Source organism: Streptomyces spirodelae (genome assembly GCF_017676385.1).
Taxonomy (GTDB): domain Bacteria; phylum Actinomycetota; class Actinomycetes; order Streptomycetales; family Streptomycetaceae; genus Streptomyces; species Streptomyces spirodelae.
Genome location: NZ_JAFFZN010000022.1, coordinates 1 through 55,983, shown reverse-complemented (window position 1 = coordinate 55,983; position 55,983 = coordinate 1). Strand labels below are relative to the sequence as shown.

Below are 55,983 nucleotides of genomic sequence, written 5' to 3'. Positions count from 1 at the left end.
CGACCATCGTCAGCATCGCGGCCGCGAGGTCCGCGCGGGTGACGCGGAGGCGCCCCGGTACGGCGGAGCCCTCGCGCTGCTGCCACTGACCGGTGGCGGGCCGGTCGGTCAGCTGCGGCGGTCGCACCACTGTCCACCGCAGTGCGCTGGACCTGATCTCCTCCTCCATCACGGCCAGGTCCGCGTAGATGTTCTGGAACGCGCGGCGCACCAAGGGCAGCACCACAGCGCGGTGGAACCGACCCTCGTCGTGCGGCTGGGTGCCCACAGGTGCCGCGCTGACGGCGATGCAGCGCTCCACGCCCTCCGCCTGGAGGGCGCTCAGGATCGCGCGGGTCCCGGTCGAGGCGATGCCCGCACCCTTGTTGGTGGGGGAGCCGAGCGCCGAGAGCGCGGCGTCCGCGCCCGCGACCAGGGGACGCAGCGCCTCGGGGTCCCGTACGTCGGCGGCGGCGACCTCCAGCAGGTCGTGCCGTACGGGGAGCCGCTCGGGGTTCCGTACCACCGCTGTCACCTTGTGGCCCGCGTCCAGCGCCCGTCGTACCAGTTGCCGGCCGGTGCCGCCGGTGGCGCCGAAGATCGTGTAGCGCATGCCGTTGTGCCTCTCCTGTGCCACTCCGCGGCGTTCCGCCGAGGGTGGGTGAGTATTCACTTACCGCTAGAGTGGGTGAATGTCCACTCGCGAGTCAACCCAGCGGGCCCGGCCCACCCGGGAGCGCATCCTGGACGCCGCCGACCACCTGCTGCGCACCATCGGCCTGGCCCGCACCACGACCAAGGAGATCGCCCGCGAGGCCGGCTGCTCGGAGGCCGCGCTCTACAAGCACTTCTCCGGCAAGGAGGAGATCTTCGTCCGCGTGCTGCACGACCGGCTGCCCCGCCTCAACCCGCTGCTGAGCGAGCTGGCGCAGGACCCCGGAGAGCGCGGGCTGGAGCGCAATCTGACCGAGATCGCCGAGCACGCGGCCCTCTTCTACGAGCAGAGCGTCCCCATCGCCGCCTCGCTGTTCGCCGAACCGGTCCTCAAGCGCCGCCACTTCGAGGGCGTACGCGAACTCGGTGCGGGACCCCGCACTCCGCTGGTGGCCCTCGCCGCCTATCTGCGCGCCGAGCGCGCACGCGGCGCGGTACGGTCCGACGCCGACGTGGACGCCGCCGCCGCGCTCTTGCTGGGCGCCTGCTCACAGCGCGCCTTCCTCTACGACTTCGCCGCGGGTGAGCGCCCCGACCAACCGCTCGCCGACTTCGTGCGCGGCCTGGTGAGCACCCTGCTGCACGGCCTGGCCCCGCGATGAGAGCCGCGCGCTAGCCGGGCTCGGCGGCCAGCCAGGCGTCGATGTCGGCCAGCACCGCGTCCCGCACGTCCGGAGGCATCGAGGCGCCGCGTACCGACTGCCGGGCCAGCTCGGCCAGCTCCGCGTCGGAGAACCCGTGCTCGCGGCGCACCAGTTCGTACTGCGCAGCCAGCCGCGAGCCGAACAGCAGCGGGTCGTCGGCGCCCAGCGCCATCGGCACGCCCGCGTCCCACAGCGCCCGTACGGGTACGTCCTCGACCTTGTCGTAGACGCCCAGCGCCACATTGGAGGCGGGGCACACCTCGCAGGTCACCTGCCGTTCAGCCAGCCGCGCCAGCAGCCAGGGGTCCTCGGCGGCGCGCACCCCGTGCCCGACGCGGGTGGCGCGCAGATCGTCCAGGCAGTCCCGTACGCTGCCGGGCCCCGACAGCTCGCCCCCGTGCGGTGCCGCGAGCAGCCCGCCCTCCCTGGCGATGGCGAAGGCGCGGTCGAAGTCGCGTGCGAAGCCGCGCCGTTCGTCGTTGGAAAGCCCGAAGCCGACGATGCCGCGGTCCCGGTAGCGCACCGCGAGCCGGGCCAGTGTGCGGGCGTCCAGCGGGTGCTTCATCCGGTTCGCCGCCACCAGTACGCGGATGCGGAGCCCGGTCTGCCGGGAGGCCGACTCGACCGCGTCCAGGATGATCTCCAGCGCGGGGATGAGACCGCCGAGCCGGGGCGCGTAGGAGGTGGGGTCGACCTGGATCTCCAGCCAGCGGGAGCCGTCCCGTACGTCCTCCTGGGCCGCCTCGCGCACCAGGCGCTGGATGTCCTCCGGTTCCCGCAGACAGGACCGCGCGATGTCGTAGAGCCGCTGGAACCGGAACCAGCCGCGCTCGTCGGTCGCGCGCAGCTTGGGAGGCTCGCCACCGCTGAGCGCGTCCGGCAGGTGCACGCCGTACTTGTCGGCCAGCTCCAGCAGCGTGGAGGGTCGCATCGACCCCGTGAAGTGCAGGTGCAGGTGGGCTTTCGGCAGCGTACGCAGATCCCGCTCTCCGGAAGAGTGCAACATCCCAAGATCCTGCCGCATCCGACCGCCGGGAAGGTAGCCGGTTCCCGTCAAGGGGACGGTCCGAATACGCGAGCGGGCCCGGGGCATCCGCCCGGGCCCGCCCGCAGGAGACCGCTGTCTCAGTTGTCCCAGCTGCCCCAGCTGTCTCAGTCCTGGGCCTCGGCCAGCAGCTTCTGGATTCTGGAGACGCCCTCCACCAGGTCCTCGTCGCCCAGCGCGTAGGACAGCCGCAGGTAGCCGGGGGTGCCGAAGGCTTCACCCGGTACGACCGCGACCTCGACCTCTTCCAGGATCAGCGCGGCCAGCTCGACGGTGGTGGCGGGCCGCTTGCCGCGGATCTCCTTGCCGAGCAGCGCCTTGACCGACGGGTAGGCGTAGAACGCGCCCTCGGGCTCCGGGCACAGCACACCGTCGATCTCGTTCAGCATCCGCACGATGGTGCGACGGCGCCGGTCGAACGCCTCGCGCATCGCGGATACGGCGTCCAGGTCGCCGGAGACGGCGGCCAGTGCGGCGGCCTGCGAGACGTTGCTGACGTTGGAGGTGGCGTGCGACTGCAGGTTGGTCGCGGCCTTGATCACGTCCTTCGGGCCGATCAGCCAGCCCACGCGCCAGCCCGTCATGGCGTACGTCTTGGCCACGCCGTTGACGACCACGCACTTGTCGCGCAGCTCGGGCACGATCGCCGGGAGCGAGGTGAACTGCGCGTCGCCGTAGACCAGGTGCTCGTAGATCTCGTCGGTGAGCACCCACAGCCCGTGCTCGACCGCCCAGCGGCCGATCTCCTCGACCTGCTCGCGCGGGTAGACGGCGCCGGTCGGGTTGGAGGGCGAGACGAACAGCAGCACCTTCGTCTTCTCGGTGCGGGCTGCCTCCAGCTGGTCGACCGAGACCCGGTAGCCGGTCGTCTCGTCCGCGGTCACCTCGACCGGGACGCCGCCCGCGAGCCGGATGGACTCGGGGTAGGTGGTCCAGTACGGAGCGGGCACGATGACCTCGTCGCCCGGGTCGAGCAGCGCGGCGAACGCCTCGTAGATGGCCTGCTTGCCGCCGTTGGTGACCAGCACCTGGGACGCGTCGATCTCGTAACCGGAGTCGCGGAGCGTCTTGTCGGCCAGCGCGGACTTCAGTTCGGGAAGTCCGCCGGCGGGGGAGTAGCGGTGGTTCTTCGGGTCGCGCGCCGCGTTCACGGCCGCCTCGACGATGTAGTCGGGCGTCGGGAAGTCGGGTTCGCCGGCGCCGAAGCCGATCACCGGTCGGCCGGCGGCCTTCAGCGCCTTTGCCTTGGCGTCCACGGCCAGCGTCGCGGACTCGGAGATCGCGCTGATACGGGCCGAAAGACGTCGCTCGGACGGGGACTGTGCAGGGGGAGTCGCTGCGCTCATACAGGCATGTTCCCAGACCGGGCGGCGGCGGGGCACCGGGGTTCGGCGGCGGCTGGATCACATCGGCGGCACATCGGCGGCACGTGGGCAACACGGCGAAGGAGGGCGACAGCGGCACATCCTGTTCGACGCCCGGCCGCAGAGCACGTACAATCTCACGTCGTTGGCCTTCAACCGTCACTCACCGTCTGCGCGTGGAGCGCACTCCATGCGACCGCGTGGATGCGGTAGGTTGAGGGAGACACAAAGGGTCGTAGCTCAATTGGTAGAGCACTGGTCTCCAAAACCAGCGGTTGGGGGTTCGAGTCCCTCCGGCCCTGCTACACACACGTCGCCGAGGTGTGTGCTTGCGTACTGTGTACATGGAATGCACTGAATTGCACCGCCGTGCGGCCGGGCCGGACGCCGCAGGGCAACGACCCGGATCAGGTGAGGACGAGTGACGGAGATCACGGATACCACCGAGGTCCCCGAGCCCGGAGGGTCGTCCGAAGGCAAGAAGCCCCGCAAGGGCGGAAAGCGGGCGAAGAAGGGGCCGGTGGCCCGGCTCGCGCTTTTCTACCGCCAGATCGTCGCGGAGCTCCGGAAGGTCGTCTGGCCGACGCGGCAGCAGCTCTCCACGTACACGAGCGTGGTGATCGTCTTTGTCATCATCATCATCGCTTTGGTGTTCGTGATTGACTATGGGCTGACCGAAGTCATGAAACACGTCTTCGGCTGACCCTCCGCGAAGAGCCCCCTCCGCGGGGCTTTCCGCGTGTTCGACCCCTTGAAGCCAGGAAGAAGCAGCCACCGTGTCTGAGCCGAACATGAACGATGCCGTCGAGCCCGCGGAGGGCGACGACACGGCGCGCGACATCGTCGAGGCAGCGGACAGCAGCGTCGACCGTGCGGAAGCCGCCGAGAGCGCTGCCGGTGAGCCCGCCGAGGAGGCCGCCGTCCGCGAGGAGGGCGAGGCCGAGGCCACGGCCCCCTCCGACGCCTCGGACGAGGAGACCGACGAGGCCGCAGCCGAAGAGGCTGCCGAGGCGGAGGCCGCAGGGGCCGAGGAAGCGGCTCAGGCCGAGGAGGAGCAGGTCGACCCCGTCGCCCAGCTCCGCGACGAGCTGCGCCACCTGCCCGGCGAGTGGTACGTGATCCACACGTACGCCGGCTACGAGAACCGCGTGAAGACCAACCTGGAGCAGCGCGCCGTCTCGCTCAACGTCGAGGACTTCATCTTCCAGGCCGAGGTGCCGCAGGAAGAGGTCGTCCAGATCAAGAACGGCGACCGCCGCACCGTGCGCCAGAACAAGCTGCCCGGCTATGTGCTGGTCCGGATGGATCTGACCAACGAGTCGTGGGGCGTCGTCCGCAACACCCCCGGTGTCACCGGCTTCGTCGGCAACGCCTACGACCCGTACCCGCTGACCCTCGACGAGATCGTCAAGATGCTCGCGCCGGAGGCCGAGGAGAAGGCCGCCAAGGCCGCCGCGGCCGACGAGGAGGGCAAGCCCGCGGGTGGTCCCGGCCGCAAGGTCGAGGTCCAGGTGCTCGACTTCGAGGTCGGCGACTCGGTCACCGTCACCGACGGCCCGTTCGCCACCCTCCAGGCGACCATCAACGAGATCAACGCCGACTCGAAGAAGGTCAAGGGCCTTGTCGAGATCTTCGGCCGCGAGACCCCGGTCGAGCTGAGCTTCGACCAGATCCAGAAGAACTGACTCACCGGCCCCGGCGGGAGCCCAGGGGCGGGAAAACAGCTTCCGGTCAGGTCAGGAAGGCGCTCGCGCCCTTCCTGACCTGCTCGGTTTCAAGCCGCGGAACGGTACGGGCTATCGTTGTGCGGTATGCCTCCGCCCGGGTGAAGGGTGGGGGAGTCGCAACTCACCAGGACCCGGAGAGAACATGCCTCCCAAGAAGAAGAAGGTCGCGGGGCTGATCAAGCTCCAGATCCAGGCCGGCGCCGCCAACCCGGCTCCGCCGGTCGGTCCGGCGCTGGGTCAGCACGGCGTCAACATCATGGAGTTCTGCAAGGCGTACAACGCCGCGACCGAGTCGCAGCGTGGCTGGGTGATCCCGGTGGAGATCACGGTCTACGAGGACCGCTCCTTCACCTTCATCACCAAGACGCCGCCGGCCTCGAAGATGATCCTCAAGGCCGCGGGTGTGGAGAAGGGCTCCGGCACCCCGCACAGCACCAAGGTCGCCAAGATCACCCGCGACCAGGTGCGCGAGATCGCCACGACCAAGATGCCCGACCTCAACGCGAACGACCTGGACCAGGCGGAGAAGATCATCGCCGGTACCGCCCGTTCCATGGGTGTGACCGTCGAGGGCTGAGCCCCCGGCACCGGCATCTGACCCCATCCCCGTGGCAGGGCCAAGCGCTGGCCCGCACCACGACTCCATACCATCAGGAGCAGCAGTGAAGCGCAGCAAGACTCTCCGCGAAGCGGACTCGAAGATCGACAGGACGCGGCAGTACGCGCCCCTGGAGGCCGTCCGCCTCGCCAAGGAGACCTCCACGAAGAACTTCGACGCGACCGTCGAGGTCGCCATGCGCCTGGGCGTCGACCCGCGCAAGGCCGACCAGATGGTCCGCGGCACCGTCAACCTCCCGCACGGCACCGGTAAGACCGCCCGGGTCCTGGTCTTCGCGACCGGCGACCGTGCTGCGGCGGCGGAGGCCGCTGGGGCCGACATCGTCGGCTCCGACGAACTCATCGAGGAGGTCGCCGGCGGCCGTCTCGACTTCGACGCCGTCGTCGCCACCCCGGACCTGATGGGCAAGGTCGGCCGCCTCGGCCGGGTGCTCGGTCCGCGTGGTCTGATGCCGAACCCGAAGACCGGCACCGTCACCCCCGATGTCGCCAAGGCCGTCGGCGACATCAAGGGCGGCAAGATCGAGTTCCGTGTCGACAAGCACGCCAACCTGCACTTCATCATCGGCAAGGCGTCCTTCGACGAGCAGCAGCTCGTCGAGAACTACGCCGCGGCCCTTGAGGAGATCACCAGGCTGAAGCCCGCGGCGGCGAAGGGCCGGTACATCAAGAAGGCTTCCTTCACCACCACCATGGGCCCCGGCATCCCGGTCGACCCGAACCGCACCCGCAACCTCCTGGTCGAGGAGGACCCGGCCGCGGCCTGATCCGCGACCGGCCCGCAGGCGCCCGAAGGCCGGTGCCCGCCCCGCACGGGGTGGGCACCGGCCTTCGCCGTTTCCGTACGGGGGTTTCGCCGCTACCGCTCGGGAACCCCTCCCAGTGGTTGCGTCGTCTACGACGTTGCATAAGGTGCCGGTGAACACGGGGGCCCAGGGTGGGCCCGCCCACAACGAGGGGGAGTCCCATGCGGAACACCAGGTTGGCCGCGGCTGCGGCGGGAATCGCGCTGATGGCGGGCCTGACGGCGTGCGGCAGCGAGAAGTCGGGGGGCGGTGGCGACAACAGCGCCAAGGGCGGCGACTCGCCCGTCCAGAGCGCCCTCGCGGCCCTGAAGAAGGCGTCGACGGCCACGGACAAGCAGAACTCTGCCAAGGTCGAGGGCGTCAACAAGCAGACGGCCCAGGGCCGCACCATGAACACCAGCATGAAGGGCGCCTTCGACTGGTCCGGTGGCGGTATGAAGGGCCAGGCCGACCTCACCATGGGCACGGGCGGCCAGGCGAAGGCGATCTACCTGCCCGACGCGATGTACGTCGCGCCCGCCACCGGTGCCCCCGGCGGCAAGAAGTGGATGAAGTACGACTACGACACACTGGCCGAGAAGGGCGGCGCCTCGGGCGCCATGCTCAAGGACCAGATGCAGAACAACAACCCGGCGCGCTCGGTCCAGCTGGTACTGGCCTCGGGCAAGGTCAAGGCGCTCGGCACCGAGACGGTCCGCGGCAAGAAGACCACGCACTACTCGGGCACGATATCCGTCTCCGAGCTGACCCGGATGCAGTCGAAGGACCTCTCCGAGAGCGACCTGCAGGCGCTGGAGCGGCAGTTCAAGCAGCAGGGTCTGAAGAAGGAGAAGATCGATCTGTGGATCGATCAGGACGACCTGCTGGTCAAGAAGCGCGAGGTGGCCAAGAGCACCGACGGTGCGACGAGCGTGGACGCCACCAACTTCTACACCGACTACGGCACCACGGTGACGGTTGAGGCTCCGCCCGCCGGGGAGACGACGGACGCCGCTGCCGCGATGGGTGGCAACAGCCTCAGCTGAGCCGCGAGCCGCGCCCCGCGAGCGCGCCGCAGGCGTGTTGCACCGGCGCACCCGCGCACCCGCGCAGTCGCACTGGCGCGTTGCGCCCGCACAGGCTCCAGGGCCCGGGACCGGATTTGCCGGTCCCGGGCCCCTTCGCGTAATCTCCTTACGAAGCCAAAGACCGCTGGTCGTCGTCGTGCGCACACAGAGCGCCGACGGCCGAAGGATCCGCTCGCTGCGGACGACCCGCGCAGGTGAATGAGGAAGAACTCCCGAGGTGCGGCATGCACTCCGGTCGAGTCCACGCCCCATGCGCCTGCGCTGGGGCGTTTGTTGTGTTCGCCCCTTCCGAGCGGTCCTCATCACCCGGAAGGAGGCCGAGGCCCATGGCGAGGGACCAGATCGCTCCCGACAAGATCGCAGCCGTCAACGAGATCACGGACAAGTTCCGTGGCTCGAACGCCGCTGTGGTCACCGCGTACACCGGACTCTCCGTGGCCCAGCTCAAGGAGCTGCGCCGTGCGCTCGGTGACAACGCTCAGTACCGAGTGGTGAAGAACACGCTGACCAAGATCGCGGCCAAGGAGGCCGGGATCAACGAGCTCGACGAGTTCCTGACGGGCTCCTCGGCTGTCGCCTTCGTGACCGGTGACCCGGTCGAGGCGGCGAAGGGTCTCCGTGACTTCGCCAAGGAGAACCCCGCCCTCGTGATCAAGGGCGGCATCGTCGACGGCGCGCTGTACGGCGCCGACGACCTCAAGAAGCTCGCGGACCTCGAGTCCCGTGAGGTGCTGCTCGCCAAGCTGGCCGGTGGCATGAAGGCGTCCATGGCCAAGGCCGCGGCGACCTTCCAGGCCCCGCTCTCGAAGTTCGTCCGCACCGCGGACGCGCTTCGCAGCAAGGTCGAAGAGCAGGGCGGTGCCGACACCACGGCTCCCGCCGAGACCGAGTCCGAGTAAGTGCCGTCCCCGGTGGCCCGCAGGCGCGGGTGACCGGCCGGACCGGTAACCGACGGTACTCGGTCACAGCGGGCCGTAAGCCCGCCGACATATTGATCCGGCACCAGCCGACTGAAGTGGAAGGACCACAACCATGGCGAAGCTCAGCCAGGACGAACTGCTTGCCCAGTTCGAGGAGATGACCCTCATCGAGCTGTCGGACTTCGTGAAGAAGTTCGAGGAGAAGTTCGACGTCGAGGCCGCTGCCCCGGCCGCCGCCGTCGTCGCAGCCCCGGGTGGCGGCGCTGCCGCCGCCGAGGCCGAGCCCGAGCAGGACGAGTTCGACGTCATCCTGACCGGCGCCGGCGACAAGAAGATCCAGGTCATCAAGGTCGTGCGTGAGCTGACCTCGCTGGGTCTGAAGGAGGCCAAGGAGCTCGTGGACGGCACCCCGAAGCCGGTCCTCGAGAAGGTCGCCAAGGACGCCGCCGACAAGGCCAAGGAGTCCCTCGAGGGCGCCGGCGCCTCGGTCGAGGTCAAGTGACCCTGACTCGATGAGTCATCGGCTCCCGGTACGGCGGCTTCCTCGTAGGGCCGCCGGGCCGCGGAGTCATCGCGGTGAACCGCGGGCTACCCCGCGCGGGTAGCCGTACCGCGAAGGGCGATCACCCAGACGGGTGGTCGCCCTTCGCCGTTGCTGGACGGTCGCGCCCTGAGTGGGCGACGGCGGGTATGGTGATCTTCGTTGCTCCTGGGGGCCTTGACGAACGGCACACAGCGCGCAATTCTCGGGACGCGTCGTCACATCGATCCGGACTCCGAGGCATGGATCGGCGACGAAGCGGGAATGGTTGCGGCAGACACGACGGGCCGCAGCACACACGTCCTCCCCGGCGTATCGAGGCCGCTGGGGACGGGGGCGGAAACGAGAAGAACAATCGCAGGAGGTGGAGACCGGGGCGTGAGCCGGTTTCCCGTAATCCTTTCTGGACATCAGTGGGCCTTGTGGCTACACTGACCCTTTGCGCTGCCTATTAGCTGCCCCCTGCCCGTCACCAGGGGCACCGGTATGCGTGTAGAGAGTCCGAGCCCTCGGAAGGACCCCCTCTTGGCCGCCTCGCGCACTGCCTCGACTGCCAATTCGAACAACGGCGCCAGCACTGCCCCGCTGCGTATCTCTTTTGCGAAGATCAAGGAGCCCCTTGAGGTTCCGAACCTTCTCGCGCTCCAGACCGAGAGCTTTGACTGGCTGCTCGGCAACGACGCCTGGAAGGCTCGCGTCGAGGCCGCGCTGGACAGTGGACAGGACGTCCCCACCAAGTCCGGTCTGGAGGAGATCTTCGAGGAGATCTCCCCGATCGAGGACTTCTCCGGGTCGATGTCGCTGACCTTCCGCGATCACCGCTTCGAGCCCCCCAAGAACTCGATCGACGAGTGCAAGGAGCGCGACTTCACGTACGCGGCTCCGCTCTTCGTCACGGCCGAGTTCACCAACAACGAGACCGGTGAGATCAAGTCCCAGACGGTCTTCATGGGCGACTTCCCGCTCATGACCGACAAGGGCACCTTCGTGATCAACGGCACCGAGCGTGTCGTCGTCACGCAGCTCGTCCGCTCGCCGGGTGTCTACTTCGACAGCTCCATCGACAAGACGTCCGACAAGGACATCTACTCCGCCAAGATCATCCCCTCCCGGGGTGCCTGGCTGGAGATGGAGATCGACAAGCGCGACATGGTCGGTGTCCGTATCGACCGCAAGCGCAAGCAGTCCGTGACCGTGCTGCTCAAGGCCCTCGGCTGGACGAACGACCAGATCCTCGAGGAGTTCGGCCAGTACGAGTCGATGCGCGCCACCCTGGAGAAGGACCACACCCAGGGCCAGGACGACGCGCTGCTGGACATCTACCGCAAGCTGCGTCCGGGCGAGCCGCCGACGCGTGAGGCCGCGCAGACGCTGCTGGAGAACCTCTACTTCAACCCGAAGCGCTACGACCTCGCCAAGGTCGGCCGGTACAAGATCAACAAGAAGCTCGGCGGCAACGAGCCGCTGGACTCCGGCGTGCTGACCAACGCCGACATCATCGCCACGATCAAGTACCTGGTGAAGCTGCACGCGGGTGAGACCGAGTCGACCTCCGCCGAGGGCGACACGATCGTCATCGAGACCGACGACATCGACCACTTCGGCAACCGCCGTCTGCGCAACGTCGGCGAGCTGATCCAGAACCAGGTGCGCACCGGTCTTGCGCGTATGGAGCGTGTCGTCCGCGAGCGGATGACCACGCAGGACGTCGAGGCGATCACGCCGCAGACGCTGATCAACATCCGGCCGGTCGTCGCCTCCATCAAGGAGTTCTTCGGCACCAGCCAGCTGTCCCAGTTCATGGACCAGACGAACCCGATCTCGGGTCTCACCCACAAGCGCCGCCTCAACGCGCTGGGCCCGGGTGGTCTGAGCCGTGAGCGGGCCGGCTTCGAGGTCCGTGACGTGCACCCCTCGCACTACGGCCGGATGTGCCCGATCGAGACGCCGGAAGGACCGAACATCGGTCTGATCGGTTCGCTGGCCTCCTACGGCCGGGTGAACCCCTTCGGCTTCGTCGAGACGCCCTACCGCAAGGTCGTCGACGGCACCGTCACCGACGAGGTGCACTACCTCACGGCCGACGAGGAAGACCGCTTCGTGATCGCCCAGGCGAACGCGCCCCTCACCGAGGAGATGCGGTTCGCCGAGGACCGGGTGCTGGTCCGCCGCCGTGGCGGCGAGGTCGACCTGATCCCGGGCGACGACGTGGACTACATGGACGTCTCGCCGCGCCAGATGGTGTCGGTGGCCACGGCCATGATTCCGTTCCTGGAGCACGACGACGCCAACCGCGCGCTGATGGGGTCGAACATGATGCGGCAGGCAGTGCCGCTCATCAAGGCCGAGGCGCCGCTGGTCGGCACCGGTATGGAGTACCGCTGCGCGGTCGACGCCGGTGACGTCATCAAGGCCGAGAAGGACGGTGTCGTCCAGGAGGTCTCCGCCGACTACATCACGGTGGCCAACGACGACGGCACGTACACCACCTACCGCGTCGCCAAGTTCACCCGCTCCAACCAGGGCACCTCCTTCAACCAGAAGGTGCTCGTGGACGAGGGAGCGCGCGTCATCGAGGGCCAGGTGCTGGCCGACGGCCCGTCCACCGACGAAGGTGAGATGGCGCTCGGCAAGAACCTGCTCGTGGCCTTCATGCCGTGGGAGGGCTACAACTACGAGGACGCGATCATCCTGTCCCAGCGCTTGGTGCAGGACGACGTCCTCTCCTCGATCCACATCGAGGAGCACGAGGTCGACGCCCGTGACACCAAGCTCGGCCCCGAGGAGATCACCCGGGACATCCCGAACGTCTCCGAGGAGGTCCTGGCCGACCTCGACGAGCGCGGCATCATCCGCATCGGCGCCGAGGTCGAGGCGGGCGACATCCTGGTCGGCAAGGTCACCCCGAAGGGTGAGACCGAGCTGACCCCCGAGGAGCGGCTGCTGCGCGCGATCTTCGGTGAGAAGGCGCGTGAGGTCCGTGACACCTCGCTGAAGGTGCCGCACGGCGAGACCGGCAAGGTCATCGGCGTCCGCGTCTTCGACCGCGAGGAGGGCGACGAGCTGCCTCCGGGCGTCAACCAGCTGGTGCGCGTCTACGTCGCGCAGAAGCGCAAGATCACCGACGGTGACAAGCTCGCCGGTCGGCACGGCAACAAGGGCGTCATCTCGAAGATCCTGCCGGTCGAGGACATGCCGTTCCTGGAGGACGGCACCCCGGTCGACGTGATCCTCAACCCGCTGGGTGTCCCCTCCCGGATGAACCCCGGCCAGGTCCTGGAGATCCACCTGGGCTGGCTGGCCTCCCAGGGCTGGAAGGTCGAGGGCTCCGAGGAGTGGATGCAGCGCCTCCAGGCGATCGGCGCGGACGACGTGGCGCCGAAGACCAACGTGGCCACGCCGGTCTTCGACGGTGCCCGTGAGGACGAGATCGCCGGTCTGTTCGAGGCCACGCTGCCCAACCGGGACGGCGACCGCATGGTCCAGCCCTCCGGCAAGGCGAAGCTGTTCGACGGCCGTTCCGGCGAGCCGTTCCCGGACCCGATCTCGGTCGGGTACATGTACATCCTCAAGCTGCACCACCTGGTCGACGACAAGCTGCACGCCCGTTCGACCGGCCCGTACAGCATGATCACCCAGCAGCCGCTGGGTGGTAAGGCCCAGTTCGGTGGCCAGCGCTTCGGCGAGATGGAGGTGTGGGCCCTGGAGGCGTACGGCGCCGCGTACGCACTGCAGGAGCTGCTCACCATCAAGTCCGACGACGTCACCGGCCGCGTGAAGGTCTACGAGGCCATCGTCAAGGGCGAGAACATCCCCGAGCCGGGCATCCCCGAGTCCTTCAAGGTGCTGATCAAGGAGATGCAGTCGCTCTGTCTCAACGTCGAGGTGCTGTCCTCGGACGGTATGTCGATCGAGATGCGCGACACCGACGAGGACGTCTTCCGCGCTGCGGAGGAGCTCGGAATCGACCTGTCCCGGCGCGAGCCGAGCAGCGTCGAAGAGGTCTGACGGAGTCGGCCGGGGCGAGCGTCCCGCGTCCGCCCCGGCCAGCCCCGCGACCCGTTCAGACCATTGACATACGACCCTGAGAGGGATTGACGAGAGTGCTCGACGTCAACTTCTTCGACGAACTGCGAATCGGCCTTGCCACCGCTGACGACATCCGTCAGTGGTCGCACGGCGAGGTCAAGAAGCCGGAGACCATCAACTACCGCACCCTCAAGCCCGAGAAGGACGGACTCTTCTGCGAGAAGATCTTCGGTCCGACCCGGGACTGGGAGTGCTACTGCGGCAAGTACAAGCGCGTCCGCTTCAAGGGCATCATCTGTGAGCGCTGCGGCGTCGAGGTGACCCGCGCCAAGGTGCGCCGTGAGCGGATGGGCCACATCGAGCTCGCCGCTCCCGTGACCCACATCTGGTACTTCAAGGGTGTCCCCTCCCGCCTGGGCTACCTGCTCGACCTGGCGCCCAAGGACCTGGAGAAGGTCATCTACTTCGCGGCGTACATGATCACGTACGTCGACGAGGAGCGCCGCACCCGCGACCTGCCCTCCCTGGAGGCGCACGTCGGTGTGGAGCGCCAGCAGATCGAGCAGCGCCGCGACGCCGACCTGGAAGCCCGCGCCAAGAAGCAGGAGAGCGACCTGGCCGAGCTGGAGGCCGAGGGCGCCAAGGCGGATGTGCGCCGCAAGGTGCGCGAGGGCGCCGAGCGCGAGATGAAGCAGATCCGTGACCGCGCCCAGCGTGAGCTGGACCGGCTGGACGAGGTCTGGAGCCGCTTCAAGAACCTCAAGGTGCAGGACCTGGAGGGCGACGAGCTGCTCTACCGCGAGCTGCGCGACCGCTTCGGGACCTACTTCGACGGCTCCATGGGCGCCGCTGCCCTGCAGAAGCGCCTGGAGACCTTCGACCTGGAGGAGGAGGCGGAGAGGCTCCGCGAGGTCATCCGCACCGGCAAGGGCCAGAAGAAGACCCGTGCGCTGAAGCGGCTCAAGGTCGTCTCGGCGTTCCTGCAGACCAGCAACAGCCCCAAGGGCATGGTGCTGGACTGCGTGCCGGTGATCCCGCCGGACCTGCGTCCGATGGTGCAGCTGGACGGTGGCCGCTTCGCGACCTCCGACCTGAACGACCTGTACCGCCGCGTCATCAACCGCAACAACCGTCTCAAGAGGCTCCTGGACCTCGGTGCCCCGGAGATCATCGTCAACAACGAGAAGCGCATGCTTCAGGAGGCTGTTGACGCCCTCTTCGACAACGGCCGTCGCGGCCGTCCGGTGACCGGCCCCGGCAACCGCCCGCTGAAGTCCCTCAGCGACATGCTCAAGGGCAAGCAGGGCCGCTTCCGGCAGAACCTGCTGGGTAAGCGCGTCGACTACTCGGCCCGTTCCGTGATCGTCGTCGGCCCGCAGCTCAAGCTGCACCAGTGCGGTCTGCCCAAGGCGATGGCGCTGGAGCTGTTCAAGCCGTTCGTGATGAAGCGGCTGGTCGACCTCAACCACGCGCAGAACATCAAGAGCGCCAAGCGGATGGTCGAGCGCGGCCGCACGGTCGTCTACGACGTGCTGGAAGAGGTCATCGCGGAGCACCCGGTTCTGCTGAACCGTGCGCCCACGCTGCACCGCCTCGGCATCCAGGCATTCGAGCCGCAGCTGGTCGAGGGCAAGGCCATTCAGATCCACCCGCTCGTGTGCACCGCGTTCAACGCGGACTTCGACGGTGACCAGATGGCCGTGCACCTGCCGCTGTCCGCTGAGGCGCAGGCCGAGGCCCGCATCCTGATGCTGTCCTCGAACAACATCCTCAAGCCGGCCGACGGCCGGCCGGTGACGATGCCGACGCAGGACATGGTCCTGGGTCTGTTCTTCCTCACCACGGATGAGGAGCAGCGCGTCACCAAGGGCGACGGCCGCTCGTTCAACTCCACAGCGGAAGCGATCATGGCGTTCGACGCCGGGGAGCTGTCGCTCCAGGCGAAGATCGACATCCGTTTCCCGGTCGGCACCACCCCGCCGCTGGGCTGGACCCCGCCGGCGCCGGAGGAGGGGCAGCCGGAGTGGCAGCCGGGCGACCCGTTCCGGCTGCGGACCTCCCTGGGCCGTGCGCTCTTCAACGAGCTGCTGCCCGAGGAGTACCCGTTCGTCGACTACACGGTGGGCAAGAAGCAGCTCTCCCAGATCGTCAACGACCTGGCCGAGCGCTACCCCAAGGTCGTCGTCGCCGCGGCGCTCGACAACCTGAAGTCGGCCGGTTACTACTGGGCCACCCGTTCGGGTGTGACCATCGCGATCACGGACGTCGTCGTTCCGGATGCCAAGCCGGAGATCATCGCCGGTTACGAGGCGCAGGACGAGAAGGTCCAGAAGCAGTACGAGCGCGGTCTGATCACCAAGGACGAGCGCACGCAGGAGCTCATCGCCATTTGGACCAAGGCGACCAACGAGGTCTCCGAGGCGATGAACGAGAACTTCCCGAAGACGAACCCGATCTTCATGATGGTGGACTCGGGCGCCCGAGGGAACATGATGCAGATGCGTCAGATCGCCGGTATGCGCGGTCTGGTGTCGAACGCGAAGAACGAGACCATCCCGCGGCCCATCAAGGCGTCGTTCCGCGAGGGTCTCTCCGTGCTGGAGTACTTCATCTCCACGCACGGTGCCCGTAAGGGTCTCGCCGACACAGCGCTGCGTACCGCGGACTCGGGTTACCTCACCCGTCGTCTGGTCGACGTCTCGCAGGACGTGATCATCCGCGAGGAGGACTGCGGCACCGACCGCGGCCTCAAGCTGTCGATCGCCTCCAAGGGCGAGGACGGCGTGCTGCGCAAGGCGGAGGACGTCGAGACCAGCGTGTACGCGCGCTGCCTCGCCGAGGACATCGTCGTCGACGGCATGGTGCTGGCCCCGGCCGGTACCGACCTGGGCGACGTGCTCATCGACGAGCTGGTCCGGCACGGTGTGGAGACGGTCAAGACGCGGTCGATCCTCACCTGTGAGTCGCACGTGGGCACTTGCGCCATGTGCTACGGCCGCTCGCTGGCCACCGGCAAGCTGGTCGACATCGGCGAGGCCGTCGGCATCATCGCCGCGCAGTCGATCGGTGAGCCCGGCACCCAGCTGACGATGCGTACCTTCCACACCGGTGGTGTGGCCGGTGACGACATCACCCAGGGTCTGCCGCGTGTGGTCGAGCTGTTCGAGGCCCGTACGCCCAAGGGCGTCGCGCCGATCTCCGAGTCGGCGGGCCGGGTCCGGATCGAGGAGACGGAGAAGACCAAGAAGGTCGTCGTCACCCCCGACGACGGCTCGGACGAGACCTCCTACAGCGTCTCCAAGCGCGCCCGGCTGCTGGTGGGCGAGGGCGACCACGTCGCCGTCGGCCAGAGGCTGACCGTCGGTACGGAGAACCCGCACGACGTGCTCCGTATCCTCGGCCAGCGCGCGGTCCAGGTGCACCTGGTGGGCGAGGTCCAGAAGGTCTACAACTCGCAGGGTGTGTCGATCCACGACAAGCACATCGAGATCATCATCCGGCAGATGCTGCGCCGTGTGACGATCATCGAGTCCGGCGACGCCGAGCTGCTGCCGGGCGAGCTGGTGGAGCGCACCAAGTTCGAGTCGGAGAACCGGCGCGTGGTGCAGGAGGGCGGCCACCCGGCCTCGGGCCGTCCGCAGCTGATGGGCATCACCAAGGCATCGCTGGCCACCGAGTCCTGGCTGTCGGCGGCGTCCTTCCAGGAGACGACCAGGGTCCTGACCGACGCGGCGATCAACGCCAAGTCGGACTCCCTGATCGGCCTCAAGGAGAACGTCATCATCGGTAAGCTCATCCCGGCCGGTACGGGCCTGTCCCGCTACCGCAACATCCGGGTCGAGCCCACCGAGGAGGCGAAGGCCGCGATGTACTCGGCTGTCGGCTACGACGACATCGACTACTCGCCCTTCGGCACCGGTTCAGGGCAGGCGGTCCCCCTGGAGGACTACGACTACGGGCCGTACAACGCCTGAGTCCCGCACCTGAGCCACGGGGCGGTCACCCAGTACGGGTGACCGCCCCGCGGTCGTATTCGCAGGGGGGCGAACCGGTCACAGACGGCCCGCGTCATGGATGATGGAGGGTGACGGCAAGTGAGCTGGGAGGTGGGGGCCGGTGGCGTACGGACCGTGGAACACCGGGGGTGTCCCGGGGCAGGGGCAGGGCGGCTTTCCGAGCCCGGGCCCGGGTCCGGGTCCGAGCCCGGTTCCGGGCCTGGGGCCGGGGCAGATCCAGGGACAGGGCCAGGTGCAGAGCCAGGGCCAGCTGCAGCCACAGATCGCGGGGATGCGCGCCTCGCACACGGACCGCGAGCGGGCGATCGATGTGCTCAAAGCGGGCTTCAGCGAGGGCCGGCTGGGTCAGGAGGAGTACGAGCAGCGGCTGGCGCGGGCCTCGCAGGCGCAGACGTACGCGGAGCTGAACATGCTCATCGCGGATCTGCCGCAGGGGCCGGTGCCGATGCCGGCGCCGCAGCCGGCGTATCCGGTGGTGCCCCGCACGTTCCTGCCCGCGCCTCCGCCGCGTACCAACGGGTCGGCGGTCGGTGCGCTGGTGTGCGGGGTGCTGACGCCGATGTACGGGCTCACGGCGATTCCGGCGGTGATTCTCGGCCATAAGGCGAGGGCGGAGATCCGGCGGACGGGGGAGCAGGGGGACGGGCTGGCGATGGCCGGTCTGGTGCTGGGATGGCTCGCGATCGGCGGAATCCTCGCCCTGATTCTGATCCTGGTCGCCGCGGCCTGATACGGCCTGATACGGCCTGCTGCCGGGTGCCGCTGGGAAGGGGCTGCCCCTTGCGGTGCGCTGCAGGCTGCGGGTGCTTCCTTCTCGCAGGTCGGGGGCGCTATCGTGGCCGGTCCATTTGTTTTGACCCCAGCCGATGAGGTAGGTACCCTCAATCCCTGTGCCTGGGGTGTCCCCTGCGCTGTTGTCCCCCGCGGATGCGGTATCCGCAGCCGCGGTGACGGTGCGCGCAGCTTGAGACGCCGGGATCTGCATGCTTCTCACCATGGAGAAGTCTTCCGCCCTGTGCGGAGATCTGCAGTCTTCGACACACCCGACCTCGTGGGTCGGGCGTGGCCCAGGTTAGCTTTACCGAGACTGGCACACAGAAACCGGAGAAACGGTGCCTACGATCCAGCAGCTGGTCCGCAAGGGCCGGCAGGACAAGGTCGAGAAGAACAAGACGCCCGCACTCGAGGGTTCGCCCCAGCGCCGCGGCGTCTGCACGCGCGTGTTCACGACCACCCCGAAGAAGCCGAACTCGGCCCTGCGCAAGGTCGCCCGTGTGCGCCTGACCAGCGGGATCGAGGTGACCGCCTACATTCCGGGTGAGGGTCACAACCTGCAGGAGCACTCCATCGTGCTCGTGCGCGGTGGCCGTGTGAAGGACCTGCCGGGTGTTCGCTACAAGATCATCCGCGGCTCCCTCGACACGCAGGGCGTCAAGAACCGCAAGCAGGCTCGCAGCCGCTACGGCGCCAAGAAGGAGAAGTAAGAATGCCTCGTAAGGGCCCCGCCCCGAAGCGCCCGGTCATCATCGACCCGGTCTACGGCTCTCCTCTGGTGACCTCCCTCATCAACAAGGTGCTGCTGAACGGCAAGCGCTCCACCGCCGAGCGCATCGTCTACGGCGCCATGGAGGGGCTGCGCGAGAAGACCGGCAACGACCCGGTCATCACCCTCAAGCGTGCGCTGGAGAACGTCAAGCCCACCCTTGAGGTCCGCTCCCGCCGTGTCGGTGGCGCCACCTACCAGGTTCCGGTCGAGGTCCGCCCCGGCCGTTCCTCCACTCTCGCGCTGCGCTGGATCGTGGGGTACTCCCGCGCCCGCCGCGAGAAGACCATGACCGAGCGTCTGATGAACGAGCTGCTCGATGCCTCCAACGGGCTCGGCGCCGCCGTGAAGAAGCGCGAGGACACGCACAAGATGGCCGAGTCCAACAAGGCCTTCGCGCACTACCGCTGGTAGTCGCTACCCCCATCGAGACCGAGAGAAGACTGAAGCCTTATGGCTACCACTTCACTTGACCTTGCCAAGGTCCGCAACATCGGGATCATGGCGCACATCGACGCGGGCAAGACGACGACCACCGAGCGGATCCTCTTCTACACCGGTCGCAGCTACAAGATCGGTGAGGTCCACGACGGCGCTGCCACGATGGACTGGATGGAGCAGGAGCAGGAGCGCGGCATCACGATCACGTCCGCCGCGACGACCACTCACTGGCCGCTCAACGGCGTCGACTACACCATCAACATCATCGACACCCCGGGCCACGTCGACTTCACCGTCGAGGTGGAGCGTGCGCTGCGCGTCCTGGACGGTGCCGTGACGGTGTTCGACGGTGTCGCCGGTGTGGAGCCGCAGTCCGAGACGGTGTGGCGGCAGGCCGACCGCTACGGCGTTCCGCGCATCTGCTTCGTCAACAAGCTCGACCGCACGGGCGCCGAGTTCCACCGCTGCGTCGACATGATCAGCGACCGCCTGGGCGCGATCCCGCTGGTCATGCAGCTGCCGATCGGCACCGAGGCGGACTTCAAGGGTGTCGTCGACCTGGTGTCGATGAAGGCCCTCGTCTGGTCGCCCGAGGCCAAGATGGGCGAGATGTACGACACCGTCGACATCCCGGACACCCACGCCGAGGCGGCCGAGGAGTGGCGCGGCAAGCTGCTCGAGGGCGTCGCGGAGAACGACGAAGAGATGATGGAGCTGTACCTGGAGGGCCAGGAGCCCACCGAGGAGCAGCTCATCGCGGCGATCCGCCGGGTCACCCTTGCCTCCACCGGTGGCGAGGGCGCCGTGACGGTGACGCCGGTCTTCTGCGGCACCGCGTTCAAGAACAAGGGTGTGCAGCCGCTGCTCGACGCGATCGCGCGGTACCTGCCCTCCCCGCTGGACGTGGAGGCCATCGAGGGCCAGTCCCCGAAGGACGCCGAGGAGATCATCAAGCGTCGTCCCTCCGAGGAGGAGCCGATGTCGGCGCTGGCGTTCAAGATCGCCAGCGACCCGCACCTCGGCAAGCTGACCTTCCTGCGCGTCTACTCCGGCCGCCTGCACACCGGCACCCAGGTGCTGAACTCGGTGAAGGGCCGCAAGGAGCGCATCGGCAAGATCTACCGGATGCACGCGAACAAGCGTGAGGAGATCGAGTCGGTGGGTGCCGGCGACATCGTCGCTGTCATGGGTCTCAAGCAGACCACCACCGGTGAGACCCTCTGCGACGCGAGCAACCCGGTGATCCTGGAGTCGATGGACTTCCCGGCCCCGGTCATCGAGGTCGCCATCGAGCCGAAGTCGAAGGGCGACCAGGAGAAGCTGGGCGTCGCGATCCAGCGGCTGGCCGAGGAGGACCCGTCCTTCCAGGTCAAGACCAACGAGGACACCGGCCAGACGATCATCGCGGGCATGGGCGAGCTGCACCTGGACGTGCTGGTCGACCGTATGAAGCGCGAGTTCAAGGTCGAGGCCAACGTCGGTAAGCCGCAGGTGGCCTACCGCGAGTCGCTCCGCAAGAAGGTCGAGAAGGTCGACTACACCCACAAGAAGCAGACCGGTGGTTCCGGTCAGTTCGCGAAGGTGCAGATCGACGTCGAGCCGCTCGAGGGCGACGGCTACGAGTTCGTCAACCAGGTCACCGGTGGCCGCATCCCGCGGGAGTACATCCCGTCCGTGGACGCGGGCTGCCAGGAGGCCATGGAGTTCGGCGTGCTGGCGGGCTACCCGCTGACCGGCGTCCGCGTGACGCTGCTCGACGGTGCCTACCACGACGTCGACTCCTCCGAGATGGCGTTCAAGATCGCCGGTTCCATGGCGTTCAAGGAGGCCGCTCGGCGGGCGAGCCCGGCCCTGCTGGAGCCGCTGATGAAGGTCGAGGTGACGACGCCCGAGGACTACATGGGCGACGTGATCGGCGACATCAACTCGCGGCGCGGCCAGGTCCAGTCGATGGAGGAGCGCGGCAACGCGAAGCTCGTCACCGGCCTGGTACCGCTGTCGGAGATGTTCGGCTACGTCGGGGACCTGCGCAGCAAGACCTCCGGTCGTGCGACGTACTCCATGCAGTTCGACTCCTACGGCGAGGTTCCCAAGAACGTCGCCGAGGAGATCATCGCGAAGGCCAAGGGCGAGTAGTTCATCCACTCGCTCAGGGGCGAGTATGGGACCCGTGCTCACCCCTTAGGCTGGAGCAAAAGGCATTCGGGGCACTCCGGCACAGATCGCTCGGTCATCCGTACGCTCTGTGCCGGGGGCGCCCCGTCCGCCGGCCCACCCAAGCGAACAGGTCAAGGGCGTCCCCCTCGGGGTCCTGACCGGTTCGGTACGACCACCTGAACCCCTCCGCAAAATGTGGAGGGTGTACAGCACCAGTCCACAGGAGGACCCCAGTGGCGAAGGCGAAGTTCGAGCGGACTAAGCCGCACGTCAACATCGGCACCATCGGTCACATCGACCACGGCAAGACCACTCTTACCGCGGCGATCACCAAGGTGCTGCACGACGCGTACCCGGACCTGAACGAGGCTTCGGCGTTCGAGAACATCGACAAGGCTCCCGAGGAGCGCCAGCGCGGTATCACCATCTCCATCGCGCACGTCGAGTACCAGACGGAGAACCGTCACTACGCCCACGTTGACTGCCCGGGTCACGCGGACTACATCAAGAACATGATCACCGGTGCCGCTCAGATGGACGGCGCCATCCTCGTGGTCGCCGCCACCGACGGTCCGATGCCGCAGACCAAGGAGCACGTGCTCCTGGCCCGCCAGGTCGGCGTTCCGTACATCGTCGTCGCCCTGAACAAGGCCGACATGGTGGACGACGAGGAGATCATGGAGCTCGTCGAGCTCGAGGTCCGTGAGCTGCTCTCCGAGTACGAGTTCCCGGGCGACGAGGTTCCGGTCGTCAAGGTCTCCGCGCTCAAGGCCCTCGAGGGCGACGAGAAGTGGGGCCAGTCGGTCGTCGAGCTGATGAAGGCTGTCGACGAGGCCATCCCGGCCCCGGAGCGCGACACCGACAAGCCGTTCCTGATGCCGATCGAGGACGTCTTCACGATCACCGGTCGCGGTACGGTCGTCACCGGCCGTATCGAGCGCGGTACCCTCAAGGTCAACGAGTCCGTCGACATCATCGGCATCAAGGACACCAAGACCTCGACCACCGTCACCGGTATCGAGATGTTCCGCAAGCTCCTCGACGAGGGCCAGGCCGGTGAGAACGTCGGTCTGCTGCTCCGTGGTATCAAGCGCGAGGACGTCGAGCGCGGCCAGGTCATCATCAAGCCGGGCTCGGTCACCCCGCACACGGAGTTCGAGGCGCAGGCGTACATCCTGTCGAAGGACGAGGGTGGCCGCCACACCCCGTTCTTCAACAACTACCGCCCGCAGTTCTACTTCCGCACCACCGACGTGACCGGCGTGGTGACCCTCCCCGAGGGCACCGAGATGGTCATGCCGGGCGACAACACCGAGATGAGCGTCCAGCTCATCCAGCCCGTCGCCATGGAAGAGGGCCTCAAGTTCGCCATCCGTGAGGGTGGCCGGACCGTGGGCGCCGGCCAGGTCACCAAGATCGTCAAGTGACCTGACGCGACCCGCGCGCGATCGCTCGCGCGTCGGCCTCGGCTGACAAGAGGGCCCGTACGGCAGCTGCCGTACGGGCCCTCTTTCGTGTGCCGTCCCGGGCTTGTCACCCGGTGTCGTTCCGCCGTGCCGGGCCGCGAGCCGGGCCACCTCGCTCGACTTCGAAGGCCCTCCAATGGCCTAGGTGCAGTGGTGGCGTGCGGGCGGCACGGCTCATGGTCGACAGGACGACCGTTTCCCGGGAACGGAGCGATTCCGTGCAGCGAGCCGCGAAGATCTCACCGCAGGTCATGGAGTCGATCTCGACCCCTGAGCAGGTCGAGACGCACCTGGGCACTCTGGAATTCCCGCTGGGCATGCCCACCGAGGAGACCGCCGACCGTCTCTACGACCACCTGGACCACCTGCACGCCGTCCGCGGGTTCCTCGACGCCTACTCCGGCGTCAACCTGTGGGCTGCCCGCGAGGGCTTCCTGGCGGCGGGGGTGGAGGACCACGATGTCCTGCTCTTCTCGGAGTTCATGGACTCCAAGACGCTGGTGCTGACCGGGAACGCGGACACCGTCTACTTCATGACGTTCCTCGACCTGACCGAGGGGCCCGTGGTGGTGGAGATGCCGCCCCTCACCCTCAGCTTCGTCAATGACATGTGGTTCCGCTATGTCACCGACCCCGGCATGCCAGGACCCGACCGCGGAACCGGTGGCGCCTACCTCTTCGTACCGCCTGGTCATGACGGCCCGCTCCCCGAAGGCGGGTTCTTCACTCACCGGGTCCGCACCACACGGCTCATCCTGGCCGGGCGGGCGTTCCTGGAGGATGACGACCCCAAGCCGGCGGTCGAGCGCATCAAGGAGCGGCTGCGCATCCACCGCTATGTGCCGGGCCTGTACGGAACGAGTGTCGCGGAGATCGTCACCGGGGGCACCGCCCCGCCGTTGCCGTGGACCGCGCAGACCTGGACAGCCGCGCTGCGTGAGCCCGACCCGCCCCGCTTCATCGAGGCATCCGGGCTGCCCCTGAACATGGTTCCGCCCGCGGATGTGACGTACTTCGACTTCGCGAACGAGCTGGTGCAGGATCAGCCGCCCGAGGCGCTCGACCCGGAGATCGCCGGGCCGCTTGCCGCGGTCGGGATCGTCCGGGGCAGGCCCTTCGAGCCGGACGCGCGGATGCGGAAGATCCTCACCGAGGCGGCTGCGGTCGGCAACGCCACGGCCCGCACTCTGGCCTGCCGTCCGCGCCCCGTCGAGGGGGCGCACTTCTACGGCCCGTCCTCCCAGTGGGTCAACGGCCTGCTCGCGTCCGGCTACGACTTCATGACCCCGCCCGCGGACATCACCGACAGCGGCGTCCAGCCTCGCCCGGGCAGCGGCGCCCGGAAGCTGAACCTCCGATCCTGGTGGTGGTACCTGGCCGTGGGCATCAGTCCGACGTTCGCCACACATCTGACCGACGTCGGCTCGCAGTACCTGTTCTCGTTCGCGGACCAGGAGGGCCGGCCCCTCGACGGCGGCGGGAACTACCGGCTGGCGCTTCCGCCGGACATTCCGGCGGCCCGGTTCTGGTCGGTCACCGGCTACGACAACCAGACGCGGTCGATGATCGACACTCCACAGCGGTTCCCACGTGTCGGCAGCCAGGGATACCCCGGCCCGGCAGCGGTCACCGACGCGGACGGCACGACCACCGTGCACTTCGGGCCCGACCGGCCCGACGGCGTGCCGGAGGGCAACTGGATCCGGACCACGCCGGGCCGGGGGTGGTTCGTGGTACTGCGGCTCTACAGCCCCCTGCGGCCGTTCTTCGACAGGACCTGGCGACCGGGCGAGATCGAGGCGGTGGACTGACCGCCCGCGGCCCAGAAGCAACGACCCCACCAGGAGGAACGCGTGTCTCATGTGAGCGACGCGCCCAGTCCGGGCACCGCAGCCGGAACCCTCGCGTCGATCAGCGTCCCGGACCGGCTGGAGACGGTCTTCGGTGCGCTGGACTTCTTCGACGGGCTGCCCCTGCCCGACACCGTCACCCGCAGCTATGACGCACTCGATCTGCTGCGCGGGATCGAGGTGTTCCTCAACTGCGTGCCCGGCGGTTCGATGGTGGCGATGCGACGGGGGCTGCGCAGCCTCGGCATCGACTCCCACACGATCGGCTACACGACCCCGCGCTGCAGCTCGGCGCCGATGTTGCTGACAGCCAATACGGAGACCACGTACGGGATGGCCTGCCTGGCACTCGACCAGGACGGACCCACCGTCATCGAGTCGCCGCCGAACTCCCTGTGCGTCGTCAGCGACCTGTGGCAGCGCTACGTCGTAGACATGGGCATCGCCGGGCCGGACAAGGGTGGAGGAGGCAAGTACCTCTTCCTGCCCCCGGGCTTCGACGGTGACGTGCCGGACGGATACTTCGTCGTGCGGCCGGCGACCTTCTCCTCCTGGGTGCTGATGCGTGCGCTGGGTGGTGCGGAGAGTCTGCTCCAGGCGCGGATCTATCCGCTGTCGGCTGCTGCGAACCCGCCCGAGCAGCACTTCGTCAACTTCGCCGAGTCGGACTTCAACACGATCCACGCGAACGACTTCTCGTTCTTCGAGGAGATCGACACCCTCGTCCAGGGGGAACCGCCCGAGGCACTCGAAAGCGAGCTCTCCGGGCAACTGGCCTCGATCGGGATCGTGCACGGCAAGCCGTTCCGGCCGGACAACCGTATGCGCTCGGTCCTGGACACCGCCGCCAGAATCGCGGCGGGCATCGTACGGACGCTGGCTTTCAAACCGCGCGACCCAGCCTTCTACTGGTACCGCGGCAGCTCCTGGAAGAACCCGTGGCCGTCGCGCAGCTACGAGTTCCTGTCCCCGGAGGGCGCCCGATTGCTGGACGCGCGGGCGGTGTTCTACTACTTCGGGACGGCCTCCTCGCCGGCGATGGCGGCGGCGGCTGTCGGTGCCGGATCGCAGTACGCCTACACGGCGGAGGACTCCACGGGCGCGTGGCTCGACGGCGCGAGGAGTTACACGCTCAGGCTGCCGCGCGGCATCCCGGCGAAGGACTTCTGGGCGGTCAACGCCTACGACCCCCAGACTCGGTCGCTGCTGCGCACGGACAACCCCTACCCGAGCGTGAACAGCCTCTCGAACGCTGTGCAGACCCTGCACAACGGCGACACGATCATTCACTTCGGTCCGACCCCGCCGCGGGGCAGGGAGGCGAACTGGATCCAGACGGTGCCCGGCAGGGGATGGTTCGTCATCCTGCGGCTCTACGGTCCGCTCGAAAGCTGGTTCGATCAGAGCTGGCGGCCGGGCGAGATCGAACCGGCGTGAGGTAGCCGGTCGTGGGTGAGGCGATCGGTCAGATTCTGTCGTACGGCGTCGGCGTGGCGCTGAGCCCTTTCCCGATCATCGGTGTGGTGCTGATGCTCGCGACTCCCAGGGCGCGGTCCAACGGGCCGGCGCTGCTGGTGGGATGGGCCCTGGGCCTGGCCCTGGTCGGCACGCTCGTGCTGCTGGTCTCCGGCGGTGCGGGCCCGAGTCAGCAGGGGCAACCGGCCGACTGGGTCAGCGCGCTCGACCTGGCGCTCGGCGTACTGCTGTTGTGGGTGGCGGTGACGCACTGGCGCCAACGGCCGCGCGGCGGCGAGGACGAGGAGGTGGCGCTGCCGAAGTGGATGCACGCGGTCGACTCGTTCACCCCCCTCAAGGCAGGAGCTCTCGGGATCGCGCTGTCCGCGCTCAATCCGAAGAACCTCCTGCTCGTGATCGCCGCGGCGGCGACGATCGCGCGCACGGGCACCTCCTCCGGCGCCCAAGCCGTGGCGCTCGCGGTCTTCGTGGTGCTCGGGGCGCTCGGAACGGGAACGCCGGTTGTGCTCTACTTCGCCCTCAAGGAGCGCTCGAAGCACCTCCTCGACGGCCTCAAACGCTGGATGGAGAAGAACAACTCGGCGATCGTGGCCGTGATCTGCCTGCTCATCGCCGCGAAGCTGATCGGCGACGCCATCAGCGATCTCTGCTCCTGAGGGCGGAACATGTACGGGCTGTTCCCTTCGCTGCGGGGCTACCGACGGCGATGGCTGGGGCGGGACGCGCTGGCCGGGATGACCGTGTGGGCGGTTCTGGTGCCCGAGGCGCTCGCCTACGCGACGATCGCCGGCGTCTCGCCGGTGGTTGGCCTCTACGCCGCGCCGGCGGCCCTGATCCTCTACGCCGCCCTCGGCACTTCCAAGCACCTGGTGGCCGGGCCGATGGCGGCGACGGCGGCGCTCTCGGCGGCGATCGTCGGTGAGTCAGCGGGCGGTTCGAACGCGGCCTTCACCGCCATGACGGCCGCACTGGCCGTCACGGTGGGTATCGCTGCGCTCCTCGCCGGGCTCCTGCGCCTCGGCTTTGTCGCCAGTTTCATCTCCGAGCCCGTGCTGAAGGGCTTCATCGTCGGCCTGGCGCTGACGATCATCGCGGGCCAACTGCCGAAGCTGTTCGGCGTCGGGGGCGGGTCGGGGGACTTCTTCGAGAAGGTCTGGGCTCTGATCGGCGACATCGGAGCAGCCAGCGGCCTCACCGCCCTGGTAGGCGTCGGCAGCCTCGTCCTGATTCTCGTCCTCAAGCGTGTCGCTCCGGTCGTACCCGGCTCACTTGTCGCGGTGGCGCTGGGCATCGCCGCAGCCGCGGCCTTCGGCCTGGAGGACCACGGTGTCGACGTCGTCGGCAGCGTCCGGACCGGTCTGCCCTCGGTCGGCTTCCCCGATGTCACGCTCGACGACCTCGGCGACCTGGTCGCGGGCAGCGTCGGCGTGATGCTCGTCGCCTTCGCCGAGGGGCTCGGGGCGGCGAAGACCTACGCCGCCCGTGACCACTACGAGGTCGATGCCAACCGCGAGCTGATCGGACTCGGGGCCGCCGGCCTGGGCGCCGGTCTGTCCAGTGGCATGGTCGTCAACGGCAGTCTGTCGAAGACAGCCGTCAACTGGTCGGCGGGTGCGCGCACCCAGCTCTCCGGGGTCTTCGCGGCCGCCCTGACCGTGATCACGCTCCTCTTCCTCACCGGCCTTTTCGAGCAGCTTCCCGAGGCAGTGCTCGCCGGGGTGGTGATCGCGGCGGTGGTCGAGCTGGTCGACATCCCCTCGCTGGTCTCCCTCTACCGCGTCTTCACCCGCAGGCTCGGTCAGGCATACGGTGTCGCCGCGCGGCCCGACTTCCTCGCGGCGGTCGCGGCGATGCTCGGGGTGATGACCTTCGACACGTTGCCCGGCCTGTTCATCGGCATCGGTGTCTCCTTGCTTCTGCTCCTCCACCGCTCCTCGCGTCCGGTCGTCAGCGAACTGGGCCAGGCGTCCGGGAACAGACACTTCATCGCGCTCGACAGGCACGTGGACAGCCGCAGAATCCCGGGCGTGGTCGTGCTGCGTGTCGAGGCTGGCATCTACTTCGCCAACGCCGAGCGCATCCGGTCCACGGTACGGAAGGCCGCCGACCGAGAAGGCGTTGCGGCCGTCGTGATCGACGCCGAGACGATCCCCTTCGTCGACGTCAGCGCAGTGCGCATGCTCGACGAGCTGGCCGAGGACCTGGCGGCCCGCGGAGTCCGGCTCCTGCTCGCCCGAGACGTGGGTCAGGTGCGGGACGTGCTGCGCACCGCCGAGGCCAGGGCGGAGGTGAGGCGCGTGTATCCGACCGTGCGGGCGGCGGTCGAAGCGGCCAGAACCGGCACGTGACTCGTTCTGTCGGGCGCGTGACTCCACTTGTCGAGCACGTGACTCCACTCGTCGTGCACATGGCTCCACTCGCCAGGTACGTGGCGGGCTGTTCGGAGGGGGCAGCCTGCGGGGCCGACCCGAGCCCTGGACACCCGGCGACAGATGACCGGACGCGCGAATCGATGTAGCCTCCGGAGACCGCCCTTGACCTGCAGCAGCAGGCAGGGAGCAGACAAAACGGGAGATTCGTCATGTTCCGTACCATGTTCAAGTCCAAGATCCACCGGGCCACTGTCACCCAGGCCGACCTCCATTACGTCGGCTCGGTGACCATCGACGCCGACCTGATGGCGGCTGCCGACCTGTTGGCCGGCGAGTTGGTCCACATCGTCGACATCACCAACGGCGCCCGGCTGGAGACCTACGTCATCGAGGGTCAGCGGGGCAGCGGCGTCCTCGGCATCAATGGCGCGGCGGCCCATCTCGTCCACCCCGGGGACCTGGTGATTCTGATCAGCTACGCCCAGGTGGACGAAGCCGAGGCGCGTCAGGTGAAGCCCCGCGTCGTCCATGTGGACGCGGACAACCGCATCGTGGCCCTGGGCGCCGACGCGAGCGAGCCGACGCTCGGCTCCGACGCGGAACGGCCGCCGTACGCGGTGCCGCACCCCTGAACCGGGCGCGCCCCGGAGGGGCGCGGGGGAACTGCGCGAGCAACCAGGGAGTACGTCGCAGCCTGCCGCGCGCGGGCGGGGGGCAGTCGGTTCCCAGTAGGCGTGCCGGGCGGCTGTTCAGGCTGTGTAGCGGGGGAGCCCGTCCGTGGAGATGGTCCACTCGCCGACGGTGATGTCCTCGCCGTAGACGAAGTCCTTGCGCGTGGCGTAGCGGGGGCCCGCTGGGGTGGGGTGGATGTCCGACAGAACGGCTCCCTCGCCCGTACGCGGGTCGAAGACCACGTACACCGGGATTCCGAGCAGCGGATAGTCCCGCATCTTGCCCGTCCAGTCGTTGTCCGGGTTGGACCGGGAGACGACCTCGACGGCAGCGACCAGGCTGCGTGGATCGAAGGGCCCCTCGACCTCCATATCGGCCTCGGCGATGACGATGATGTCGGGATGGCGGACGACGCCATGCTGTGCGTCCTCCACGTCAGGGGTACCGGTATGGGCGAGCAAGCCCTCCGGCATCACCTTCTCCAGGCGACGGCTGACACGCGCCGCCGTCAGCTCGTGCGGTCCCCCCGGCGACACCATGTCGTGAACGATTCCTTCTCTCGTGATCTCCAGCTTGCCGGGCACGCTGCTCTGTATGCGCTCGACGATGTCCCGCATCGCTTGGTACTGGACGGCGTCGTGCTCCGAGTGGTGCGAGGTGATCGTCACGGCGCGCGCTCCCTTCTGCCTGCGATCGCCGGAGGTCAGTGGCACTCATGCTAGCCGCGTGCGAGCCCCTTCCACATGGCCCGTCGCGGCACTCCCGGCAGCGGCCGGGGGCGGGTGCGCGGAAGGGGCGCCCGCAGTCGGGGCACTCCTGGAGCGGGTCCGGGCGGGGGCCTGACGGCCGGGAGGCGGGAAGCGGCGGTGGCAGCAGCGCGGTGAGCCGGTGCGCCAGTAGTGCCGCCGGGCGGCGCAGCTCGGCGACCGGCGGGAGGTGCGCGGTCAGCGTGCGGCGTACCGCCTCGGGCCGCACCCCGCGCTCCAGCCAGGCCGCCACGGAGGGGGAGAGGCGGGCCGTCTCCCGCTCGGACAGCAGCAGGCGGTCGTCGTCGCGGCGCAGGCCGGCGAGGAGCGCGACGGCCGTGGCGTCCCGCGCGGGGTCGGCGCCCTCGGGCGCGGGGAGTGGGGGCCTGGGCGCGGGAGGTGTGGACTCCGGCGGCGGGGCGGGCGGCGCCGAGGCGGGCGGCGCCGGTGGCGGGGCCGGTGCCGGTTTCTGTGTCGGTTCCTGCGCCGGGGGCCTTGCCTCCTGTGGTGCGGCGGGTGACTGCCGCGTGTGGGCTTCCACCGCCGGGTGCGCGTACGACACCGTACGGGTGACGACCCGTCCGCTGGGAGTGCGGCTCACCGTTCGCGCCAGGTACCCGTACGCCTCCAACTCGCGTAGTGCTGCGGCGATTCGGGCTTCGCCCTCGGGGAAGCGGGCGGTCAGCGATTTGATGTCCACCCTCGTGCCGTCCGGCACGGACTGGATGTGGACGGCGAGCCCGATCGCGAGGAGCGACAGCTCCCGGTGCTGGGCGAGGTGGTTGCCGACGACCGTGAAGCGGTCGCGGTGACGGAACTTGATGTGGACGACGCCGGAGCGTGGCGCGGACGCGCTAAGCTGCTGAACAGCCATCGGGAAGCCGTTTCTTCCTTGATGGTCAGGCCCTCGATCGGGATTGCCGTCCCGGCCGGGGGCCGTCGCATGTGTGCGGTTGTCGTGCTGGAGCCTATGCCAGCCAACGGGCGTAAAGGCCAGCCAACTTGGCCTCATTCACTCGTGTGGGTGACGGGAGGCTGGTGGGGCTTGGTGAGGTGCTTCGCCGGTTCCTTTACGCCCTTGATGTGGCGGGCCACCGGGTCGCGGCGGACCGCGACCCGGTGAGCGCGGTGCCGGCCGGCAATGCGATCTCGGCCCACGCCGTCTTGCAGGGCGACGGCCCGTACGTCACGCCCCACCGTTCGCTCAGCGCCGCGACGAGCAGCAGCCCGCGCCCCGACTCCGCCTCGGCGGCGGACGGCTCGGGAGGCGACGCGGCGTCCGGCGCCCGCTCGCTCCGGGTGTCCGACACCTCGACGCGGACGAGGCCCGACGCGTCGGCGGTACGGACCCTGAGCCGGAAACTGCGCCCCGGTACGCGACCGTGAAGCGCCGCGTTGGCGGCCAGTTCCCCGACGACCTGCGCGACGGACTCCGTCGGCAGCCCGCGCGAACCGAGCTCGGCAACGGTGAGGAGGCGCGCGAGGCGCGCCCCACGCCGGGTGGGGGACAGCAGGACGGTGAAGTCCAGCCAGGCAATGGGGGTGGTGGTCTCGTTGATCACCTCACCCAGCGTGGCCGCCTGTGCGCGCTCTGGACAGATGAGACGAGCGAACGAACGGAGGCTGTCCGGAGGCGCAGGCGGGATAGTACGGGTTGTACGCCGTAACCGGAGCAGTTTTACGAATTCTGTGACAAAGCATGGCGAGCCGCTCCTACGGTATGCGTACCGACTTCGGACGGAGGCAGTACGCATGGCCGAACACGACGACGAATGGGAGGCGGGGTTGGAGGACGACTCCAGCGCCGTACTCCGGGCGGTCAGCCGCCAGATCAAGCTCTGGCGCGAGGCAGCGGGAATGACCCAGGGCGAGTTGGGCGCGGCGATCGGCTACGGCGAGGAGATGGTCTCCGCCGTCGAGCGCTGCAAGCGTCTTCCCAAGCCGGAGTTCCTCGACGGTACGGATGTAGCACTGGGCGCGGATGGAAAGATCTCCGCGATGAAGGAGGACGTCAAGCAGGCGCGGTACCCGAAGAAGGTCCGCGACCTCGCGAAGTTGGAAGCGAAGGCCGTGGAACGCGGTGCCTATGGCGACCACAACATCGACGGGCTGCTGCAGACGGAGGAGTACGCACGAGCGCTGTTCGCCATGCGGCGCCCTGCGTTCAGCGAGGAACAGATCGACCGTCATGTGGCTGCCCGCATGGCGCGGCAAGAGCTGCTGAGGCGCCAGCCCACTCCCACGCTCACATTTGTCCAGGAAGAGGTGACCCTGCGGCGGCCGCTTGGCGGCAGAATGGTGTTGCGGCGCCAGCTCGAACACCTGCTTGAGGTCGGCCAGTTGCGGCACGTCGTGATTCAGGTGGTGCCGACGGAGTGTGAGGACCACGGCAGTATGGGTGGCCAGTTCGAAGTCCTCAAGATGCACTCCGGGGAGACGTTGGCCCACTGGGAGGCCCAGTTGTTCAGCCGCCTGGTCTCGGACCCCAAAGAGGTCCAAGTGTTCGAGCTGCGCTATGGGATCATCCGTTCCCAGGCGCTCACGCCACGTGAGTCACTGGCCTTCATCGAGAAAGTGCTGGGAGAAACATGACGTTGAAGCTTTCCACCAAAGACGGCTCCGCGCTGGAGTGGGTGAAGAGTAGCTACAGCAGCAACGATGGCCCGTCATGTGTCGAGGTGGCTGCCACGCCCGGCACGGTCCACATCCGCGACTCCAAGAACAAGCCGGGGCCCCGGCTCGCCGTCGCGCCGACCACCTGGGCGGCTTTCGTCATGTACGCGGCCACCCGCTGACGTGCGCCCGAAACTCGGCCCCGCGCTGGAGTGGGTGAAGAGCAGCTACAGCGGCGACGACGGCCCCGCCTGCGTCGAGGTAGCTGCCACCCTCGGCACGGTCCATGTCCGCGACTCCAAGAACACACCGGGCCCGCAGCTGGCCGTCACCTCGGCGACCTGGGCCACCTTCGTCTCGTACGCCGCCACCACCAACTGACGTGCATCCTCCCGGGCCCCGTCTCGACCAGGCGGGGGCCCGGGGTCGGTCCGTCCACACATTTGAGGCGTGACGACCGCCCTCCGGCCGAGACAAGGGTCCACCGGTACCCCCTCCAGAAACGTCACCCCCTTGGGCGGTGACGTTTACCACCAACCCGCGGAAGAGGGCCGTCCGCAAGGCGGAGCTCGGCACTGCGATGTTCGGGAGTCCCCGGCACCCAAGATCCCGACGGAATCGCGGAATCGCGGAATCGCTCATCGAAGGCGCAGAAGACACAGATCCTCTTACGCCAAAACCGGTTCCTACGTACCCTCGTGAAAGCAGGGCGATTATCAACTTGATCGCCGTGCGAAACGGGGGAGGGGGAAAGCGCGTGCGATTCTGGGTCTATTTTCGATTGCTGGCAGCCATCGGGACCATCGGCGTAATGGTGATGTGGGGGCAGCGCAGGGGCGAGTTGCTCCGCGGGATCGACCATGACGGGTTCGCTGTGTTCTCGGAGCTGGGCATTGGTCTCTTCACCATGCTGGTGCTCTTCGCGGCACTGCTGTCCCTCCCGTTCGAGATCTACGTGTTGCGGAGGCGTCGGTCCTGGCACCTTGGCACCAGCATCGTGGTGCTCGGGTTGAACGCGGTCTTCGCGGTGGCCAGTGCAACGGCAGCTCCCGAGTCGACGCTGTTCCCGGAGGAAGCCGCGGCATACGACACCTCTGACCGGATACTTTTCGCGACCGCCCTGTTTCTCGGCTACTACTACGTGCTCTGGGCCCCGGCGATCTTCACCGTGGCCGTGATCGTCCTCTTCGCAGGCGACGAGCGCGAAACGAACGAGAGGATCGGCTCCCCCAAAGCCCAGGTCGCCCTCGACGCCGGCCCGACGCTGGCTCAGGTCGGCCTGGTGCTGACCGCGGCCGGCAACACCCAGGCATACGACTGGGACAGGGGTTGGCAACAGCTGATCCTCCCCTTCGGCGTCGGCGCCGTTCTCCTTGCCCTCATTCTGCTGGCATTGGCCGGGTACCGCCGTGCGCGAAGCTAGGGCGGCGATGGCAGGGGAGGGACGGTGATGACCGGTCCGGGACGTCAGGGCATGTAGTCCGGGAGCAATCTCGCGAACTCCCGCGCCTGTCTCGCTTGGGAGTCGGCCCGGTTGTAGTCGAAGGGGGCGTCGAACCGGAGGACGAGGATGCCCTTCTTGATCAGCCAGCGGCTCGGGCGTCCCCCGGGGATGGAGCGACGGGCGCGGGGGTTCATCGGGACGGGCCGGGTCAACCGCAGCGTGCGGGCCCGGCGTTCGGTGACGTCCGGGACACCGGGCGGCACGGCGGTGAAGTAGCGGGTCTCGTTGACCAGGTAGTTGTCACCCATCCCGCGGGAGGTCCAGCAGTGGTGCCAGATCACCCACACCTCGGCCCCCCGGACCCGCTTCACCATGGCGAGCTCCGAGCGCCGGGCTGCGACGGCCACCACGCGAGGAACCGGAACACTGCACTCGGCCAACGGGCGCCACCCTAGCTGCTCCGCCTGCGCGCGCTCCTTCTCCCGGACGCGCCTCTGCGCCGCCCTGGACCGCCGCTCGGCGGGAACCGCCCATGCGCAGCAGGCCAGAAAGAAGCCGAGCAGGACGAGGACGAAGACATACCCGGCAGTCACAGCTGTCCCCTACCCTCGTGGGCAACCCGGAACCCGCGAACCTTCCCTGCACTATCGGAAGGGCGGGTACCAGTCTCTCACCAGACCTTGGATCTGCTGGATCTCCGCGACTTCGTCATTCACGATGCGGAACGAGGAGTAGGTCGCCGGATAATTCACCGCAGACATAGAGGGCTCCCGGCTGATCACCACGAGCTCCGCCGCCGGCTCCACTCCCGCCCCGCTTCGCAGGAAGGAGCGAAACCCGATGGACGGATCGTCGAGGATCTCGACGTTCTCCTGAGGCGAGCCGCCGCCGGGACGGAAGGTGATCCGCCACACGGCTTCCCACCCGCCGCCGTCCAGTTCCCGGTATTCACCCCACGTCGTCTGCCACAGAAAAGCTGCCGAGTATTCCTGATTCACCGGACCCCTTACTGCTCTTCCGCAGTCCCTACTCGTAGGCCGATTGGAGGCCCGGATGCGTATGCGCGTCGACTTCGTGGGCGTGGAAGCGGTCCTCCACGCCCCAGAACTGGACGAGGAAGAACTCGTCCACGCCTTCCAGCTCCTTCTCATGCCCTTGCCAAGCTCGCTCGATCGGCGCGTGACTCACTCGTAGGGGAACCGGATCGACCTCGGGAGCCACGCAGAACGCGACCCGTATCCGGTACTGCCCGGGGCCGGGAAGCGAGAAGACGTTCTCGTCCAGACCGGCGGCGATGACCTCGATCCCGAGCACGCCGCTGGGCATCTCGACCTCGGCCTCGTCGACCCGAGCCCAGTTTCCCTCCAACGGCGGCCCGGCACCTGCGCCCTTGGGGCCCCAGCTCTCCAGTCGCAGCCGAATGAAGGCGACGTTCGACACCAGGTCGGGGTAGACCATCCCCCGCCTGGTCCGAAGCCAACTACCTTCCGTGGGCGCGACCAGACCACGGTCATCCCGGACAGGTTTCATGTCCATGATGCCGAAGGTGCCGTAGTCGACGGTGACTTGCATCTCGGTGCGGTCCAAAAGCCTCATGCTTCTCCGACTCCCCACCGCTGACACCCAGTTCCCGCCCCTCGGATGCAGTCGACTCCGCGTTCGGCGGCGTACGAGCGTCGTATGAGGTGACGTACCCCGCGTCGGTCGGCAGCCCGATGGGCACGCCGCGGGCCAGTGCGCGGACGTCACTCCGGACGGCGGCGACCGGTCGCCCGGTCCCACACAGCGTCGAACTCCTCCGCCGAGATCACACAGGCCGTGAACTCCGCCTGAGCCTGCACATCCTCGATCGGCCCCACGGGGATCTCACCGAGACCGGTACCCCCGCACGACTCCGCCTCGTCGGCCCACCCAAGTCGCCCGTCCCGGAACGTCTCCACCTTCCGGACCTCGTAGCCGTCGCCTCCGATCTCGCTGTGGATGACCACCGGCTCGTCGTCGAAGCCGTGATGCCAGTGAACTCTCCAATATGTCCTCCCCTGCACGACTGTTCCTCCTGCTCATCGGGAGGCCAGCATGTTTCGGGCTTCCATGAGGGCGAAGCCCAGCAGGTTGAGACCTCGCCACGAAGATGGTGAGTGCGCTCGTTCGTCGGTTGCGGCCAAGCCGATGCCCCAAACCCTGTCCAGCGGACTCGCTTCGACCAGCACGCGATCCCGGGATTTCAGCAGGAAGCTCCGCAGCTCTGGGTCGGCTGAGAACTTCGCGATGTTTCCACGGACCACGATGCCGTACCGGTGCTCGCGCCAGGCGTCCTCCTCGAAACCCCGCACCTGTCGGCCGAGTGCTTTGGCCTCACCGGGATGGAGGGTCGCCAGAATGCGCTCCGCCGTCTCGTCGTCACCGAACAGCCACGCTTTATGAGCCATCATGTAATGCTCTGCGGACCGGAACGTGTGCCCCTCTGCGGGAAACGGACTCTCCCACCACTGGCTGAGGCACCCGCGCCCGACACTGCCATCTCGTTCACGCTGATTGCCCCAGAAAAACAGAAAACGCAGGCGATGGCCCGATCGTTCCAGGGTCACTCCTTCTTCGACTGATCGCGGTAGGGTGATTGGCGCGGACGTGGCCTCCGCCTTTGTGTCCTGATCGCTCTTCCTGTCGGTCATCCGCCTCCTGACTCTTAATGTTCCGGTGCGCAGAGGAGTCGATCTCCTCACCGAGTGAGTGTAGTTCGGCGTCGCTCGGCGTGAACAGCGCGGTGCGGATCACCAGAAACTCGGTCTTTTGCTCGTCGCCCCACTCATTGCGCAGCCAGGCTAACGTCTTCCTCCTGGCTCGCCTGCCTCGATCAGACAGCGCAAAAGTGTCCATGGATGGCGGTGGAATGTGGGCTGCCGAAGAACGGCTCTGGAGGTACTTGTTGAACTTCAGGCGAGTCAGCGCTGCACCGAGCCGTTCAGTATGCTCCGCATCTGTTGGACGTTGAGCACTGAGAGATTCTTGTGACAGGGCCCGCCGCTCCAGGCGGGAGAGCAGCCGTGGATCACGGCAAGAGCGGCAAGAGGTCGAGCCACGCCTGCATGTCTCTTTCCGGAAAGCCAGATTGATCGCGGAGTTGTTCTTGCACGCCTTCGAGGGTATTCAGCAAGTTCTTGACTCTCCGGAGGTGCAGGATTTCCTCGCGCGTGCGGTGCTGCCAGTGAGCGGATTTTCGCCTGATTTCCTCAGAGGTTTCGCCGATGGCTTCCGTGACATCCGTGTAGAGCTGAAATGGATCTCTGAGGTGGTCTCCTCGTGCCGGACCGAACTGGCGGATGGTGTATGACCTCACTCTTGCCACCTCAGTGGCTGCTGTCAGATCATCCACTGCTCCACAAGCATGCTTCGCGCGACAAATGGACAGGGCTACTTGGGCCCAGCGCAGTCTGTCGGCAGTGGGAAACTCGGGGCTTTGCATGCGCCCGACACTCCGGTCGCGCAAACTTTCCAACTCGGCGGGATCGCAGCTTTTGCGGGCAGCGGACAGAAAGGACTCTTCCTCTCCGTGCATATCTGGTTTGCTCAACACTCGCTCCCTGGGTCTTTGATTCTACCCATTCAATCCATGAAAGTGATGCCAGCCCGCTCGAAAGCGTCCCTGCCGATCTGCAAGCTTTCCAATGATGGTTTGAAGTGTCCGCTGTTGTTGTTCAGCTCAAGCCCGAAGTAGTTACCTTCGCTGCCCGCGATTTCCGCTTCGCCTGCCGTCTGTACCGGACGGCCACCGGTCAATACGGGATGCTTGAGCTCAACGCCCCCCACTGTTTTGGGCATCACGACAAGGTCGCCGTCTTCTGTCACTGCCCACTTGATCGTGCCGCTGTTGACGGCCTCGTCGAATCCTTCCTCGCCGACCTTGATCGGTTTTACACCGAGCCTTTCAGCGTCTGCCAGCTCATTGGGCAATTCGTCTGGCAGTTGGTTTTCGTAGGGTGCCAGGCCGAGTGGATCGGCCCATTGGTGCGGGTGCTCGACATAAGAGCGAGGATTCGGCGACGGGCTGATGCCCAGAGGGTCTTGAGCCGCGTAGCGGGCGGTTTCAGGGTCGTAGTGGCGGAAGTAGTTGTAGTGGAGGCCCGTTTCGGGGTCGTGGTACTGGCCGGGGAAGCGGAGGGGGGTGTAGGTGGTGCTGGTGGTGGGCCAGGTGGTGGTGCCCCAGAGGGTGGAGCGGGTGCGCCAGGCGATGGCGCCGGACTCGTCGACCAGTTCCGTGGGGGTGCCGACCAGGTCGGTGACGATCGCGTAGAAGCGGGAGTCGATTTCCTGTTGGGTTGATGCGTTGGTGAGGCGTTCGGTCTGGGTCAGGGGGGTGAAGCCCTTGTGGTCCCAGGTCAGGGTGACCGGGTGGGGCAGGTTCGGGGCGACCGTTGTCTGCTCGATGAGGATCGGGCCGTCCCAGGTGAACGTGACGGTTTCCGCCGGCTCATCGCCTGCCATGCGGTGTTTGGCCACCCGGCGACCCAAGGGGTCGTACTCGTAGCGCCACACCGTTCCGTCCGGAGTGGTGACCTCGGTGAGGCGGTCTTCGGCGTCCCAGGTATAGCGCCAGGTGTCCGGCTTCTTCGAGAGGCGCGATTTCTGGCGGACGGTGATGCGGCCGGCCTCGTCGTGTTCGTAGCGGACCTTGCCGGCCGAGGTGATCCGTGTGCCCTCGTACGTACGCGGGCCGATCGCCTCCGCAGAAGCGTGGGTGGTGGGCCACGACGCTTCCGTCTGGTTGCCCGCCTCGTCGTAGGCGTAGCGCTCCGTCCAGCCGCGGGCGTGGACCGCTGTGACGCGGCCGATCGCGTCCAGGTCGAAGGTGGCCCGGCCCGACAGCAGGTCGTCGACCTCCGTGAGGTAGCCGTCGGGGCGGTAGGTGTATGCGCGGTGCTGGACGGTCGCTTGCGTGGCGGTGAGCGACTGGGTCTGCAAGCGGCCTGCCGGGTCCCATACCTGCGCCAGAGTGAGTCCGTCGGCGCCGATGCGGCGTTCCGTTTCGCGGCCTGCGGCGTCGTGGGTGAAGTCCAGTGTGTGACCGGAGGCCGTCAGCGAGATGCGGTTGCCCGCCGCGTCGTAGGTGCTGGTGGAGACGGCTCCCGTCGGGGTGACGCGGCGCGTGCGGCGGCCGAGGGCGTCGTAGGTGTGGGTGAGGGCGCGGCCGTTGACCAGTTCCGTTTTGACGCGGCCGAGCTTGTCCCGTTGGTAGCGGAGGTCGGCGTCGGGGCCGATGGCCTCCAAGAGGCGGCCTGCCGGGTCGTAGCCGTATGTCGTCACCGCACCCGCAGCGTTCTTGCGCGTCGTGCGGCCGAGGGCGTCGCGCTCGTAGGTGATCTCGTCGCCGAGCGGCGTGGTGCGGCCGATGAGTTCCCCGGCCGCGTTCAGCTCGTACCGCTGCGTGCGCTCGTCGAAGTCCCTCTCCGCGACCAGGCGGCCTGCGGGGTCGTAGGTGTAGTCCCACGTCAGGCCCTGCGGGTTGGTCACCCGCGTCATGCGCAGTTCGGCGTCGTAGGAGAACTCGTAGCGCACGCCGTCCGGGCCCGTACGGGCCGCCAGCATGTCGAAGTGGGTGTACTCGTAGCGGGTCTCGCCGCCCGCGGCGTCGAGGTGGCGGGTGCAGTTGCCCTCGCCGTCCCACTCCCAGCGTTCGGTGGCGCCGTCGGGGGTGGTGCGGGAAGCCAGGCGGCCCTCGATGGTCCAGTTCAGTGTCGTCACCGCGCCCAGCGGGTCGGTCACGCGCACCGGGCGGCCGAACGGGTCGCGTTCGTAGCGGGTGATGCCGCCCAAGGGGTCGGTGATCTCGACCGGGAGGCCGGCCTCGTTGCAGAGGACCCGTGTCGTCGTGCCGAGGGCGTCCGTCACTGCCGTCAGGTGACCGCGGCCGTCGTACGTGAAGCGCGTGGTGTGGCCTGCGGGGTCCGTGAGGGCGATCCGGTTGCCGTACTCGTCCCACTCCTGACGCCAGCGTGCGCCGTCGGGGTCCGTGGTGATGAGGGGGAGACCGATCTCGTTGCGGGTGACCGCGAGCGTGGTGCCGTCCGGTCGGACGACGCGCGTCAGCCGTCCCCCTTCGTCGTAGCTGAACGTCGTCCGCCGGCCCAGTGCGTCGGTGTGGGACAGCGGACGGTTGCAGGCGTCCCGTTCGGTCGACGTGCGGTGGCCGAGGGGATCGATCTCGCCGACGACCAAGCCGCGGTCGTCGAACAGGGTGCGGGTCGCGTGTCCCGCCGCGCTCGTGACCGTCGTGACCTTGTGGCCGGTTGCGGCGTCGACGCCGTCGTAGTCGATACGGACCTGCACATGGCCTGCCGTGCCGCCTTCGGCGATGACGCGGTGCAGATTGTCGTAGACGTAGTCGTAGCGACGGTCGTTGGTGTCGGTCCAGGACACCACGCGCTGCTCGTCGTCGTACTCGAAGCGGAGGGGGAGGCCCGACGAGTTGGTGACTTGCGTCAGATTGCCGTCCGTGTAGCCGTAGCGCAGCACCGTGGTGGTGTCGCCCTCCGCGTCGGCGACGGCCAGCGCTGTGACCCGGTCGTGCTCGACCGTCAGACGCACCACGTAGCCGCCGCTGTGGACGAGGCGTTCGGGCGCGCCCGTCTCTGCGTCGTATTCGAAGGTGATGCTGTTGCCGTTGCGGTCGGTGAGCTGTTCGAGCCGGGCCGCGCCGTTGTCGGAAGCGCCGCCCTCCGGCGGTGCGAAGTGCCGTACCCGCCCCGTCTCCGGGTCCGTCAGCGTGTAGCCGCCGTCCGGAGTGCGTTCCAGCGGCATACGGGACGAGCCCGCGGACGGCAGGGTGGGGACGCCGGGGGCTGGATGCGCGTACGACAGCAGGCGGCCGTCCTCAGCGATGAAGACGACGCCCTCCGCGTCGATCTCCAGCCGCTGGTCCACCGTCGATGACCAAGAGGGGCCGAACCAGTGGCCCAGCCGGTAGCCGGACTCGACACGGCGGGTGAAGCTGAGGGGCAGGGTGCCCGGCAAGGTCAGATCGGTTTGCGGGAGGTACATCTTCCCGGTGCCCAGATCGACGGGGTCGGTCCTGCCGGACGGGATCTCCTCGCCCTTCTGCGCTGAAGGATGGGGCCCCTTCTCGTTCAGTGCCCTGCGCGCCTCGGCGGCCTCCTTCGCCACCCTGCCGGCCCGAGCCCCCTTCGTCGCCGCGCCCACACCCTTCGTACCCAGCAGCTCCGGGATGAGGCGGCCCAGGCCCTCCGCCGGGTCCTTCTTGAAGGCGTCCACCATGGCTTTGCCGGTGCCGACGGGGTCGTTGGCGGCGCGCATGATGCCGGTGACGGTGGAGTTGAGGTTGGTGACGTACTCGGCGGGGTGGGTGATGTTGTAGGGGTCGGTCGGGTTGACGCTGCGGACGAAGCTGACCAGCCCTGCCGTGCCTTTGACGATGCCGCCGGAGACGTGGACGGCGTCCAGGCGCAGCCCGGTGAGGCCGTCGCCGGCCTGGTCCCAGTAGTCGGGCTTGGGCGGGGCCGCGTCGCGCGCTGCCTTGACGGCGGTCTGGGCCTGGGACGCGGCCGTGTCGCGCTGTGAGCGGGCGCGGGAGAGCTGTTCCTGGGCCTCGTCCTTCTTGTCTTCCTTGTATTTGGCGACCGCCTCGCCGGCCTGGGACTGGGCGCGCTCCACCGTGTGGGCGAAGTCCTCCAGGGCCCCGGCGGCCTTCTCGCAGGCGTCGGCAGCCTTGCTCCACTTGGCCGGTTCCAGGCCGACCTTCTCCCAGAACGCGTCGGCCGCCTTGCCCTGCAACGTGCCTTCGGGCAGCTTCTTCAGGCCCTTGGCGACGTTGTCGAAAGCGGTCTTGAAGTCGTTCAGGTGCTTGGCCGTGGAGCGGATCTTGCCGGGGCTGCCGAAGACCAGCTTCTTGGGGTCCTCGGTCTCGTCCAGCTGGAACTCGGCCGTCTCGGCGCCCATCGCGTTCGCCGCGGAGCGGGACTTGTCCCGAACCCAGTCGGCTCCGCCGTCCCATCCGGCGTCATCCAGCCGGTCCGCACCCCAGTTGCCGGCACCCTCCACAACGTCGCCGGCACCCTCGACGAGGTCCTCGCCCTTCTCCTCGATGGAGTCGGGTACGAAATCCCGCCAGCCCATCAGCCCTGGCCCCCCTCGGCCCCCTCATTGCCTTGTTGCTGGGCCGCCGCGCGCTCTTCCGGTGACGGGCCGAACCACTTGTCCCGCTGGGCCTCGATCTGCTCGTCACTCATTCCGGTGGCGCTCTGCGCCAGGTCCGTGTACATGCCGCCGCGGCCCTTGGTGGTCAGCTCGCGACCGGTGTCCTGCCAGTCCTGTTTGATGTCCTGACCGGCCTTGTCCCAGGACTCGGAGCTGTAGTCCGGCGCATCCGGCTTCACGATGTCGCCCCAGCCCTGCTTGGTGATCTCCTCCTCGGTGGCGTGCGGGTTGCCCACCAGCGAGTTCAGGCCGACTTTCAGCGACCCGGCCGCGTACTGGTCCTCCTCGTAGGCCATGCCCGCCGACAGGCCGAGCTTCTGGGCCAGCGCGTTGGCGTTCTGCACCAGGGCCCGTACACCCCACTCCCACTTCTCGCAGAAGTCCTCGAAGTCGACGGACAGGCCGTGGTGGCCCATCTCCATCCCGGTCAGGGACAGCTCCTCGAAGCCGGCGCCCTGGAGCGACGATGTCGCCGAGCTGCCCGACTCCTTCAGTTCGTTGATGGCACCTTTGAGTCCTTTCTCGATCAGATCGAGGGACTCCTTGTTCCATTTGATGCCGTCCGCGCTCTTGCCGTCCCCCATCAGGCGTCCTCCCCCCTCTTGGTGCCGTGCACGGCCTGCTCGGTGCCGTGCACGGCCACCTCGTCCGGGACGATGCCGGGCGCGGGCGGGAAGAGCATGGAGCCGTCCTCGTCCGCGATGTCGACGGCGACGCCCGTCGGTCCGTCGAGCGTGGGAACGACGGCGTCCAGCAGCCGGGCGCCCAGTACGGAGGCGTACTCCCACTCCCCGCCGGGGTCGCCGCCCGGCGCCTCGCGGGCGAACCGTGCCAGCGCCGCCTCGTCCGTGAACGCGAGAATCCAGCGCACTCCGCCGAAGCTGCGTGTCAGCAGGCGATCCCCCGCCATCTGCGGCACCAGCACCGCCGCCCGCCGGAACTCGCCCAGCAGCGCGCCGGGGTCCCCGTCCCCCGCACGCATCGCGGCAATCTCTTCCCGAAGCTCCATCCCCGGTCCCCCCTCGTGGTGTGCGCTTCCCCTCGTTACCGACCGGTCTTTTCACTGAAGCAGGAGCCGGGGTCGTCACGCAACGCCACACAGCGGCGCCGGTAAGTGATCCTTCTCTTATTTGCGCACGTCAGCCCTGGCGTCTGTGATAAAGGGGCGGAGTGCGAATATCCGCACATCGGTCCGTGCGCGGGAGCGCCCCATGTGCTAGGGGCCCGATTGGCGACCGCTCTCACCTCTATGGCACACTGTCCAGGTTGCTCGGTTGAGTGCCGATGCTGCGCGCCTCCCGCCGGGAGGACCGGAAGCGAGTCCCAGGTATTCGTCGCCCCTCATCAGGGGCGGAAGTACGGGAATCTTCCGGGAAGCGTAGGAGGGGCTTCCAACCAGGCACCCGGTGGGTTTCCTCCCCGGCTCCTCCTCTCACGGAACCCCTGAGGTCCGCCACGGCCCTGAGGGGGCGCACTTTTGCGCGTCCGCATCCGTATGAGAAGGAAGCCGACACGCCCGACCGCGTGGGTCGAGTAGAGGGCTGGGGGCTGTGAGGCCAACGGGGTACCAGAGCGTTACGAGAGACAGGACTACGAAGTAGCCATGGCGGGACAGAAGATCCGCATCAGGCTCAAGGCCTACGACCACGAGGTCATCGACAACTCGGCGAAGAAGATCGTCGAGACGGTGACGCGTACTGGCGCGTCGGTCGCCGGCCCGGTGCCGCTGCCCACAGAGAAGAACGTGTACTGCGTCATCAAGTCGCCGCACAAGTACAAGGACTCGCGCGAGCACTTCGAGATGCGCACGCACAAGCGTCTGATCGACATCCTCGACCCGACCCCCAAGACCGTTGACTCGCTGATGCGCCTGGACCTTCCGGCCGGCGTCGACATCGAGATCAAGCTCTGAGGGGTGTCGTAGAGATGGCTAAGCAGATCAAGGGCGTCCTGGGCGAGAAGCTCGGCATGACCCAGGTCTGGGACGACAACAACCGCGTTGTCCCCGTGACCGTCGTCAAGGCCGGGCCGAACGTCGTGACCCAGGTCCGCACCGCAGACAAGGACGGCTACGAGGCCGTCCAGATCGCCTTCGGCGAGATCGACCCGCGCAAGGTGAACAAGCCCCTCAAGGGCCACTTCGCCAAGGCCGACGTCACCCCCCGCCGCCACCTGGTGGAGATCCGCACCTCCGACGCGTCCGAGTACACCCCGGGCCAGGAGCTGAACGCGGACACCTTCGAGGCCGGCGTCAAGGTGGATGTGACCGGCAAGTCGAAGGGCAAGGGCTTCGCCGGCGGTATGAAGCGCCACGGCTTCCACGGTGGCAAGGCATCGCACGGTGCCCACCGTGTGCACCGCAAGCCGGGCGCCATCGGTGGCTGCGCCACGCCGGGCCGTGTCTTCAAGGGCACCCGCATGGCCGGCCGGATGGGCAACGAGCGGGTCACCACCCAGAACCTGACCGTCCACGCCGTTGACGCGGAGAAGGGCCTGCTGCTCATCAAGGGCGCAGTCCCCGGTCCGAACGGCGGCCTCGTCCTGGTCCGTACCGCGGCCAAGGGGGCCTGAGGAACCGATGAGCACCATTGACATCCTTTCGCCGGCCGGCGACAAGACCGGGACCGTCGAGCTCCCCGCGGAGATCTTCGACGCGCAGGTCAGCGTTCCGCTGATCCACCAGGTCGTCGTCGCCCAGCTGGCCGCGGCCCGCCAGGGCACGCACAAGACCAAGACCCGCGGCGAGGTCCGCGGCGGCGGCAAGAAGCCGTACCGCCAGAAGGGCACCGGACGCGCCCGCCAGGGCTCGACCCGTGCGCCGCAGTTCGCCGGCGGTGGCGTCGTGCACGGCCCCGTGCCGCGCGACTACTCGCAGCGGACCCCGAAGAAGATGAAGGCCGCCGCGCTGCGCGGTGCCCTCTCCGACCGGGCCCGCCACGGCCGCGTCCACGTCGTCTCCGGCGTGGTCGAGGGCGAGATCTCGACCAAGGCCGCGAAGAACCTGTTCGGCAAGATCAGCGAGCGGAAGAACCTGCTGCTCGTCGCCGAGCGCACCGACGAGGCCGCCTGGCTGTCCGCCCGCAACCTGCCCCAGGTGCACATCCTGGAGCCGGGCCAGCTCAACACCTACGACGTGCTCGTCTCGGACGACGTGGTCTTCACCCGGGCCGCGCTCGAGTCCTTCGTTGCTGGCCCGCAGGCCCACACCGAAGGGAGCGACGCCTGATGGCTACGCGACACCCGAGCATTGCCTCCAAGGCAGCGAAGGCCGCGAAGGCCGCCCGCGTCGCCAAGGCCGCCCGCAGGGCCGCCGACGGTCCGGGCCCGGTCGCGCCGGCCGACCCGAGCAAGACCTTCTCGGACCCGCGCGACCTGCTGCTGCGGCCGGTCGTCTCGGAGAAGAGCTACGCGCTGCTGGATGAGAACAAGTACACGTTCATCGTCGACCCGCGTGCGAACAAGACCCAGATCAAGCAGGCCGTCGAAGAGGTCTTCTCGGTCAAGGTCGCCGGGGTCAACACGATCAACCGCCAGGGCAAGCGCAAGCGCACCCGCACCGGTTACGGCAAGCGCGCCGACACCAAGCGCGCCATCGTGACCCTTGTCGAGGGCGACCGTATCGACATCTTCGGCGGCCCGGCCTCCTGACGGGGGCCAGGTCGTTCAGAAGTCCTGAATCTTCCGAGGACTGAGAAATGGGTATCCGCAAGTACAAGCCGACGACTCCGGGCCGTCGCGGCTCATCCGTCGCCGACTTCGTCGAGATCACGCGGGACACGCCGGAGAAGTCGCTGGTCCGCCCGCTGCACAGCAAGGGCGGCCGTAACAACGCCGGTCGTGTGACTGCACGCCACCAGGGCGGTGGCCACAAGCGCGCCTACCGCGTGATCGACTTCCGTCGGCACGACAAGGACGGCGTGCCGGCGAAGGTCGCGCACATCGAGTACGACCCGAACCGCACCGCGCGTATCGCGCTGCTGCACTACGTGGATGGCGAGAAGCGTTACATCCTCGCCCCCCGTGGCATCCAGCAGGGCGACCGCGTCGAGAACGGCCAGGGCGCCGACATCAAGCCGGGCAACAACCTGCCGCTGCGCTACATCCCCGTCGGTACCACGATCCACGCGATCGAGCTGAAGCCGGGCGGCGGCGCCAAGTTCGCCCGCTCCGCCGGTGCCTCGGTGCAGCTGCTGGCGAAGGAGGGCCGGATGGCCCACCTGCGTATGCCGTCCGGTGAGATCCGGCTGGTCGACGTCCGCTGCCGCGCCACCGTCGGCGAGGTCGGCAACGCCGAGCAGTCGAACATCAACTGGGGCAAGGCCGGCCGTATGCGCTGGAAGGGCGTCCGCCCGACCGTCCGCGGTGTGGTCATGAACCCGATCGACCACCCGCACGGTGGTGGTGAGGGTCGTACCTCCGGTGGCCGCCACCCGGTCTCGCCGTGGGGTCAGAAGGAGGGGCGTACGCGCTCGCCGAAGAAGGCCAGCAACAAGTACATCGTCCGCCGCCGCAAGACGAACAAGAAGCGCTAGGAGGCGGGTTTAGATGCCGCGCAGTCTCAAGAAGGGGCCCTTCGTCGACGACCACCTCGCCAAGAAGGTGGACAGCCAGAACGACGCGGGCACCAAGAACGTCATCAAGACCTGGTCTCGCCGCTCGATGATCGTCCCGGCCATGCTGGGCCACACGATCGCGGTGCACGACGGCCGCAAGCACGTCCCGGTGTTCGTCACCGAGTCGATGGTCGGCCACAAGCTCGGCGAGTTCGCGCCGACCCGCACCTTCCGCGGCCACGTCAAGGACGACCGCAAGTCGCGTCGTCGCTGACGGGCGGGGTGTGTAGATCATGACTGACACCGAAGGGACAACCATGGAAGCCAGGGCCTCAGCGCGCTATGTGCGCGTCACGCCCATGAAGGCCCGCCGGGTGGTGGACCTTGTTCGTGGCATGAACGCCACGGAGGCTCAGGCGGTCCTGCGTTTCGCCCCGCAGGCCGCGAGCGTGCCGGTGGGCAAGGTGCTCGACAGCGCCATCGCCAACGCCGCGCACAACTACGACCACACGGACGTCGACAGCCTCTACATCTCCGAGGCATACGTCGACGAGGGCCCGACCCTGAAGCGGTTCCGGCCGCGCGCCCAGGGCCGCGCCTACCGGATCCGTAAGCGGACGAGCCACATCACCGTGGTCGTGAGCAGCAAGGAAGGAACCCGGTAATGGGCCAGAAGGTAAACCCGCACGGGTTCCGGCTCGGTGTGACCACCGACTTCAAGTCGCGCTGGTACGCCGACAAGCTGTACAAGGACTACGTCAAGGAAGACGTCTCGATCCGCCGCATGCTCACCCAGGGCATGGAGCGGGCGGGCATCTCCAAGGTGGAGATCGAGCGCACGCGTGACCGCGTCCGCGTCGACGTCCACACCGCCCGTCCGGGCATCGTCATCGGCCGCCGCGGCGCCGAGGCCGACCGGCTGCGCGGCAACCTGGAGAAGCTCACCGGCAAGCAGATCCAGTTCAACATCCTCGAGGTGAAGAACCCCGAGACGGACGCGCAGCTCGTCGCCCAGGCGGTCGCCGAGCAGCTCTCCTCCCGGGTCTCCTTCCGCCGCGCCATGCGCAAGAGCATGCAGACGGCGATGAAGGCCGGTGCCAAGGGCATCAAGATCCAGTGCGGCGGCCGTCTCGGCGGTGCCGAGATGTCGCGCTCGGAGTTCTACCGCGAGGGCCGGGTTCCGCTGCACACGCTGCGCGCCAACGTCGACTACGGCTTCTTCGAGGCCCGTACGACCTTCGGCCGCATCGGCGTGAAGGTGTGGATCTACAAGGGCGACGTCAAGAACATCGCCGAGGTGCGCGCCGAGAACGCTGCGGCCCGCGCGGGCAACCGCCCGTCGCGCGGTGGTGGCAACGACCGTCCCCGTGGTCGGGGCGGCGAGCGCCGCGGCCGCAAGCCGCAGCAGCAGGGCCAGGGTGGCGGCGAGACTCCGAAGCCGGAGTCCGTGCAGCCCGCCGGTGCCGCTGCCGAGCCGAGCGCTTCAGGAAAGGAGAGCTGACCCATGCTGATCCCGCGCAGGGTCAAGCACCGTAAGCAGCACCACCCGAAGCGCACGGGTATGGCCAAGGGCGGTACCGAGGTCGCGTTCGGTGAGTTCGGCATCCAGGCTGTGACCGGTGCCTACGTGACGAACCGGCAGATCGAGGCAGCTCGTATCTCCATGACCCGTCACATCAAGCGTGGCGGCAAGGTGTGGATCAACATCTACCCGGACCGTCCGCTGACCAAGAAGCCCGCCGAGACCCGCATGGGTTCCGGTAAGGGTTCGCCCGAGTGGTGGGTCGCGAACGTCAAGCCGGGGCGCGTGATGTTCGAGCTGTCCTACCCGAACGAGAAGATTGCTCGTGAGGCGCTCACCCGCGCTGCTCACAAGCTTCCGATGAAGTGCCGCATCGTGCGGCGCGAGGCAGGTGACGCGTGATGGCGGCCGGAACCAAGGCGTCCGAGCTGCGCGAGCTGGGTGACGAGGAGCTTGTCTCCAAGCTCCGCGAAGCCAAGGAAGAGCTGTTCAACCTCCGCTTCCAGGCGGCGACCGGGCAGCTCGAGAACCACGGCCGGCTCAAGGCCGTCCGCAAGGACATCGCCCGGATCTACACCCTGATGCGTGAGCGTGAGCTGGGCATCGAGACGGTGGAGAGCGCCTGATGAGCGAGACGAATGTGACCCAGAAGAACACTGAGCGCGGCTTCCGCAAGACCCGGCAGGGTCTTGTCGTCAGCGACAAGATGGACAAGACCGTCGTCGTCGCCGTCGAGGACCGCGTCACGCACGCGCTGTACGGCAAGGTCATCCGCCGTACCAACAAGCTCAAGGCGCACGACGAGCAGAACGCTGCGGGTGTCGGCGACCGCGTCCTCCTGATGGAGACCCGGCCGCTGTCCGCCACCAAGCGCTGGCGCATCGTCGAGATCCTCGAGAAGGCCAAGTAACTCCTTCGAGCCCGTCCTGGGCTCAAAGGTTCGTTCCGCCAGGCTCGGCAGGGATCGCGAGATCCCTGCCGGGAACCGGCAGACATACAGGAGATAGACGTGATCCAGCAGGAGTCCCGGCTTCGCGTCGCCGACAACACGGGTGCGAAGGAGATCCTCACCATCCGTGTCCTCGGCGGCTCGGGCCGGCGCTACGCGGGCATCGGTGACGTCGTCGTCGCTACCGTCAAGGACGCGATCCCCGGCGGGAACGTGAAGAAGGGCGACATCGTCAAGGCCGTCATCGTGCGCACCGTCAAGGAGCGCCGCCGCCCGGACGGCTCGTACATCCGGTTCGACGAAAACGCCGCCGTCATCCTCAAGAACGACGGCGACCCTCGCGGCACCCGCATCTTCGGTCCCGTGGGCCGCGAGCTGCGCGAGAAGAAGTTCATGAAGATCATCTCGCTCGCGCCGGAGGTGCTGTGACCATGAAGATCAAGAAGGGCGACCTGGTTCAGGTCATCACCGGCAAGGACAAGGGCAAGCAGGGCAAGGTCATCGTGGCCTACCCCCGCGAGGACCGGGTCCTGGTCGAGGGTGTCAACCGGGTCAAGAAGCACACGAAGGCCGGTCAGACGGCCCGCGGTTCGAAGACCGGCGGCATCGTGACGACCGAGGCCCCGATCCACGTCAGCAATGTTCAGCTGGTCGTGGAGAAGGACGGCAACAAGGTCGTGACCCGCGTCGGGTACCGCTTCGACGACGAAGGCAACAAGATCCGCGTTGCCAAGCGGACCGGTGAGGACATCTGATGACTGCCACCACCACTGAGGCCCCCCGCCTCAAGCAGCGCTACCGCGCCGAGATCCAGGGCAAGCTGCAGGACGAGTTCGCCTACGACAACGTCATGCGCATCCCCGGCCTGACCAAGATCGTGGTCAACATGGGTGTGGGCGACGCCGCCCGCGACTCCAAGCTGATCGAGGGTGCCATCAAGGACCTCGCCACGATCACCGGCCAGAAGCCCGCCGTCACCAAGGCCCGCAAGTCCATCGCGCAGTTCAAGCTGCGTGAGGGTCAGCCGATCGGCGCCCACGTGACGCTGCGCGGCGACCGGATGTGGGAGTTCCTGGACCGCCTGCTGTCGCTCGCACTGCCGCGTATCCGCGACTTCCGCGGACTGTCGCCCAAGCAGTTCGACGGCCGCGGCAACTACACCTTCGGTCTCACGGAGCAGGTCATGTTCCACGAGATCGACCAGGACAAGATCGACCGGGTCCGGGGCATGGACATCACCGTGGTCACCACGGCGACCACCGACGACGAGGGCCGTGCCCTGCTTCGTCACCTCGGCTTCCCGTTCAAGGAGAACTGATCATGGCGAAGAAGGCTCTGATCTCGAAGGCCAGCCGGAAGCCGAAGTTCTCGGTGCGTGCTTACACACGCTGCCAGCGCTGCGGCCGTCCGCACTCCGTCTACCGCAAGTTCGGCCTGTGCCGCGTGTGCCTTCGCCAGATGGCGCACCGTGGCGAGCTGCCGGGCGTGACCAAGAGCTCCTGGTAATCCCCTCGGGGACCAGCTGGGACTCTCGGTAAGCTGAAAAGTCGCTTACTACGCCGTAGGTCCCCCGCGACGCACCCGTCCTGTCGTCGGCCAGTCGGCCGGCGGATGGGGAGAGGGACGACGCATACAGGGAAACCCCGGCGAGAGAGGCCGAAGGCCATCACATGACCATGACCGATCCCATCGCAGACATGCTGACGCGTCTGCGTAACGCGAACTCGGCGTACCACGACACCGTGGAGATGCCGCACAGCAAGATCAAGTCGCACATCGCGGAGATCCTCCAGCAGGAGGGTTACATCACCGGCTGGAAGACCGAGGACGCCAAGGTCGGCAAGAACCTCGTTCTCGAGCTGAAGTTCGGCCCGAACCGCGAGCGCTCGATCGCCGGCATCAAGCGGATCTCGAAGCCGGGTCTGCGGGTCTACGCAAAGTCCACCAACCTGCCGAAGGTGCTCGGCGGCCTGGGCGTGGCGATCATCTCCACGTCGCACGGTCTCCTCACCGACAAGCAGGCCAGCAAGAAGGGTGTGGGCGGGGAAGTCCTCGCCTACGTCTGGTAACGGAAGGGAACGGAGGTAAAGCAATGTCGCGTATCGGCAAGCTCCCCATCCAGGTTCCCGCCGGTGTGGACGTCACCATCGATGGCCAGACGGTCGCGGTGAAGGGCCCCAAGGGCTCTCTCTCGCACACCGTTGCCGCGCCCATCGAGATCGCCAAGGGCGAGGACGGCGCGCTCGTCGTCACCCGTCCGAACGACGAGAGCCGGAACAGGGCCCTGCACGGTCTGTCCCGCACGCTGGTGGCGAACATGATCACTGGCGTGACCCAGGGGTTCACCAAGGACCTCGAGATCAGCGGTGTCGGCTACCGGGTCCAGGCCAAGGGCTCCAACCTGGAGTTCTCGCTGGGCTACAGCCACCCGATCCTGGTGGAGGCGCCCGAGGGCATCTCCTTCAAGGTCGAGTCCCCGACCAAGTTCACGGTCGAGGGCATCGACAAGCAGCGGGTCGGCGAGGTCGCCGCGAAGATTCGCAAGCTGCGCAGGCCCGACCCCTACAAGGCCAAGGGCGTGAAGTACGCGGGCGAGGTCATCCGCCGCAAGGTCGGAAAGGCTGGTAAGTAAGCCATGGCATACGGCGTGAAGATCGCCAAGGGCGACGCCTACAAGCGCACCGCCACCAAGCGCCGTCACATCCGTATCCGCAAGAAGGTCTCGGGAACCCCCGAGCGCCCCCGTCTTGTGGTGACGCGCACCAACCGTGGTATCACCGCACAGGTGATCGACGACATCGCGGGCCACACGCTGGCCTCCGCTTCGCACCTGGACGGTTCGGTCCGCGGTGGTGAGGGTGACAAGAGCGCCCAGGCCAAGCAGGTCGGCGCCCTGGTCGCCGAGCGCGCCAAGGCCGCGGGCATCGAGGCCGTCGTGTTCGACCGCGGTGGCAACAAGTACGCAGGGCGGATTGCCGCTCTGGCTGACGCCGCCCGCGAGGCCGGGCTCAAGTTCTGAGCCCCGGTTCCGTGAGCTAGCGGACAAAGAGAGAGGTAATTCCAATGGCTGGACCCCAGCGCCGCGGTGGCGGCGCCGGTGGCGGCGAGCGGCGGGACCGTAAGGGCCGGGACGGCGGCGCTGCCGCCGAGAAGACCGCGTACGTTGAGCGCGTTGTCGCGATCAACCGCGTCGCCAAGGTTGTGAAGGGTGGTCGTCGCTTCAGCTTCACCGCGCTGGTCGTGGTGGGCGACGGTGACGGCACCGTGGGTGTCGGATACGGCAAGGCCAAGGAGGTGCCGGCCGCCATCGCCAAGGGCGTTGAGGAGGCCAAGAAGCACTTCTTCAAGGTCCCGCGTATCCAGGGCACCATTCCGCACCCGATCCAGGGTGAGGAAGCAGCGGGTGTCGTGCTGCTCAAGCCGGCCTCGCCCGGTACCGGTGTGATCGCCGGTGGCCCGGTGCGTGCCGTGCTGGAGTGCGCGGGCATCCACGACGTGCTCAGCAAGTCGCTCGGCTCGTCGAACCCGATCAACATCGTGCACGCCACGGTGGCTGCGCTCCGGGGCCTGCAGCGCCCGGAGGAGATCGCGGCCCGTCGTGGTCTGCCGCTCGAGGACGTGGCACCCGCCGCTCTGCTGCGGGCGCGTGCAGGGGTGAGCGCGTAATGGCTCGCCTGAAGATCACGCAGACCCGTTCCGTTATCGGGACCAAGCAGAACCACCGTGACACGCTGCGGACCCTCGGTCTCAAGCGCGTCAACGATGTGACCGTCCGCGAGGCCAGCGACATCGTTCGCGGTCAGGTGCACACCGTGCGCCACCTCGTGACGGTCGAGGAGGTCGACTGAGATGGCTGACTCTCAGGGCGAAAACCCGCTGAAGGTCCACAACCTCCGTCCTGCTCCCGGCGCCAAGACCGCCAAGACCCGCGTGGGTCGTGGTGAGGCGTCCAAGGGCAAGACCGCGGGTCGTGGCACCAAGGGCACCAAGGCCCGGTACCAGGTTCCGGAGCGCTTCGAGGGCGGGCAGATGCCGCTGCACATGCGGCTGCCCAAGCTCAAGGGCTTCAACAACCCGGCCCACAAGCAGTTCCAGGTCGTCAACCTGGAGAAGCTGGCCGCGCTCTACCCCGAGGGCGGCGAGGTCACGGTGGCCGACCTGGTCGCCAAGGGCGCTGTGCGCAAGAACGAGCTGGTCAAGGTGCTCGGTGACGGCGACGTCTCGGTGGCGCTGACGGTGACCGTCGACAAGGTCTCCGGCTCCGCCAAGGAGAAGATCACCGCTGCCGGCGGCACCGTCACCGAACTTCTCTGAGTTCGTTGACCAGGTGAACGACAGGCCGGGGATGTCCCAACGGGACATCCCCGGCTGGTCGTTTGCACAGTTGGTCGTTTCTCGGTGGTGCACCGGCCGGTAAGGTGGCACCACGTTGATAACTGTCGATCCTCAAGACCGTCACCTCTCGCGCCAGTAGATCGCGGGGGGCGCAGGAGGCACCGTGCTCACCGCGTTCGCCCGGGCGTTCCAGACGCCCGACCTGCGCAAGAAGCTGCTCTTCACGCTCGGCATCATGGTGCTCTTCCGTATCGGAGCGCACGTTCCCGTGCCGGGCGTCAGCTACGAGAACGTCCAAGCCTGTATGGACGAGGCCAAGGGCGCGCAGGGCCTGTTCGGCCTGGTCAACATGTTCAGCGGTGGCGCGCTGCTGCAGATCACCATCTTCGCGCTCGGGATCATGCCGTACATCACGGCGAGCATCATCCTGCAACTTCTTGTCGTGGTCATTCCGCGGCTGGAGGCGCTGAAGAAGGAGGGGCAGGCCGGACAGGCGAAGATCACGCAGTACACGCGTTATCTGACCGTCGCCCTCGCCATCCTCCAGGCCACCGGTCTGGTCGCCACCGCGCGCAGCGGCACCCTGTTCCAGAACTGCAGCGTCGGCAGCCAGATCATTCCCGACCAGTCCATCTTCGCCACCTCCGTGATGGTCATCACGATGACCGCAGGTACCGGTCTGATCATGTGGCTGGGTGAGCTGATCACCGACCGCGGTATCGGCAACGGCATGTCCATCCTGATGTTCGTCTCCATCGCGGCCGGCTTCCCCGGCGCGCTGTGGGCCATCAAGAAGCAGGGCAAGCTGGCCGACGGCTGGATCGAGTTCGGCGCCGTCATCGTCTGCGGACTGGCGATGGTCGCGCTCGTGGTCTTCGTCGAGCAGGCCCAGCGCCGTATTCCGGTGCAGTACGCGAAGCGGATGATCGGCCGCCGGAGTTACGGCGGAACCTCGACCTACATTCCGCTCAAGGTCAATCAGGCGGGTGTGATTCCCGTCATCTTCGCCTCGTCGCTGCTCTACATTCCCGCCCTGATTGTCCAGTTCAGTGGTTCCCAGGCGGGCTGGGCGCAGTGGATTCAGGCCCACTTCGTGAAGGGTGACCATCCTCTTTACATTGCGACCTACTTCCTGCTGATCGTCTTCTTCGCGTTCTTCTACGTGGCCATCTCCTTCAACCCCGAAGAAGTTGCCGACAACATGAAGAAGTATGGTGGCTTCATCCCGGGCATCCGGGCTGGTCGTCCCACAGCGGAGTACCTGAGCTACGTGCTGAACCGCATCACGTGGCCCGGCTCTCTGTACCTGGGTCTGATCGCACTGGTGCCGACCGTCGCGCTGATCATGTTCAACGCCAACCAGAACTTCCCGTTCGGCGGCACGAGCATTCTGATCATCGTGGGCGTCGGTCTCGAGACCGTGAAGCAGATCGAGAGCCAGCTTCAGCAGCGCCATTACGAAGGGTTCCTCCGCTGATGCGTATCGTCCTCGTCGGGCCGCCTGGTGCGGGCAAGGGAACACAGGCGGCGTTCCTCGCCAAGAACCTCGCGATCCCGCACATCGCCACCGGCGACCTCTTCCGCGCCAACATCAGCCAGGGCACCCCGCTCGGCCAGAAGGCGCAGGAGTACATGAGGGCCGGCCAGCTGGTACCCGACGAGGTCACCATCGGGATGGCCAAGAGCCGCATGGAGGAGCCGGACGCGGCAGCGGGCTTCCTGCTGGACGGCTTCCCGAGGAACATCGCGCAGGCCCAGGCGCTGGACGGCTACCTGGACGAGACCGGCCAGAAGCTGGACGCGGTCCTCGACCTGGAGGTCCCCGAGGACGAGGTCGTCAAGCGGATCGCGGGCCGCCGCATCTGCCGCAACGACAGCAGCCACGTCTTCCACGTCGAGTACAGCCCCGCCAAGCGGGAGGGTGTCTGCGACGTGTGCGGCGGGGAGCTCTACCAGCGCGAGGACGACCGCGAGGAGACCGTGCGCAAGCGGCTGGAGGTCTACCACAGCGAGACCGAGCCGATCATCGACCACTACAAGGCGCAGGGCCTGGTGACCACGATCTCCGCGCTGGGCGCGGTGAGCGAGGTCACGGAACGCGCCATGCGGGCACTGTCCGCGGAGTAGTCGAGGCCGAGAGCATTGAATGGAAGGGGTCGGGCTGAC

General features: G+C 67.7%; 61 protein-coding genes and 1 tRNA gene (1 of these 62 only partly in view). 48 read left to right on the top strand and 14 right to left on the bottom strand.

What is annotated here, in order from left to right; genetic code table 11:
* Positions 1-592: the 5' portion of an NAD(P)-dependent oxidoreductase gene (locus JW592_RS22455; RefSeq protein WP_209267003.1), read on the bottom strand. It extends 44 nt beyond the left edge of the window; the window shows 592 of its 636 coding nt (coding positions 1-592); its start codon is at positions 590-592; the stop codon falls past the left edge of the window.
* Between the two features lie 79 nt (positions 593-671).
* Between JW592_RS22455 and JW592_RS22450 the strand changes: the two genes are divergently transcribed.
* Positions 672-1,295 carry a TetR/AcrR family transcriptional regulator gene (locus JW592_RS22450; protein WP_209267002.1) on the top strand — a complete coding sequence of 208 codons (624 nt, stop codon included), beginning with the start codon at positions 672-674 and terminating at the stop codon, positions 1,293-1,295.
* 10 nt (positions 1,296-1,305) lie between these two features.
* On the opposite strand, the gene JW592_RS22445 is transcribed toward JW592_RS22450, so the two are convergent.
* Both JW592_RS22445 and JW592_RS22440 read right to left on the bottom strand, forming a co-directional pair.
* Entirely contained in the window at positions 1,306-2,361 is a 1,056-nt protein-coding gene (locus JW592_RS22445; protein ID WP_209267001.1) for an adenosine deaminase, read from the bottom strand.
* Positions 2,362-2,489: 128 nt separating this feature from the next.
* Positions 2,490-3,728 carry a pyridoxal phosphate-dependent aminotransferase gene (locus JW592_RS22440; protein WP_209267000.1) on the bottom strand — a complete coding sequence of 413 codons (1,239 nt, stop codon included), beginning with the start codon at positions 3,726-3,728 and terminating at the stop codon, positions 2,490-2,492.
* A gap of 247 nt (positions 3,729-3,975) precedes the next feature.
* On the opposite strand from JW592_RS22440, the gene JW592_RS22435 reads away from it, so the two are divergent.
* The 20 genes from JW592_RS22435 to panD all read left to right on the top strand — a co-directional run bounded on the left by JW592_RS22435 (position 3,976) and on the right by panD (position 29,407).
* Positions 3,976-4,048: transfer RNA gene (locus JW592_RS22435), tRNA-Trp, on the top strand.
* Positions 4,049-4,167: 119 nt separating this feature from the next.
* On the top strand, positions 4,168-4,449 hold the full coding sequence (gene secE, locus JW592_RS22430) for a preprotein translocase subunit SecE (protein ID WP_099883449.1): 282 nt from the start codon (positions 4,168-4,170) through the stop codon (positions 4,447-4,449).
* A gap of 73 nt (positions 4,450-4,522) precedes the next feature.
* Complete coding sequence (nusG, locus tag JW592_RS22425) at positions 4,523-5,431, top strand: transcription termination/antitermination protein NusG (protein ID WP_209266999.1); 909 nt, start codon at positions 4,523-4,525, stop codon at positions 5,429-5,431.
* 184 nt (positions 5,432-5,615) lie between these two features.
* Positions 5,616-6,050: a 50S ribosomal protein L11 gene (rplK, locus tag JW592_RS22420; protein WP_209266998.1), complete on the top strand. Its 435-nt coding sequence runs from the start codon at positions 5,616-5,618 to the stop codon at positions 6,048-6,050.
* Between the two features lie 85 nt (positions 6,051-6,135).
* Positions 6,136-6,858, top strand: a complete 723-nt coding sequence (gene rplA / locus JW592_RS22415; protein ID WP_209266997.1) for a 50S ribosomal protein L1 — start codon at positions 6,136-6,138, stop codon at positions 6,856-6,858.
* 200 nt (positions 6,859-7,058) lie between these two features.
* On the top strand, positions 7,059-7,922 hold the full coding sequence (locus JW592_RS22410) for an SCO4651 family lipoprotein (protein WP_209266996.1): 864 nt from the start codon (positions 7,059-7,061) through the stop codon (positions 7,920-7,922).
* 368 nt (positions 7,923-8,290) lie between these two features.
* Complete coding sequence (gene rplJ / locus JW592_RS22405; RefSeq protein WP_209266995.1) at positions 8,291-8,863, top strand: 50S ribosomal protein L10; 573 nt, start codon at positions 8,291-8,293, stop codon at positions 8,861-8,863.
* A 133-nt stretch (positions 8,864-8,996) separates the two neighbouring features.
* A complete protein-coding gene (gene rplL, locus JW592_RS22400) occupies positions 8,997-9,386 on the top strand; it encodes a 50S ribosomal protein L7/L12 (RefSeq protein WP_209266994.1) in 390 nt (129 codons plus the stop codon).
* 564 nt (positions 9,387-9,950) lie between these two features.
* Positions 9,951-13,433: a DNA-directed RNA polymerase subunit beta gene (rpoB, locus tag JW592_RS22395; protein ID WP_209266993.1), complete on the top strand. Its 3,483-nt coding sequence runs from the start codon at positions 9,951-9,953 to the stop codon at positions 13,431-13,433.
* A 95-nt stretch (positions 13,434-13,528) separates the two neighbouring features.
* The gene (locus JW592_RS22390; protein ID WP_209266992.1) at positions 13,529-17,428 is read left to right on the top strand and encodes a DNA-directed RNA polymerase subunit beta'; all 3,900 of its coding nucleotides are present in this window, start codon (positions 13,529-13,531) and stop codon (positions 17,426-17,428) included.
* Positions 17,429-17,741: 313 nt separating this feature from the next.
* Positions 17,742-18,200: a DUF1707 and DUF4190 domain-containing protein gene (locus JW592_RS22385; protein WP_209267068.1), complete on the top strand. Its 459-nt coding sequence runs from the start codon at positions 17,742-17,744 to the stop codon at positions 18,198-18,200.
* A gap of 382 nt (positions 18,201-18,582) precedes the next feature.
* Positions 18,583-18,954 carry a 30S ribosomal protein S12 gene (gene rpsL / locus JW592_RS22380; protein ID WP_003948652.1) on the top strand — a complete coding sequence of 124 codons (372 nt, stop codon included), beginning with the start codon at positions 18,583-18,585 and terminating at the stop codon, positions 18,952-18,954.
* Positions 18,955-18,956: 2 nt separating this feature from the next.
* The gene (gene rpsG / locus JW592_RS22375) at positions 18,957-19,427 is read left to right on the top strand and encodes a 30S ribosomal protein S7 (RefSeq protein ID WP_019354980.1); all 471 of its coding nucleotides are present in this window, start codon (positions 18,957-18,959) and stop codon (positions 19,425-19,427) included.
* 39 nt (positions 19,428-19,466) lie between these two features.
* Complete coding sequence (gene fusA / locus JW592_RS22370; RefSeq protein WP_209266991.1) at positions 19,467-21,590, top strand: elongation factor G; 2,124 nt, start codon at positions 19,467-19,469, stop codon at positions 21,588-21,590.
* Positions 21,591-21,844: 254 nt separating this feature from the next.
* A complete protein-coding gene (gene tuf, locus JW592_RS22365; protein WP_209266990.1) occupies positions 21,845-23,038 on the top strand; it encodes an elongation factor Tu in 1,194 nt (397 codons plus the stop codon).
* 257 nt (positions 23,039-23,295) lie between these two features.
* On the top strand, positions 23,296-24,888 hold the full coding sequence (locus tag JW592_RS22360) for a DUF1254 domain-containing protein (protein ID WP_307805505.1): 1,593 nt from the start codon (positions 23,296-23,298) through the stop codon (positions 24,886-24,888).
* Between the two features lie 42 nt (positions 24,889-24,930).
* Entirely contained in the window at positions 24,931-26,364 is a 1,434-nt protein-coding gene (locus tag JW592_RS22355) for a DUF1254 domain-containing protein (protein ID WP_209266989.1), read from the top strand.
* Between the two features lie 11 nt (positions 26,365-26,375).
* Entirely contained in the window at positions 26,376-27,059 is a 684-nt protein-coding gene (locus JW592_RS22350) for a GAP family protein (RefSeq protein WP_209266988.1), read from the top strand.
* Positions 27,060-27,068: 9 nt separating this feature from the next.
* Positions 27,069-28,751 carry a SulP family inorganic anion transporter gene (locus JW592_RS22345; protein ID WP_209266987.1) on the top strand — a complete coding sequence of 561 codons (1,683 nt, stop codon included), beginning with the start codon at positions 27,069-27,071 and terminating at the stop codon, positions 28,749-28,751.
* Positions 28,752-28,984: 233 nt separating this feature from the next.
* On the top strand, positions 28,985-29,407 hold the full coding sequence (gene panD, locus JW592_RS22340) for an aspartate 1-decarboxylase (protein ID WP_209266986.1): 423 nt from the start codon (positions 28,985-28,987) through the stop codon (positions 29,405-29,407).
* 117 nt (positions 29,408-29,524) lie between these two features.
* Here panD and JW592_RS22335 read toward each other — a convergent pair whose 3' ends face one another.
* Positions 29,525-30,064 (bottom strand): Uma2 family endonuclease, encoded by a 540-nt coding sequence (locus tag JW592_RS22335; RefSeq protein WP_209267066.1) that lies wholly within the window; start codon positions 30,062-30,064, stop codon positions 29,525-29,527.
* A 1,199-nt stretch (positions 30,065-31,263) separates the two neighbouring features.
* Positions 31,264-31,752 carry an ATP-binding protein gene (locus tag JW592_RS22330; protein ID WP_372446558.1) on the bottom strand — a complete coding sequence of 163 codons (489 nt, stop codon included), beginning with the start codon at positions 31,750-31,752 and terminating at the stop codon, positions 31,264-31,266.
* Positions 31,753-31,945: 193 nt separating this feature from the next.
* Here JW592_RS22330 and JW592_RS22325 point away from each other — a divergent pair, with 193 nt between their 5' ends.
* The 4 genes from JW592_RS22325 to JW592_RS22310 all read left to right on the top strand — a co-directional run bounded on the left by JW592_RS22325 (position 31,946) and on the right by JW592_RS22310 (position 34,229).
* Positions 31,946-32,785 carry a helix-turn-helix domain-containing protein gene (locus tag JW592_RS22325; RefSeq protein WP_209266984.1) on the top strand — a complete coding sequence of 280 codons (840 nt, stop codon included), beginning with the start codon at positions 31,946-31,948 and terminating at the stop codon, positions 32,783-32,785.
* Positions 32,782-32,988 (top strand): DUF397 domain-containing protein, encoded by a 207-nt coding sequence (locus JW592_RS22320; RefSeq protein ID WP_209266983.1) that lies wholly within the window; start codon positions 32,782-32,784, stop codon positions 32,986-32,988. The genes JW592_RS22325 and JW592_RS22320 overlap by 4 nt, the downstream gene beginning before the upstream one ends.
* A gap of 1 nt (position 32,989) precedes the next feature.
* Positions 32,990-33,187, top strand: coding sequence for a DUF397 domain-containing protein (locus JW592_RS22315; protein ID WP_209266982.1), 198 nt, complete (start codon positions 32,990-32,992; stop codon positions 33,185-33,187).
* Between the two features lie 376 nt (positions 33,188-33,563).
* A complete protein-coding gene (locus JW592_RS22310) occupies positions 33,564-34,229 on the top strand; it encodes a hypothetical protein (protein WP_209266981.1) in 666 nt (221 codons plus the stop codon).
* Between the two features lie 44 nt (positions 34,230-34,273).
* Here JW592_RS22310 and JW592_RS22305 read toward each other — a convergent pair whose 3' ends face one another.
* The 9 genes from JW592_RS22305 to JW592_RS22265 form a co-directional block, all read right to left on the bottom strand.
* Positions 34,274-34,843, bottom strand: a complete 570-nt coding sequence (locus tag JW592_RS22305; protein ID WP_209266980.1) for a hypothetical protein — start codon at positions 34,841-34,843, stop codon at positions 34,274-34,276.
* Between the two features lie 51 nt (positions 34,844-34,894).
* The gene (locus JW592_RS22300) at positions 34,895-35,248 is read right to left on the bottom strand and encodes a hypothetical protein (protein ID WP_209266979.1); all 354 of its coding nucleotides are present in this window, start codon (positions 35,246-35,248) and stop codon (positions 34,895-34,897) included.
* Between the two features lie 28 nt (positions 35,249-35,276).
* Positions 35,277-35,846, bottom strand: a complete 570-nt coding sequence (locus JW592_RS22295) for a hypothetical protein (protein WP_209266978.1) — start codon at positions 35,844-35,846, stop codon at positions 35,277-35,279.
* Between the two features lie 149 nt (positions 35,847-35,995).
* Positions 35,996-36,295 carry a DUF6881 domain-containing protein gene (locus JW592_RS22290; protein WP_209266977.1) on the bottom strand — a complete coding sequence of 100 codons (300 nt, stop codon included), beginning with the start codon at positions 36,293-36,295 and terminating at the stop codon, positions 35,996-35,998.
* A 15-nt stretch (positions 36,296-36,310) separates the two neighbouring features.
* Positions 36,311-36,922, bottom strand: a complete 612-nt coding sequence (gene ybiA, locus JW592_RS22285) for a riboflavin biosynthesis intermediates N-glycosidase (protein ID WP_209266976.1) — start codon at positions 36,920-36,922, stop codon at positions 36,311-36,313.
* 377 nt (positions 36,923-37,299) lie between these two features.
* Entirely contained in the window at positions 37,300-37,821 is a 522-nt protein-coding gene (locus JW592_RS22280) for a hypothetical protein (RefSeq protein ID WP_209266975.1), read from the bottom strand.
* Between the two features lie 32 nt (positions 37,822-37,853).
* The gene (locus JW592_RS22275) at positions 37,854-42,377 is read right to left on the bottom strand and encodes a putative T7SS-secreted protein (protein WP_209266974.1); all 4,524 of its coding nucleotides are present in this window, start codon (positions 42,375-42,377) and stop codon (positions 37,854-37,856) included.
* The gene (locus JW592_RS22270) at positions 42,377-43,042 is read right to left on the bottom strand and encodes a hypothetical protein (RefSeq protein WP_209266973.1); all 666 of its coding nucleotides are present in this window, start codon (positions 43,040-43,042) and stop codon (positions 42,377-42,379) included. The genes JW592_RS22275 and JW592_RS22270 overlap by 1 nt, the downstream gene beginning before the upstream one ends.
* Positions 43,042-43,467, bottom strand: coding sequence for an SseB family protein (locus tag JW592_RS22265; RefSeq protein ID WP_209266972.1), 426 nt, complete (start codon positions 43,465-43,467; stop codon positions 43,042-43,044). Before JW592_RS22265 ends, JW592_RS22270 begins: the two co-directional genes overlap by 1 nt.
* 594 nt (positions 43,468-44,061) lie before the next feature.
* On the opposite strand from JW592_RS22265, the gene rpsJ reads away from it, so the two are divergent.
* From rpsJ to JW592_RS22150, 23 genes are all read left to right on the top strand, one after another.
* Positions 44,062-44,370 carry a 30S ribosomal protein S10 gene (gene rpsJ / locus JW592_RS22260; RefSeq protein WP_016473429.1) on the top strand — a complete coding sequence of 103 codons (309 nt, stop codon included), beginning with the start codon at positions 44,062-44,064 and terminating at the stop codon, positions 44,368-44,370.
* Between the two features lie 14 nt (positions 44,371-44,384).
* Positions 44,385-45,029 carry a 50S ribosomal protein L3 gene (rplC, locus tag JW592_RS22255; protein WP_209266971.1) on the top strand — a complete coding sequence of 215 codons (645 nt, stop codon included), beginning with the start codon at positions 44,385-44,387 and terminating at the stop codon, positions 45,027-45,029.
* A 7-nt stretch (positions 45,030-45,036) separates the two neighbouring features.
* Positions 45,037-45,684, top strand: a complete 648-nt coding sequence (rplD, locus tag JW592_RS22250; protein WP_209266970.1) for a 50S ribosomal protein L4 — start codon at positions 45,037-45,039, stop codon at positions 45,682-45,684.
* Positions 45,684-46,106, top strand: a complete 423-nt coding sequence (gene rplW, locus JW592_RS22245) for a 50S ribosomal protein L23 (RefSeq protein ID WP_099883472.1) — start codon at positions 45,684-45,686, stop codon at positions 46,104-46,106. Before rplD ends, rplW begins: the two co-directional genes overlap by 1 nt.
* Positions 46,107-46,153: 47 nt before the next feature.
* Positions 46,154-46,990 (top strand): 50S ribosomal protein L2, encoded by an 837-nt coding sequence (gene rplB, locus JW592_RS22240; RefSeq protein WP_099883473.1) that lies wholly within the window; start codon positions 46,154-46,156, stop codon positions 46,988-46,990.
* A gap of 13 nt (positions 46,991-47,003) precedes the next feature.
* Positions 47,004-47,285 carry a 30S ribosomal protein S19 gene (rpsS, locus tag JW592_RS22235; RefSeq protein ID WP_030883866.1) on the top strand — a complete coding sequence of 94 codons (282 nt, stop codon included), beginning with the start codon at positions 47,004-47,006 and terminating at the stop codon, positions 47,283-47,285.
* 43 nt (positions 47,286-47,328) lie between these two features.
* Positions 47,329-47,676 carry a 50S ribosomal protein L22 gene (gene rplV, locus JW592_RS22230; protein WP_099883475.1) on the top strand — a complete coding sequence of 116 codons (348 nt, stop codon included), beginning with the start codon at positions 47,329-47,331 and terminating at the stop codon, positions 47,674-47,676.
* Positions 47,676-48,512: a 30S ribosomal protein S3 gene (gene rpsC, locus JW592_RS22225; RefSeq protein WP_209266969.1), complete on the top strand. Its 837-nt coding sequence runs from the start codon at positions 47,676-47,678 to the stop codon at positions 48,510-48,512. The genes rplV and rpsC overlap by 1 nt, the downstream gene beginning before the upstream one ends.
* 3 nt (positions 48,513-48,515) lie before the next feature.
* Positions 48,516-48,935 (top strand): 50S ribosomal protein L16, encoded by a 420-nt coding sequence (rplP, locus tag JW592_RS22220; RefSeq protein WP_209266968.1) that lies wholly within the window; start codon positions 48,516-48,518, stop codon positions 48,933-48,935.
* Positions 48,935-49,159 (top strand): 50S ribosomal protein L29, encoded by a 225-nt coding sequence (gene rpmC / locus JW592_RS22215; RefSeq protein ID WP_016473420.1) that lies wholly within the window; start codon positions 48,935-48,937, stop codon positions 49,157-49,159. The genes rplP and rpmC overlap by 1 nt, the downstream gene beginning before the upstream one ends.
* On the top strand, positions 49,159-49,443 hold the full coding sequence (gene rpsQ, locus JW592_RS22210; RefSeq protein WP_099883478.1) for a 30S ribosomal protein S17: 285 nt from the start codon (positions 49,159-49,161) through the stop codon (positions 49,441-49,443). The genes rpmC and rpsQ overlap by 1 nt, the downstream gene beginning before the upstream one ends.
* A gap of 99 nt (positions 49,444-49,542) precedes the next feature.
* A complete protein-coding gene (gene rplN / locus JW592_RS22205; RefSeq protein WP_019354942.1) occupies positions 49,543-49,911 on the top strand; it encodes a 50S ribosomal protein L14 in 369 nt (122 codons plus the stop codon).
* A 2-nt stretch (positions 49,912-49,913) separates the two neighbouring features.
* On the top strand, positions 49,914-50,237 hold the full coding sequence (gene rplX / locus JW592_RS22200; RefSeq protein WP_209266967.1) for a 50S ribosomal protein L24: 324 nt from the start codon (positions 49,914-49,916) through the stop codon (positions 50,235-50,237).
* Positions 50,237-50,800 carry a 50S ribosomal protein L5 gene (rplE, locus tag JW592_RS22195; RefSeq protein ID WP_209266966.1) on the top strand — a complete coding sequence of 188 codons (564 nt, stop codon included), beginning with the start codon at positions 50,237-50,239 and terminating at the stop codon, positions 50,798-50,800. The genes rplX and rplE overlap by 1 nt, the downstream gene beginning before the upstream one ends.
* 2 nt (positions 50,801-50,802) lie before the next feature.
* Positions 50,803-50,988: a type Z 30S ribosomal protein S14 gene (locus JW592_RS22190; protein ID WP_027738922.1), complete on the top strand. Its 186-nt coding sequence runs from the start codon at positions 50,803-50,805 to the stop codon at positions 50,986-50,988.
* Between the two features lie 164 nt (positions 50,989-51,152).
* Positions 51,153-51,551: a 30S ribosomal protein S8 gene (gene rpsH, locus JW592_RS22185; protein ID WP_099883481.1), complete on the top strand. Its 399-nt coding sequence runs from the start codon at positions 51,153-51,155 to the stop codon at positions 51,549-51,551.
* 23 nt (positions 51,552-51,574) lie between these two features.
* Positions 51,575-52,114 (top strand): 50S ribosomal protein L6, encoded by a 540-nt coding sequence (gene rplF / locus JW592_RS22180; protein ID WP_209266965.1) that lies wholly within the window; start codon positions 51,575-51,577, stop codon positions 52,112-52,114.
* Between the two features lie 3 nt (positions 52,115-52,117).
* Positions 52,118-52,501 carry a 50S ribosomal protein L18 gene (rplR, locus tag JW592_RS22175; RefSeq protein ID WP_209266964.1) on the top strand — a complete coding sequence of 128 codons (384 nt, stop codon included), beginning with the start codon at positions 52,118-52,120 and terminating at the stop codon, positions 52,499-52,501.
* A gap of 44 nt (positions 52,502-52,545) precedes the next feature.
* A complete protein-coding gene (rpsE, locus tag JW592_RS22170) occupies positions 52,546-53,148 on the top strand; it encodes a 30S ribosomal protein S5 (RefSeq protein WP_016473411.1) in 603 nt (200 codons plus the stop codon).
* Entirely contained in the window at positions 53,148-53,330 is a 183-nt protein-coding gene (rpmD, locus tag JW592_RS22165) for a 50S ribosomal protein L30 (RefSeq protein WP_209239895.1), read from the top strand. The genes rpsE and rpmD overlap by 1 nt, the downstream gene beginning before the upstream one ends.
* 1 nt (position 53,331) lies before the next feature.
* On the top strand, positions 53,332-53,796 hold the full coding sequence (rplO, locus tag JW592_RS22160; RefSeq protein WP_209266963.1) for a 50S ribosomal protein L15: 465 nt from the start codon (positions 53,332-53,334) through the stop codon (positions 53,794-53,796).
* 184 nt (positions 53,797-53,980) lie between these two features.
* The gene (secY, locus tag JW592_RS22155) at positions 53,981-55,294 is read left to right on the top strand and encodes a preprotein translocase subunit SecY (protein ID WP_209266962.1); all 1,314 of its coding nucleotides are present in this window, start codon (positions 53,981-53,983) and stop codon (positions 55,292-55,294) included.
* Complete coding sequence (locus tag JW592_RS22150) at positions 55,294-55,944, top strand: adenylate kinase (RefSeq protein ID WP_209266961.1); 651 nt, start codon at positions 55,294-55,296, stop codon at positions 55,942-55,944. The genes secY and JW592_RS22150 overlap by 1 nt, the downstream gene beginning before the upstream one ends.
* The last annotated feature ends 39 nt before the right edge of the window (positions 55,945-55,983 follow it).

Bases quoted from the DNA above. Each gene is read 5' to 3' on its own strand.
- rpsS (WP_030883866.1), top strand. From the start codon at position 47,004: ATGCCGCGCAGTCTCAAGAAGGGGCCCTTCGTCGACGACCACCTCGCC.
- rplX (WP_209266967.1), top strand. From the start codon at position 49,914: ATGAAGATCAAGAAGGGCGACCTGGTTCAGGTCATCACCGGCAAGGAC.
- rplR (WP_209266964.1), top strand. From the start codon at position 52,118: ATGGCATACGGCGTGAAGATCGCCAAGGGCGACGCCTACAAGCGCACC.
- panD (WP_209266986.1), top strand. From the start codon at position 28,985: ATGTTCCGTACCATGTTCAAGTCCAAGATCCACCGGGCCACTGTCACC.
- JW592_RS22320 (WP_209266983.1), top strand. From the start codon at position 32,782: ATGACGTTGAAGCTTTCCACCAAAGACGGCTCCGCGCTGGAGTGGGTG.
- rplE (WP_209266966.1), top strand. From the start codon at position 50,237: ATGACTGCCACCACCACTGAGGCCCCCCGCCTCAAGCAGCGCTACCGC.
- rpmC (WP_016473420.1), top strand. From the start codon at position 48,935: ATGGCGGCCGGAACCAAGGCGTCCGAGCTGCGCGAGCTGGGTGACGAG.
- rplC (WP_209266971.1), top strand. From the start codon at position 44,385: ATGGCTAAGCAGATCAAGGGCGTCCTGGGCGAGAAGCTCGGCATGACC.
- rplW (WP_099883472.1), top strand. From the start codon at position 45,684: ATGGCTACGCGACACCCGAGCATTGCCTCCAAGGCAGCGAAGGCCGCG.
- JW592_RS22345 (WP_209266987.1), top strand. From the start codon at position 27,069: ATGTACGGGCTGTTCCCTTCGCTGCGGGGCTACCGACGGCGATGGCTG.
- JW592_RS22150 (WP_209266961.1), top strand. From the start codon at position 55,294: ATGCGTATCGTCCTCGTCGGGCCGCCTGGTGCGGGCAAGGGAACACAG.
- rplL (WP_209266994.1), top strand. From the start codon at position 8,997: ATGGCGAAGCTCAGCCAGGACGAACTGCTTGCCCAGTTCGAGGAGATG.
- rplV (WP_099883475.1), top strand. From the start codon at position 47,329: ATGGAAGCCAGGGCCTCAGCGCGCTATGTGCGCGTCACGCCCATGAAG.
- rplD (WP_209266970.1), top strand. From the start codon at position 45,037: ATGAGCACCATTGACATCCTTTCGCCGGCCGGCGACAAGACCGGGACC.
- rpsG (WP_019354980.1), top strand. From the start codon at position 18,957: ATGCCTCGTAAGGGCCCCGCCCCGAAGCGCCCGGTCATCATCGACCCG.
- ybiA (WP_209266976.1), bottom strand. From the start codon at position 36,922: ATGACCGACAGGAAGAGCGATCAGGACACAAAGGCGGAGGCCACGTCC.
- rplK (WP_209266998.1), top strand. From the start codon at position 5,616: ATGCCTCCCAAGAAGAAGAAGGTCGCGGGGCTGATCAAGCTCCAGATC.
- JW592_RS22275 (WP_209266974.1), bottom strand. From the start codon at position 42,377: ATGGGCTGGCGGGATTTCGTACCCGACTCCATCGAGGAGAAGGGCGAG.
- JW592_RS22335 (WP_209267066.1), bottom strand. From the start codon at position 30,064: ATGCGGGACATCGTCGAGCGCATACAGAGCAGCGTGCCCGGCAAGCTG.
- JW592_RS22265 (WP_209266972.1), bottom strand. From the start codon at position 43,467: ATGGAGCTTCGGGAAGAGATTGCCGCGATGCGTGCGGGGGACGGGGAC.
- rplB (WP_099883473.1), top strand. From the start codon at position 46,154: ATGGGTATCCGCAAGTACAAGCCGACGACTCCGGGCCGTCGCGGCTCA.
- JW592_RS22295 (WP_209266978.1), bottom strand. From the start codon at position 35,846: ATGAGGCTTTTGGACCGCACCGAGATGCAAGTCACCGTCGACTACGGC.
- rpsE (WP_016473411.1), top strand. From the start codon at position 52,546: ATGGCTGGACCCCAGCGCCGCGGTGGCGGCGCCGGTGGCGGCGAGCGG.
- JW592_RS22190 (WP_027738922.1), top strand. From the start codon at position 50,803: ATGGCGAAGAAGGCTCTGATCTCGAAGGCCAGCCGGAAGCCGAAGTTC.
- JW592_RS22440 (WP_209267000.1), bottom strand. From the start codon at position 3,728: ATGAGCGCAGCGACTCCCCCTGCACAGTCCCCGTCCGAGCGACGTCTT.
- JW592_RS22325 (WP_209266984.1), top strand. From the start codon at position 31,946: ATGGCCGAACACGACGACGAATGGGAGGCGGGGTTGGAGGACGACTCC.
- JW592_RS22450 (WP_209267002.1), top strand. From the start codon at position 672: ATGTCCACTCGCGAGTCAACCCAGCGGGCCCGGCCCACCCGGGAGCGC.
- rplF (WP_209266965.1), top strand. From the start codon at position 51,575: ATGTCGCGTATCGGCAAGCTCCCCATCCAGGTTCCCGCCGGTGTGGAC.
- JW592_RS22385 (WP_209267068.1), top strand. From the start codon at position 17,742: ATGCGCGCCTCGCACACGGACCGCGAGCGGGCGATCGATGTGCTCAAA.
- JW592_RS22270 (WP_209266973.1), bottom strand. From the start codon at position 43,042: ATGGGGGACGGCAAGAGCGCGGACGGCATCAAATGGAACAAGGAGTCC.
- rplO (WP_209266963.1), top strand. From the start codon at position 53,332: ATGGCTGACTCTCAGGGCGAAAACCCGCTGAAGGTCCACAACCTCCGT.
- JW592_RS22445 (WP_209267001.1), bottom strand. From the start codon at position 2,361: ATGCGGCAGGATCTTGGGATGTTGCACTCTTCCGGAGAGCGGGATCTG.
- rpsQ (WP_099883478.1), top strand. From the start codon at position 49,159: ATGAGCGAGACGAATGTGACCCAGAAGAACACTGAGCGCGGCTTCCGC.
- rpmD (WP_209239895.1), top strand. From the start codon at position 53,148: ATGGCTCGCCTGAAGATCACGCAGACCCGTTCCGTTATCGGGACCAAG.
- rpsC (WP_209266969.1), top strand. From the start codon at position 47,676: ATGGGCCAGAAGGTAAACCCGCACGGGTTCCGGCTCGGTGTGACCACC.
- fusA (WP_209266991.1), top strand. From the start codon at position 19,467: ATGGCTACCACTTCACTTGACCTTGCCAAGGTCCGCAACATCGGGATC.
- rpsH (WP_099883481.1), top strand. From the start codon at position 51,153: ATGACCATGACCGATCCCATCGCAGACATGCTGACGCGTCTGCGTAAC.
- JW592_RS22410 (WP_209266996.1), top strand. From the start codon at position 7,059: ATGCGGAACACCAGGTTGGCCGCGGCTGCGGCGGGAATCGCGCTGATG.
- rplJ (WP_209266995.1), top strand. From the start codon at position 8,291: ATGGCGAGGGACCAGATCGCTCCCGACAAGATCGCAGCCGTCAACGAG.
- rpsJ (WP_016473429.1), top strand. From the start codon at position 44,062: ATGGCGGGACAGAAGATCCGCATCAGGCTCAAGGCCTACGACCACGAG.
- rplP (WP_209266968.1), top strand. From the start codon at position 48,516: ATGCTGATCCCGCGCAGGGTCAAGCACCGTAAGCAGCACCACCCGAAG.